Source organism: Streptomyces sp. NPDC052396, from assembly GCF_044593195.1.
Taxonomy (GTDB): Bacteria; Actinomycetota; Actinomycetes; order Streptomycetales; family Streptomycetaceae; genus Streptomyces.
The window spans coordinates 219957-276018 of the sequence record NZ_JBIUAW010000006.1; the positions used below are offsets into that span (position 1 = coordinate 219957).

Below are 56062 nucleotides of genomic sequence, written 5' to 3' on the forward strand. Positions count from 1 at the left end.
CCGGATGGTCGGCCAGGAGCTGGGCCTGCCGGACGAGATCGTCCTCCGCCAGCCCTTCCCCGGCCCCGGCCTGGGCATCCGCATCGTCGGCGAGGTCACCCGGGAGCGCCTGGACCTGCTGCGCGAGGCCGACGCCATCGCCCGCGAGGAGCTGACCGCCGCCGGTCTGGACCGCGAGATCTGGCAGTGCCCGGTGGTGCTGCTCGCCGACGTCCGCTCGGTCGGCGTCCAGGGCGACGGCCGCACCTACGGCCACCCGGTGGTGCTGCGCCCGGTCTCCTCCGAGGACGCCATGACCGCCGACTGGTCGCGCCTGCCGTACGAGGTCCTGGCCCGGATCTCCACGCGCATCACCAATGAGGTGCGTGACGTCAACCGAGTGGTGCTGGATGTGACCAGCAAGCCGCCGGCCACGATCGAGTGGGAGTAACAGCTTCCGGCGCTGCCGGCTGCTGACCGCGCCGTTTCCCGTCCATCCGGACGGGGGCGGCGCGGTCGTCGTTTCAGCGCTCTTCCAGTGCCCGCCGCCAGACCGGGCTCTCCACATAGTGGTTGTCATAGCGCTCCGAACTGTCCCTGATCTCCTGGACGGTCGCCTCGCCGCGGTACACCCGCTCCAGCAGCCGGTAGTAGTCGAACCGGTGCAGCCCCGGGGTGAAGACCACCAGCAGTTCCGCCTCCTCGCCAGGCGCCGGAGCGAAGGCGTGCGGCACGGTCGGCGGGACCGTCAGGAAGTCGCCCCGGCCCAGGATGAGCACCTCGTCCCGCACCAGGAACCGCATCTTCCCGCCGAGCACCAGGAACATCTCGGTGGCCTTGGTGTGAAAGTGCGCGGGCGCGCCGGGCGAACCCTTGGCCAGCGTGGCCCGGTTGGCGGTGAGCGCCCCACCGGTCGCGTCCGCGTCCGTGAGCAGGGTGATCAGGCTGGCCGCACCGTCCTGGACGGTCTCGGCCTCGGCGGCCCGCACCAGGACGGGGTGTGCGTGGCTGGCGGTGTTCATGGGTGCTCCTCGGGGTCGCGGGTGGTGCCGATGGGCGGGGGAGTTGGCCGGCACCCATGAATCTAGGGGTGCGAAAGACCCGTTCCCTGGTGCATTTCAGGGGCGATTTCCGTGGTCAATTGCGTAGGAGGAAAGCCTGTTGTGCGGGAGAGCCGGGCTGCCCTAAGGTAGATAGCGAGACGAGACGTCTCGTCTGAATTCCTCATTCCGGAGGTGTGCGCCATGGAGCGTGTGATCGATCTCGAGTCCGGTGTCCGGCTGTGGACCGAGACCCGCGGCAACCCGTCCCATCCGCCGTTGCTGCTGGTCATGGGCGCGGGTGCGGCCGGGCTCACCTGGCCCGAGGCGCTGGTGGACGCCCTGGCGGAGCGGCACTTTGTGATCCGCTACGACCACCGGGACACCGGCCGCTCGACCTGGGCGTATGAGCAGCGCCCGTACCGCCTGGCCGACCTCGCCGACGACGCCCTGGCGGTGCTGGACGCCCATGATGTGCGGCGGGCCCACCTGGTCGGCATGTCGATGGGCGGCGTACTGGTTCAGCTGATCCTGGCCGACCATCCGGAGCGGGTGGCGCGTGCCACCCTGTTCGGCACCTGCGCACTCAGTGAGGCACCGCTGGTGGAGCCGGACGGAACGCGGATCCCGGTGGCGGAGCTGCCGGGTCCGGACGCCCGGCTGCTGGAGTTCTGGGCGCAGCCGGTGGCGGACCATGGCATGGAGGCGGAGCTGGAGCGGCGGGTGGCGCACTGGCGGCTGCTGAACGGCGATCAACTCCCCTTTGACGACAGGGAATTCCGCTCCCTGGAGCGCCGCATCATCGAACACACCGGTCACCACCGGCCGTCCACCGCGCATGCGCTGGCCGACCAGTCGGACCTGGTGCGCACGGAGGCGCTGGCGCGCAACACGGTGCCGGTGACGGTCGTGGAGTCCCCCGCCGACCCGGTGTGGCGCCCGGCTCACGCCCGTCACCTGGGGCAGGTGATCGCGGGGGCGCGGGTGGTGGCGGTGCGGGGGATGGGGCATGCGGTTGCTGGTGAGTGCGTGGGGGAGCTGGCCGCGGTGATCGGTGGGTGACCGGGGTGTGGTCGGTCAATGACTTGGGTGTCGGTCGTTCGTTTGGGTGGGGTGTCTTGGTTTGGGGTCGGTAGGCTCGCTGTGGGCGCGAGACTCCGTGGCATGGGAGCAACCATGAGTGCTGCCCCCGAGTTCGAGCTGGATGAGCGGTACAACTACCCGGTGCCCCCGCCGGGGGGTTGGACGGCGGAGGATCTTGACCGGCTTCCGCATCTGCCCAGGCGTACCGAGCTGATCGACGGGAGCCTCGTCTTTATGAGCCCGCAGGGGCTGAAGCTTGATGTCCCGTTCCCCGTCGACATCGACCTCACTGCGATCAGCAAGCGGCGGCCGCTCTAGGGCAATTGGCAGCATGTGGCCCCTGGGTACTGGTCCAGGTTAATACCCGGCGGTAGCTTCCGGTCCGTACGCAACTCGTACGCACTCCGCGCATGCACGGTGCGCACTTCGCACGCACCCATATGCGTGGACCGCCCGGAGGAGATCCGCCGATGCCCGAACCACAACAACCCCCATCTCAGCCTCAGTCGCAGGCGCAGTCCGTACAGCCCCGGCAGTCGCCGGCGCCCAAGCCCCCCGCCCCCATCCCCGCCGAAAAACTCCGGTTCGCCATGCCGCCGGAGCACAAGTCCGTTACGGATGAGCGGAGTTACCGCAAGCAGCGGCTGGCCGCCGCCCTCCGGCTCTTCGGCCGGTTCGGCTTCGAGGAGGGCGTCGCGGGCCATATCACCGCCCGGGACCCGGAGTTCACGGATCACTTCTGGGTCAACCCCTTCGGGATGTCCTTCAAGCACATCACCGTCAGCGACCTGATCATGGTGAATCACCAGGGCCAGGTCGTGGAGGGCCGCCACCATGTCAACCAGGCGGCGTTCGCCATCCATTCGCAGATACACCGGGCCCGGCCGGATGTGGTGGCCGCCGCGCACAGCCACTCCACCTACGGCCGGGCCCTGTCCTCGCTGGGCGAGTTGCTGGAACCGATCACCCAGGACGTCTGTGCCTTCTACGAGGACCACGCCCTGTTCGACGACTACACCGGTGTGGTGGTGGACGAGGAGGAGGGCCGCCGCATCGCCGCCGCCCTCGGCTCGTACAAGGCCGTGATCCTGCGCAACCATGGGCTGCTGACCGTCGGCGACTCGGTGGACGCCGCCGCCTGGTGGTTCATCACCATGGAGCGCTCCTGTCAGGTGCAACTGGCCGCCAAGGCGGCCGGGAAGCCGGTGCGCATCAGTCCCGGTCATGCCAAGCACACCCATGGGCAACTGGGCAATGACCTCGCGGCGTGGATCAACTACCAGCCGCTCTACCAGCAGATCGTCCGCAGTGAGCCGGAGCTGCTCGACTGAGCGGCTTCCTGGGTCTGCTGCGGGACCCCCGCCCATGGGAGGGGGGCGGGATCGTCCTCCTGGGCCCTTTGATGCTGTTTTGCGCTGCTTAGCATGGTGGGAAGCCGGGGCACAGACACCCCGGCTTCGTCCTGCCCCGAACCGGAAGACGAACCCGTAGGAGCACCATGCGCCTCCCCTCCCATACCGTCGGGCTGTCCGCCGCCCTCGCGCTGGCCGCGGTGACCGTCACCGGCTGCGGCGGTGGTGCCGAGGCCGAGGAGAGGTCCGCCGCCGCCCCGGATGCCCGGGGTGGTGACTCACTCACCCCGCCCGCGACCAGCGAGAAGCCCGCACCGCCTGCCGCCATGCTGCCGGGCGCGGCCCGGGTGGTGCGGCCGGAGATCGCGCCGGCCGGCGGTGAGACCGTGGGCGTCGGGCAGCCCATCGCCATCGTCTTCAAGCAGCGGAAGGTGGCCAAGGAGCTGCGGGCCGGAATCGAGGGACGGCTGAAGGTCTCCACCTCGCCGAAGATCGCCGGAGCCTGGCACTGGAACGAGTCCAAGGGCGACACCAGGCTCCACTTCCGGCCCGAGACCTACTGGCCGGCCGGCACCAAGGTCACCCTGGACGCCCGTCTCGCGGGAGTGAAGCTGGCCGGGGGCACGGCGGGCGACCGCGACCGGAGGATCTCCTTCACCATAGGGGACTCCATGGTCAACACCGTTGATCTCAAAGCCCATACGCTGACCATGGTGCGCAATGGGAAGACGCTGCGCACCATTCCGATCAGCGGGGGCGACGAGAAGAAGTACCGGACCCGGGACGGCATCAAGACCATCCTGGCCAAGGAGGGCCGGGTGGTGATGGACTCGCGGTCCATCGGCATCCCGCGCAACCACCCCGATGGTTTCTATGGCTCCTATGACTTCAGCATGCGGGAGACGGTCAGCGGTGAGTATGTGCATGCCGCGCCCGACAACGCCGAGTCCTTCGGCAAGGCCAACGTCAGCCATGGCTGCATAGGCATGTCCACCGAGAACGCCAAATGGCTCTATGGGCTGAGCCGCAAGGGCGACGTGGTCCAGGTCACCGGCAGCTCCGGCAAGCCCATGGATCACTTCGGCAATGGCTATGGCGACTGGAATCTCGGCTGGCAACAGTGGCTGGACGGCAGCGAGTTGGGCGTGCGCACCGGGTGAGTGACGGAGTTCTCCACAAACCTGCCGTCATCCACAGCCCTGAACGCGCCGCCCCGCGTTTCCGTATGGTCAGGGAACGGCCGGATCGGCCGAAGCGGCTGGACCGGCCGGACCGGCCGGAACGGCTTGGCGTGGCCGGCGCGGCTGGAATCCCGGCCGGGGAACGAAAGGCGGTGGACTGCATGGCACTCCTGGGGCGCGGGAATTCACGCGGGTACACACGGACGGACGTCCTGTCCCGCCGGCCCGACCTCTCCCGGTACGCACTGCTCCCGCTGCGGATCTTTCTCGGGGTGACCTTTGTCTACGCGGGGCTGGACAAGCTCACCGACTCCGCCTTCCTGGCGGCCGACGGGCCCGGCTCCATTGGAGCGTTGATGCACTCGGTGCGGGACACGGCGGCCCTCCCCGGACTGGTCGACCTGGCCCTGAAGGCCCCGGCCGGCTTTGGATACGCCATAGCCGTGGGTGAACTGGCCGTGGGGCTGGGCACCTTGCTGGGCCTGTTCGCCCGTCTCGCCGCCCTCGGCGGGGCGCTGATCTCGCTCAGCCTCTGGCTGACGGTGAGTTGGCCGGCCACGCCCTACTACTACGGCAACGACCTGGTGTACCTGATGGCTTGGCTGCCACTGATACTGGCGGGCGCGCCCTTGCTCTCACTCGACGCCTCCTGGCGGGGGCGCACCTGAGGGGCCTCGTCGCCCGGGGAGTACGGGTGGGCGTGATACGCGCCCCGCAGGGCCGTGCCCGCAGTCGGCCTGCGGGCAGCTGATATCGGCGTGCAAGCCTTCGCCAAGGGGCCGGCGGGTGAGCAACATGCCGGTGACGCCACCGCCGCCGCCACCGTCACCGCCGAATCAGCCCCGCACCCGCCCCCGTTCCACCGGATCCGTCCCGCGGGCCCGGTGCCGGCGCACGGCGTAGGTCAGGGAGGACACCAGCCCGGCCAGGCAGAAGCCGACGGCCAGGGCGGGCAGGATCAGATAGGAGGGGAAGTGCCACCAGCCACGGACCGCGGCGAGATAGGCCAGGCAGCCGCCCAACAGGACGATTCCCACCACGAGTTTGCCGGGTTCGAAGTCATGCCGTCGCACGGGTCACCTCCACCTGGCCCACGCCGGTCTTGAGCCGTAGTTCCACCGTGCCCCGGGAGGCGTGCCCGGCCGGCGGCCGCAGCGTCACATGCTTGTGCTGGGTGAACTGGACGTCGACGTCCTTGGGGTCGGTGCCGGGCAACTGGATGGCGCCTATGCCGGTTTCGATGCGCAGGTCCGCCGTGACGTCCTGAGGGAGGACGACTTTCAGCTTCCCGGCTCCGGCCTCCGCGCGGGTGCTGACCGTGGGCGCGGCCGGTCCGCCGGTCTTGGGCCAGGGCAGGCCGGTGAGGTCCAGCACGCCGATGCCACTGCCGATCTGGTAGCCGGGGCGCACCTCGGCGGCACTGATGGGCCGCCAGGTGGTCCGGGCCCAGTGGGCGGTGACCGTCTTGGGCAGGGCGGCGGCACCGGCCAGCAGGGCGGCGATGAGCACCGCGGTGGTCACCGTGCCCCCGCCGGTGCGCCCGTACCGGGAGCTGACCGCGATGCCCAGGCCGAAGACGCCGAGGGCGCAGGCCAGGCCGATCTCCAGGGTGGTGCCCAGCGGATGGCCGTGCCAGGTCAGGTTGGTGCTGACGCAGAAGGCCAGCACGGCCAGCAGGAAGATCCAGCCGCCGAGCTGCCGTCCGTCGTGGACCCGGGGCGGGCGCCGGGGGGCAGCCACGGGCGCGGTATCGACCGGCTCGTCGTCCGGGCCCCAGAGGTAGCCGGTGTCGGCCGCGGTCGTCCTCGGTATGCCGTCCTTGGTGATCGGGTCGCGCCACCAGGACGGGGCGCCAGGGGGCGGCGGCGCCAGCGTCTCCGGGGGAGCGTCCGGCTGGGACTTGTGCGCCTTCTGGACCCCGGGCGCGGATGGCTCGGCCGCCCCGCCGTCGGCGCCCCGGCGCCGGAAGGACCAGTAGGCCGCGCCTATGAGAGCGAAGGAGAGCATGAGCGAGAAGGACATCGCCCCGCTGTTGTTGATCATGGACAGGAAGAGTCCGCAGCCGACCAGCGCGCAGAGCACCGCCGTCAGCGCCGGGCCCTCCACCCGGCCGGACAGCATCCGCCGGCCCTCGTTCTCCTCCTCGCCTTCCAGCGGGATGAGCAGCCAGGCGAAGCCGTACACGATCAGCCCGACGCCGCCGGTGACCGCCAGTACGCCCAGCACCACCCGGAAGATCACCGGGTCGACGTCCACGAAGCGGCCCAGCCCGCCGCACACGCCGGAGAGCACCTTGTGCTCGCGGCTGCGTCGCAGCGGCGGCCGGGCGTCCCACGGGGCGGCGGGTGGCGCCTCCGCGGACTGCGCGTTCTGCGCGTTCTCGGTGGGGGGTGCGTCGGTCATAGGCACATGGTGTCAACCGGAACGGCGGCGCGGCATCCGTGGTGACCCTGGCCGTTCCCTGAGATCACCCCTGAGACCCGCCCGGTTAGGGTGGCTGATCGAACATGTAACTGGAAACCGGAGGGGTGCGGTGACTGAGTCGGTGTCCGGGCCGTTGCTCGCCGGCCGTTACCGGATCCTGGACCGGATAGGGCGCGGCGGCATGGGCACCGTCTGGCGTGCCGAGGACACCCTGCTGGCCCGTCAGGTGGCGGTCAAGCGTCTGCACGTTCCGCCCGGCCTGTCCGACGAGGACCTGGCCACCCTCTATGAGCGGACCCGCCGGGAAGCGAGCAGCGCGGCCCGGATCAGCCACCCCAATGTGGTGGTGGTGCACGACGTGGTCGAGGACGAGGGGCTGCCGTGCATCGTGATGGAGTACGTGCCCTCGCGGACCCTCAGTGACCTCCTCAAGTCCCGCACCCTCACGCCGGAGGAGACGGCCCGGATCGGCCGCGGAATGATCGCCGCCCTGCGCGCGGCGCACGCCGCCGGGGTGCTGCACCGGGACGTCAAGCCGGGCAACGTCCTGCTCGGCGCGGACGGCCGGGTGGTGCTCACGGATTTCGGCATCGCCTACTCCGCCGGCAACTCCACGCTGACCAAGACCGGCGAGATGGTCGGCTCCATCGACTACATCGCCCCGGAGCGGGTCAAGGGCGCCAAGCCCAGCCCGGCCGCCGACCTGTGGGCGCTGGGCGCCACGCTCTACCAGGCGCTGGAGGGCCGTACCCCGTTCCAGCGGGACACCCCCGTCGAGACGGCCTATGCGATCGCCGTGGATCCGCTGCAACCCCCGGTGAACGCGGGGCCGTTGACGCGGCTGGTGGAGACGCTGCTGGCCAAGGAACCGGAGCTGCGGCCCCCGGCCGAGCTGGTGGAACAGATCCTGCGCGAGCCGGCGGCCGAGTCGGCGACGGTGCGGATGCAACAGATGAGCCGGATGAATCCGCCGGCAGCCCAGGAACCCCCGGCGGTCCAGGAACCCCCGGCGGCCCCCGCGGTGCGGCCACCGGCCGGCCCGGCCGGCCCGGAGGCCGTGGCGGCGACCGCCGCCCTCTCCGCCCCCGAGCCGGACCCGGCCAAGCCCCGGCCGGGCCGGGGACGCACGGCGCTGTGGGCCTCCTCGGCGGTGGCCGGAGTGGTGGCCCTGGCGGCGGCGGCCTATGTGCTGACCCCGGGCGAGCGGAAGGACGACAGCGCGGGGCCGGAGCCGAGCGCCCCGTCCGCGACCCGGTCCGCCCCCTTGTCCCCGGCGCCGTCCCCGCCGCCGCCGGTGCCGCACGGCTACCGGCTGGCGACGGAGAAGGGGCTGGGTGTCGCCTTTCCGGTGCCGGAGGGCTGGACCCGCAAGCAGGTCAAGTCGATGGTCAGATACGTGGATCCGACCGGTCTGGCCGCCCTCGAGGTCGATGTGCTGGACCTGGCCGGACCCGACCACGTCCAGCACTGGAAGGACGTGGAGGAACAGACCAAGGCCAACCCGGAGATGGCCCAGTACCACCGGGAGCGGCTGCAGCCGACCCGTTACCGCGGCCGGCCCGCCGCCGTCTGGGAGTTCAGCTGGCAGGGCCGGGCACGCAAGTTCCGCGCCATCGACCTGGGCTTCGGGCAGGAGGGCGGCAATGAGTACGCCATCTATCTGTCCGCTCCCGATGCCCAGTGGGACCACTACCGGCCGGCCTTCGACGCGGTCCGCGACGGACTGCGCCTCAACGGCCACTAGGGGGACGGGCCATGCCGGAACCCCGGGTCCGATCAGGGACGACCCCGATACCGCGGCGGCCTCCCCCATGTGACGATCGAGGCATGACCGGCGCAACGACGACGCAGCCCCGGGCAGGCGCCGCCTACGCGCTGCCCGCCACCGACCCCACCCCCGTGCGCAAGCTCTACCGCAGCGCCGAGGGGCGGATGCTCGGTGGCGTGGCGCGTGGCCTGGCCGGACACCTGGGCGTGCCCGTGTCCTGGGTGCGGCTGGTGTTCCTGGCCCTCCTGATGGCGCAGGGCATCGGCGCCCTGCTGTACGCGGTGTTCTGGTTTGTGGTCCCGCTGGGCGTGGGCGGAGTGGAAGCGCCGCGCGCGGACGAGGAGTTGACCGAGGACGGCCGCCGGCTGTTCGCCCGCAAGCCCGACCGGGGGCAGCTCTTCGCGCTGCTCGCCCTGATCGTGGGCGCCGCCATCCTGCTGGACCGGCTGCACCTGGGCCGGGCCAATGTCTATGTCTGGCCGCTGGTGCTGATAGGGGCAGGCGTCGCCCTGGTCTGGCGGCAGGCGGACAACGCCCGCCGGGCCCACTGGATGGAGGTCAGCCGCAGCAAGCGGGTGCTGCCACTGGCCCGCGGCGCGGCCGGGGTGCTGCTGGTCGGCGCGGGCGTCACCGGCATAGTCGTCCTGCAGAGCTCGGCCCAGCACCTGGGCACCGTGCTCCAGGCGTCCCTGGCCGTCCTGGTGGGCATAGCCCTGCTCGCCGGTCCCTCGGTGGTGCGGATGACCCAGGACCTCTCGGCGGAGCGGACCATGCGCATCCGCGCCCAGGAGCGCGCCGAGGTCGCCGCCCATGTCCATGACTCCGTGCTGCACACCCTCACCCTGATCCAGCGCAACGCCGAGGACTCCCGGGAGGTGGCCCGGCTGGCCCGGGCCCAGGAGCGGGAGCTGCGCGCCTGGCTGTACAACCCCGAGGGGCGGGGCAAGGACGAGGCCGAGGAGCCGCAGACCCTGGCCGAGGCGGTCAAGGCGACGGCCGCCGAGGTCGAGGACTACCACGGGGTGCCCATCGAGGTGGTGGTGGTCGGCGACTGCCCGCTGGACGAGAAGCTCGGCGCCCAGCTGCAGGCCGCCCGGGAAGCCATGGTCAACGCCGCCAAGTACGGCGGTGACGGGGGCGCCGTCCAGGTCTATGCCGAGGTCGAGGGCCGGACGGTCTTCATTTCCGTGCGCGACCGGGGGCCCGGTTTCGATGTGGACGCCGTTCCCGAGGACCGGATGGGCGTCCGCGAGTCGATCATCGGCAGAATGCAGCGCAACGGAGGCACGGCCCGGCTGCGGTCCGCGCCGGACGGGGGAACCGAAGTGGAGCTGGAGATGGAGAGGGTGGAGAAGGCGTCATGACGAACGGGCCTGAGGAAGCACCGGTGGAGCGCCGGGTACGGGTCGTGCTGGTGGACGATCACCGGATGTTCCGCACTGGGGTGCAGGCCGAGATCGGGGCCACCGAGCGCACCGGTGTCGAGGTCATCGGGGAGGCGGCCGATGTCGACCAGGCGGTCACGGTCATCACCGCCACCCGCCCGGAGGTTGTGCTGCTGGACGTCCATCTGCCCGGCGGCGGCGGGGTGGAGGTGCTCCGCCGCTGCGCGGCGCTCTCGGCGGCCACCGAGTCGCCGGTCCGCTTCCTCGCCCTGTCCGTCTCCGACGCGGCCGAGGACGTCATCGGTGTCATCCGCGGCGGCGCCCGTGGCTATGTCACCAAGACCATCACCGGCACCGACCTGATCGACGCGATCTTCCGGGTCAAGGATGGCGACGCGGTCTTCTCGCCCCGGCTGGCCGGCTTTGTCCTGGACGCCTTCGCTTCCACCGACGCCCCGCCGGTCGACGAGGACCTGGACCGCCTCACTCAGCGTGAGCGCGAGGTGCTGCGGCTGATTGCCCGGGGCTATGCCTACAAGGAGATAGCCAAGCAGCTGTTCATCTCGGTGAAGACGGTGGAGTCCCATGTTTCCGCGGTGCTGCGCAAGCTCCAGCTGTCCAACCGCCATGAGCTGACCCGCTGGGCCACCGCCCGCCGGCTGATCTGAGTGGGGCCTGATCCGACCGGTGGTGCTGACCGGGGGTGAGGGAGGCAAAAGGTGCCTGAGGGAACCTTCCGGTTCGCTTTGTCGTCTAGCTAGTCGAAAGTGAGGCTCTCGATCAGCAGGGCCACGGCCCGCCCGGGCCGAGATCCGGAAACGCGAGTCCGAACGAGAGCCCATGAGTCTGACCGGGACGCCCTTCTTCCTGACCACGATCGTGCTGACCGTGGTGGCGCTTGTGCTGCCCCTGGCACTGTGGTCCAGGGTCGGCGGCCCACGGCTGTTCAGGCACCTCACCCGGTTCCTGATGCTGATATTCGCGCAGGCCACGGCGATAGCCATGGTCTTTGTCGTGGTCAACAACGCCAATGGCCTCTACGACAACTGGGACGACCTGCTCGGCACCGGTGACCACGTCAAGGCCGCCGCCAACCTGGGCAAGGACGGCACCGGCGGCAAGTCCATCAAGGACCTGCCGAAGGTGAAGCAGAAGTTCAAGCCGGCCTCCGACCCGCGGATGGGCGAGGGCGTCCAGCAGACCGAGCTCAAGGGCCAGGTCTCGGGCGTCGAGGGCGAGGTCTATGTCTGGCTTCCCCCGCAGTACAACGACCCCAAGTTCCAGCACAAGAAGTTCCCCGTGGTGGAGGTCCTGCCGGGCTTCCCCGGTTCGGCCAAGGCCTGGTTCGGCAGCCTCGATGTCAACACCCAGGTCAAGCCCATGATGGAGCGGGGCGAGGTGGCGCCGTTCATCATCGTCGCGCCCCGCACCAACCTGCTGGCCAATGGCGTGGACACCGGCTGTGCCAACATCCCGGGCACGGTCAACGCCGACACCTGGCTCACCTTCGATGTCCGGAAAATGGTCATCGACAACTTCCGGGTGACCGACAAGCCCGACGCCTGGGCCGTCGCCGGCTACTCGGCCGGCGCCCACTGCGCCGCCAAGCTGGCCATCGCCCACCCCGACCGCTACCGGGCCGGCGTCAGCCTCTCCGGCTACAACGACCCCATCGCCGAGCGCGTCTCCCTCACCTCCAAGTCCCCGCAGCTGCGCGACGAGAACAACCCGCTGAAGATGCTGGCGCACGCCAAGACCCCGCCCAGGATCTCGCTGTTCATCTCCGGCCAGGAGAACGACGGCTATCTGGCCGGTATGGCGATCAAGAAGGTGTCCAAGCCCCCGACGCTGGTGAAGGTGGAGAAGATCCCCGACGGCGCCGGCGGCCACCGCACTTCGGTGTGGAAGGAACAGGTCCCCGATGTCTTCCGCTGGCTGACCCAGCAGGTCACCTACTAGGCGGGCCGGCGGCCGGGTCAGCGGCGGGTCAGACCGGCCGGGACGCCCCCGCGAATGGCATGGAGTCCACCGGTGCGATCCGCACCGGGGCACCCGGGTGCGGGGCGTGGATCATCTTCCCGTCCCCCACATAGAGCCCCACATGGCTCACCCCCGAGTAGAAGAACACCAGGTCACCCGGTTCCAGCTGGCTCCGGGCGATCCGCTGCCCGGCGTTGATCTGGGTGTAGGTGGTGCGCGGCAGCGACACCCCGGCCGCCTGCCAGGCCGCCTGGGTCAGCCCCGAGCAGTCGAAGGACGAGGGTCCGGTGGCGCCCCACACATAGGGCTTGCCCAGCGCCGAGTAGGCGAAGGCCACCGCCTGCGCCGCCCGCGCCGAGGGGGCCCGCACCGCGATGCGCGGTGCCGAGCGGCTCGCCCGGGCGTCCGGGGCGGCGGAGCCGTCGGCCGTGTCACCGTCCCGCACCGCGGCCCGGTCCGCGGCCGGCAGCTGGGCCAGCAGCTCCCTGGCCGCCGCCAGCTTGGCCTCGATCTCGCGCTTATGGGCCGCCAGCGCCTGCTGCTCCCGGTGCAGCTCGGCCAGCTTGGCCTCGGCACCGGCCCGTACCTGGTTCACCTCGCGCAGCTCCTGGTGCACCCGGGAGACGGCGGCTGCCTGCTCGCTGCCCTCGCGGTCAACCAGCGAGGCCTGGTCCAGGAACCGCTGCGGCGAGGAGGCGAACAGCAGCCGCACCGTGGAGGGGATCCCGCTGCTGCGGTACTGGGCGGCGGCATACGAGCCCAGGGCGTCCCGCGCCTGGTTGAGCCGCTCGGTCTTGCGGGCCGCCTCGTCCTGCAGCCGGTCCAGCGCCGTCCGGGCCTGGTCGGTCTTCTCCTTGAGCCCGTCGTACTGCTCGGTCGCCACCTCGGCCTGCCGGTAGTAGCGGGTGACCTCCGCCTTCAGCCGGTCCGGGCTCTGCTGGGGCGCGGCCTGGCCGGTGCCCTCCAGAGCCGTGGCGGTGGCGGCACCCGCCAGCGCGATGGTCGCCGCGGTCCGGGCGGTACCGCCGACGAGCGGGTGCTGCTTGGGCTTTCGGTGCGACGCCACGGTGGCCGTCACTTCCTTCCGGTCCGGCAAGTGCTGACCGGCGGCGGCCCGTACGAGGGGGAGAGGGCGGGCCACCGCCGTCTGGGGCAGGACGCTAAACCGCGGCATCGCCCGGTAACGCGCATGACTGTTACTGGCTGAAATCGGTGGTGACTTGACTGGTGCTGGTCGGACATTTCGGATGCATGCAGAGTGAACTGGTCCGTGCTTGACCGAGGTGGTGATCTCGCCGCCCCTCGTGCCGGGTGAGTGGTATGGGCCGGTTAGGGTCGATGTCCATGGACGTACTGATTCACGCCGTGATCGGCCTGCACATCATTGGCATCGCAGCCCTGCTCGGCGGCTTCCTGACCCAGATGAAGGCACTGGGACAGGGGGAGGGGCGAATGGTTCCGGCCATGCTGCACGGCGCGCTGACCATGCTGGTCACCGGCGTCGCGCTGGTCGGCCTCAACCAGGCGCAGGGCGCCACCGTCAACACCGTCAAGATCGGCGTGAAGCTGGCACTACTGGTCGTGATCCTGGGCCTGGTGTACATCAAGCGGGACGAGGAGAAGGTCGCCTCCGCCGCCCTGGGCACGGTGGGCGCCCTCACCGCCACCAACATCTTTATCGCCGTGCTGTGGACCTGAGGGCCCCATCGGCCGAACCCGGACCGAGTGTCGGCGGTCCCGCCTAGACTCGGACAACGATGAGCAGCCTCTTTGACGACAGCTTCCTGGCGGACCTGGCCCCCTCCGAGGAGGAGCCCCCGCCGCCCCCGGAGGACGCGCCCGCCGAGCCGGTGCCGCACGACCTCTTCGGGGGCGCCTTCGACGTGCCCGTCCCCAGGGAGGCCTACTACCGCGACGGCGCCCCGCGCCCCGTGGCGGACCCGGCCGCGCTGCTGGACGGGATGAACGAGCAGCAGCGCGCCGCCGTGGTGCACTCCGGCTCGCCGCTGCTCATCGTGGCCGGCGCCGGTTCCGGCAAGACCCGGGTGCTCACCCACCGCATCGCCCACCTGCTGGCCACCCGCGGCGTCCACCCCGGCCAGATCCTCGCGATCACCTTCACCAACAAGGCCGCCGGGGAGATGAAGGAGCGCGTCGAGCACCTCGTCGGCCCCCGGGCCAACGCGATGTGGGTGATGACCTTCCACAGCGCCTGTGTGCGGATCCTGCGCCGGGAGAGCAAGCGGCTCGGCTTCACCTCGTCCTTCTCGATCTATGACGCGGCCGACTCCAAGCGCCTGATGGCCCTGGTCTGCCGGGATCTGGACCTGGACCCCAAGAAGTTCCCGCCCAAGTCCTTCAGCGCCAAGATCTCCAACCTCAAGAACGAGCTGATAGACGAGGAGTCCTTCGCCGCCCAGGCCGCGGATGGCTTCGAGAAGACGCTCGCCGAGGCCTACGCCATGTACCAGTCGAGGCTGCGCGAGGCCAACGCGCTGGACTTCGACGACATCATCATGACCACCGTCCACCTGCTGCAGGCATTCCCGGACGTGGCCGAGCACTACCGGCGCCGCTTCCGCCACGTCCTGGTGGACGAGTACCAGGACACCAACCACGCCCAGTACACCCTGGTGCGCGAGCTGGTGGGCACCGGCGAGGAGGCCGCCGAGCTGTGCGTAGTCGGTGACGCCGACCAGTCCATCTATGCCTTCCGTGGCGCCACCATCCGCAACATCCTCCAGTTCGAGGAGGACTACCCCAGCGCCACCACCATCCTGCTGGAGCAGAACTACCGCTCCACCCAGACCATCCTCAGCGCCGCCAACGCCGTCATCGAGCGCAACGAGAACCGCCGCCCCAAGAACCTGTGGACCGAGGCCGGCGCCGGTGCGTCCATCACCGGATATGTCGCCGACACCGAGCACGACGAGGCCCAGTTCGTCGCCGATGAGATCGACCGCCTCACCGACGCCGGTGAAGCCAAGGCCGGCGATGTGGCGGTCTTCTACCGGACCAACGCCCAGTCCCGTGTCTTTGAAGAGATCTTCATCCGGGTCGGGCTGCCCTACAAGGTCGTCGGCGGAGTGCGCTTCTACGAGCGCAAGGAGGTCCGGGACGTCCTGGCCTATCTGAGGGTGCTGGCCAACCCCGAGGACACCGTGCCGCTGCGCCGCATCCTCAATGTGCCCAAGCGCGGCATCGGCGAGCGGGCCGAGGCCATGATCGACGCGCTCTCGCTGCGCGAGAAGATCAGCTTCCCCCAGGCGCTGCGGCGGGTGGACGACGCCTATGGCATGGCCGCCCGCTCGGCCAACGCGGTCAAGCGCTTCAATGCGCTGATGGACGAGCTGCGGACCATCGTGGAGTCCGGTGCAGGTCCGGCCACCGTGCTGGAGGCGGTGCTGGAGCGCACCGGCTACCTCGCCGAGCTCCAGGCATCCACCGACCCGCAGGACGAGACCCGCATCGAGAACCTCCAGGAACTCGCCGCCGTGGCCCTGGAGTTCGAGCAGGAACGCGGCGAGGAGGAGGGCGCCGGCACCCTGGCCGAGTTCCTGGAGAAGGTGGCCCTGGTCGCCGACTCCGACCAGATCCCGGACGAGGACACCGAGGGCACCGGCGTCATCACCCTGATGACGCTGCACACCGCCAAGGGTCTGGAGTTCCCGGTGGTCTTCCTGTCCGGCATGGAGGACGGCGTCTTCCCGCATATGCGCGCCCTCGGCCAGACCAAGGAGCTGGAGGAGGAGCGGCGGCTCGCCTATGTGGGCATCACCCGGGCCCGCGAGCGGCTGTATCTGACCCGGTCCAGCATGCGCAGCGCCTGGGGCCAGCCCGCCTACAACCCGCCCTCGCGGTTCCTGGAGGAGATCCCCGACCGGTTTGTGGAGTGGCGCCGCACCGGCTCCTCCAGCCCCTCGGCGTCGGTGTCCGGCCTGGCCTCCGGCTCGCTGTCGTCCTCGCGCGGCGGGGCGTCCTCGCTCGGTGGCGGCAGGTCCGGGCCGAGCGGCTTCGCCACCCGGCGGGCCAAGGACCGTCCGGTGGTCTCCCTGGCCATCGGCGACCGGGTCACCCATGACTCCTTCGGCCTGGGCACCGTGGTCGCGGTCAAGGGCAGCGGTGACAACGCCGAGGCGACCATCGACTTCGGCCAGGACAAGCCCAAGCGGCTGCTGCTGCGGTACGCACCGGTCGAGAAGCTCTGATCCGGGGGCCGCGCGGGTCCCTGGAGTGCGGGCGTCAGGTCGGATCGAGGCCGTGGCCGCGCAGCCACGGCAGCGGGTCGACCGCCGACCCATTGGGCCGTACCTCGAAGTGCAGGTGCGGCCCGGTGGAGTTGCCGGAGTTGCCCGAGTAGGCAATGACATCACCGGCCTTGACCTGCCCTGACCGCATCCGGGTGCTGCTGAGGTGGCAGTACCAGGTCTCGGTTCCGTCGGGGGCGGTCACTATGGCCATGTTTCCGTAGGCCACGTTGTACTGGGTGCGTACGGTGCCGTCGGTGGCCGCCATCACCGGGGTGCCATAGCTGACCGGGAAGTCGATGCCGGTGTGGACGGACATCCAGTTGACGCCGGCCTGGCCGAAGAGGGCGCTGAGGCCGTGCTGGGTGACCGGCAGGGCGAACTTGGGCCGCTCCGCCTCCTTGCGGGCCGCCTCCTCCGCCTTGCGTTTACGTTCCTGCTCCTGCCGCGCCTTGAGATCCAGGCGTTCCTGGGTGCGGCTGGCCCGGGTGGCGAAGTCATCGGCGCCCCGGCTGAGCCCGGCGAGCTGGGTGTCCAGTTTGCTGTTGGCCGCGGAGAACTTCACCGAGGTGTCGGCGGCGGATGCCTGGGTCTGCTTGGCGTCCGGGCCGCCGGTGGAGGCGACGGACGCGGCCGCGATGCCGGCCACTCCCATCACGGCGACCGAGGGCACCGCGACGGTCAGCAGCGCCTTGCGGCGCGGCCGGTAATCGGCCTTGACCTGGGCGCCCTTGCGGCGGCTGCGGACGTGCGGCGGCTGCCCGGAGGGCGCGGCGGCTTCCGGGGCGGCCTCCCGGGCCGTTTCCTCCCCGGTCATCTCCGGCGGGATGACAACCGCCGCCATGGTGCGGGTGTCGCAGTCGGCCACGGACGGGATCACGGAGGGGGCTGCCGACGGGGCCGGGGACCACTCCGCCGGGTCGGGCCGTGGGTCCGCCGGCACCGAGACCAGCGTCGGGTCGTGCTGGGGCGCGGCGGCCGGCTCGTCGACGGTGGCATAGGCGCTGGTGTCCCAGGTCTGGGTCTGCCCGGTGGTGCCGTTGGCCCAGGCGTCGTCCGGGCGGTGTCCCCAGCCGGTGCTCTCCCACTGCCCGCTGTCCTGCGGGTGCCCGGAGTATCCGGTGGCCTGCCAGTCCTGGAACATCTGCTGGCCATGGCCGCCGGTGTCCCAATGGCCGGAACTGGTCCATTGGCCGGAGGAGTCGGGGGAGGCGGGAGAGTTCCACTGCCACTGGCCGGAGTCCCCGGCGGCGGGCCACTGGCCCGTGTGCCGGCCGGAGTCCAGGGCGCTGAAGTCCCAGACCTGGGTCTGGCCGCTGCCCCAGCCGCTGGTGGTGTCCCACTGCCCGGAGCCGTCGTATCCGGCGGGGGCGTAGGCGGTGGTCTGCTGCTCGTACGAGGCGTACTGCCCATGGGACTGCCCGTAGGGGGTCTGCCCGTAAGCGGTATCGGGAGCGGGAACGGTCGGGCCGGGGCCCGCCGACGGGTGACGGTCGTTCACCACCACTTCCATTTCGCCTTGGGAGCAGGAGAAGTAGCGGCGACTGTACCCGGCGGTATGCGAGGGCCACAATCTTCCGGACGTTTTGCAGCGCCGTCGCCTGGGCAATTGGCCGCCTTTCGGTGGACCCCACCCAGAGGACTCGCTTTGACGTTCGAAAAAGGTTCGAAATTTATCGGGCGTGGTGGATGCGATCGACGGTTCGGAACCGGTCTTTCGGAATCAGGCCACCGATACCGCTTCCGAGGTGCCTCCCGACTCCTCCTCCGTGGTCAGGGCCTCCCGGACGCTCGCCACCACCGCCCAGTGCACCGGCAGCGCCAGATGTCCCACGCCGCTCACCCGTACGTTCCGCGACAGCAGATCCGGGTGATCGAGGCGGGCGGTTTCCACCGGGACCATCACCTGGTCGAGTTCACTCCAGAAGCTGATGAACCTGGTGCCACAGCCGGGGGCCGGTTCGGCGAGTTCCGCTATCACCTCCGATTCCGGGCGCAGTTGCCGCACCAGCGGGTGCGCGGACATCAGCGGAGCCACCCGGGTGCCGCGGTGCGGAGTGGCCAGAGTGACCAGAGTGCGGATACGGGCGTCCCCGCCCAGCCGCTGTATGTAGTAGCGCGCCACCAGGCCGCCCAGGCTGTGCCCTATGACATCGATGCGCGGACTCCCCGTCCGGGCGCACAACTCCTCGACCTGGCGGCCGAAGAGCACCGCGGCGGCGCGCAGATCGCTGGTGAGCGGCGAGTAGTTGTGGGACTCCACCAGCGGCCAGCCGTGCCGGCGCAGTGAACGCCGCAGCAGTACGAAGACCGAGCGGTTGTCGATGAATCCGTGCAGCAGCAGAACCGGCGGCCGGTCGCCGGGCTCGGCGGCGCCCGGCGGCACCGGCGGCGGGCGGCGCTCCTGGCGGACCCCGGTGGGATACAGCAGCAGATGGACCGTGAGGATCAGCAACTCCAGCACGGTGGAGCGAACCAGCGCCGGCGAGGGGCGCAGGGTGGTGGAAACAGCGGGCAAGGCGCCCATGACCGACCTCCCGAACGGCACACAGAGCAGAGCTCTGTCCCCCCGTGTGCCCTCATGGGCAGCTGTGCGCGGCCGTCGTACCGCCGCGCCGTGCGGCTGTCGGCACGGTGGTACGAAGGCCTCGTCGCGGCTCCCCTGGCACCCGCCCCGTGGTCCGGCGGTTTCGGGGCCGGCCCGGCTGCCCGGCGGCGCCGATGGGCCGACGGCCTGGGCGAGGCGCGGGGAAACGGGATCGGTGCGTAGCGAACGTGGTGTCCCACGTGTGATTTCCCCCTCGCTATCCTCCGCGAAACGGCGGGTTGCGGGATGCTGGAGGCAACGTTCGTTAACGTCCCCGGCCCGCCGGCCGCGAGGAGGCTCGCGGCCGGACGACGGCAGGCGCACATGGAGGCAGTGATGGGAGTGACCGGTCCGATCCGCGTGGTGGTGGCCAAGCCGGGGCTCGATGGACACGACCGCGGGGCCAAGGTCATCGCGCGTGCGCTGCGGGATGCCGGGATGGAGGTCATCTACACCGGCCTCCACCAGACGCCCGAGCAGATCGTGGACACCGCCATCCAGGAGGACGCCGACGCCATCGGCCTGTCCATCCTCTCCGGGGCGCACAACACCCTTTTCGCCAGGGTGATAGAGCTGCTCAAGGAGCGGGACGCGGAGGACATCAAGGTCTTCGGCGGCGGCATCATCCCCGAGGACGACATCGCCCCGCTCAAGCGGCTGGGCGTGGCCGAGATCTTCACTCCGGGGGCGACCACCACCTCGATCGTGGCGTGGGTCAACGCCAACATCCGCCAGGCCGCCGGAGCTTGACCGGCCCATGGGCGCGGGCGGTCGGCCGGGGCCGGTCATGGCTCCAGCTCCGCCCGCATCACGGCCCGCAACCGCAGGGTGTCGACCAGGCGTTGGAACGCTTCGGTCCAGTAGTCGAAGGCGCCCGGTGAACTCCTCGGGTGCTCGGGCTGGTCCGGGGCCCCGACCAGGGCCTGCAGCCGGTCGGCCTGGCCCGGGTCCAGGCAGCGCTCGGCCAGGCCCATCACCCCGCTGAAGCTCCATGGGTAGCCGCCGGACTCCCGGGCGATGTCCAGCGCGTCGACCACGGCCCGGCCCAGTGGCTCCGCCCAGGGGACCTCACACACGCCGATCATGCGGAAGGCGTCCGGCAGCCCATGGGTGGCGATGAACTCGGCCACCCAGTCCGCCCGTTCCGCGGACGGCAGCGCGGACAGCAGCTTGGCCGGATCCCGCCAGGAGGACTCCTCGGGGTCGGGCGGCGCGGCCGCCGGGCCGAGCAGGGCCCGTGACCACTCGGTGTCCCGCTGCTGGACGGCGGCCCGGCACCAGGCCGCGTGCAGGTCCTGTCGCCAGCCGTCGGCCACCGGCAGGGCCACCGCCTCGGCCGCGCCGCCCACCCCCAGGTGCGCCGGCCAGACGGCCAGCGGGGCCGCCTCCACGATCTGGCCCAGCCACCAGGACCGCTCCCCCCGCCCGGGCGGCGGGTTGGCCACCACGCCGTCCCGCTGCAGGGCGGCGTCGCACTCATGGGGGGCCTCCACCGCGATCAGCGGGCCCGCTCCCCGCACCCGGTCCCGGCCGACACAGCCGCGGGCCCGGCGCGCCATCCGGGCGGCCAGCGCCGACTCCGGCAGCAGGGCCAGCAGCCGGGCGGCCAGGGCCCGTACATTGCGGCTGCGGTCGGCCAGGGCGGCCTCCAGGAAGGGCTCGTCGGCGAGGGAGAGCCCGTCGTGGAACGCGTCCAGGAACATCAGCCGGTCCTCGGCCCGTTCGCTCGCCCAGGTGCCGGCCAGCAACTCCCGGGCCGCGCCCGGGTCATGACGCCGGAGGGCCGCGAGGACCGCCGACCGCTCCGCGAACAGCCCCTCCCGCCAGACCCGTTGCCGGTCGGCCGGTTCGGTGGCGGCCGGCCCGGCCGGGCGGGCGCGCAGCGCGTACTTCCACTGCGGATTGAGCCGGGCCAGCCAGCGGGCCCGGGCGCCGCCCAGCAGAAGCACTTCCTGGCGCAGATCGCTGCGGGCCCGGGCCGCCTCCAGCAGGTCGGGCAGCAGGGCGTCCGGCGCCCGGTAGCCGCGCAGGTTGGCGGCGGCCAGCCACTGGGGCAGCAACTCGACCAGATCCGGGGCGCTGCCGCGCCGCCCGCCGGGCCCGGCCCGGTCGGCCAGCAGCAGGGCCAGCCGCCGCCGGGCGGCCTCCGGCAGGCCGGGACGCGGATCCTCGGGGGCGGGCTCCGGCCGGGCCCGCGCGGTGGCCGGCAAGGCCCCGGCCCGCCGCCGCACGGTGTGCACGGCGGCCGCGTCCAGCAGGGCCAGGGCCGGATCCTGACCGGGACGGGCGGTGGGCGCGGCACGCCGCTCGGTGCCCAGCAGGGCGGTGCTGACCAGTTCGTCCCAGGTGGTGGTGTGCATGGGGATGCCTCCGTGCCGAGAGTGGGTGATGGTGGGGGAGCCGTGCCGTCACAGGGCCACCGGCTCCGGCCCCCAGGCGGCCAGCGGGGTGAAGCCCCGATGGCCGTGTTCGCCGAAGACCGTCACCGGCCGCCCGCCGGATATCGCCGCCAGCCGCCACAGCTGGGCCCGCTCGCCGCACCGCGGGTCCACGGGCAGCGCCAACTCGCCCCGGGCGTCGGCCAGTTGCCAGCCGTGCTCCGGGTCCGGTATCGGGGTGACCGCGGCCAGGACCACCGGCCAGGCATCCAGCCAGGGGTCCCCGCACAGCGCCTGGGCGTAGGCCCGCAGGGCGGCCGCGGTGTCGCCGCCCGGCGGTGGCTGCGGACAGGGCGCAGGCAGCCCATGGCGGACGCCCAGCGCGGCGCGCAGCGGACTGACCGACGGATGGAAGGCCAGCTCGGCGTCCAGGGCGGTGCCCACCGGCAGCGACAGCTCCGGCGTCCGCCCGGCTGCGCCATAGGACAGCAGCAGCGCCATCCGGCCGGTGTCCCGGCCGCGCAGCCAGATCCGGCGGGTGACCAACCGGCCGTCGTCGGCGTCCCGTTGGGCCAGCACCAGCCAGTGGTCGCGGACCGTGGTGGCCGAGGCCAGCAGGGCGGCGCTGTCCACCGGGATGCCGACCCGGGCGCGCACGGTGGCGGCCAGCGGCTCCGGAAGCCACTCCAGACGCAGAAAGCCCTGGTTGAGCGTGTGCAGCAAGGCGCACTCGGCCAGCAGCCGGGAGGCCCGGTCGGTGCCCGCCCCGGCGATTGAGCCCAACTCCCGTGCCCGGGCCGCCAGTCCGGGGGCCTGGGCGTCGACCATCCGGGCCGCCGTCTCCTCCCACCGCGCGGCCGATCCGGCCCCCTCCGCCGCCAGCCCGCCGCGCAGCAGGTCGGCCAGCCGCTGCTCCAACTCCCCGGCTCCGTCGGCGATTCGGCGCAGCCGCAGGCCGGCCCGGTGGCGGGCGGCCTCGGCGGAGCCGGGAGCCGGACCGCCCGAGTGCTCGTCCGTCTCACGGCCGGCCCGGTCGCGGCGCCGGACCAGCCAGTCGCCCGCCCAGTCCGGCGGTCCGGCGTCCGAGACCGGTACCGACTCCTGGCCCGCCGACCACAGCAGCAACAGCCCCAGCGCATGCTTGCACGGGAACTTGCGGCTCGGGCAACTGCACCGGAATGCCGGCCCGTTGAGATCCACGACCGTTCGGTACGGCGTGCCGCCGCTGCCCGCGCAGTGGCCCCACACCGCATCCCCCCGCGTGCCGGTGCCCGACCACGACCCCGGCACGGCGAGCCGGCCGCCCGCCGTGCGTGATACGTCATCAGGCGCCAGCGCGAGCACCTGCTCCGAAGTCCAGCGTTCCCCCTGCCCAGTCATGTCACCGAAGTTAGGACACCCCACTGACAATCGCCCTGACCTGCTGCTTCGCCTGCTCTGAGGCCCATTGTCAGTGGGGTGGTGCAGGGTTGGTGACACATCCCGGAGCGCACGCACACCGAGGGGGAACCGTGACCGTGCCTGGAATCTCCGCCGGACCGTCCGAGGCCGAATCGTTCGAGGCCCTGCGGCCGCACGCCGAAGACGCCTTCGCCGAGGAGCTCAAGGCGCTCGCCGCCGCCGACGACCGCCCGCGGCCCGCGCGTTGGAGACTGTCGCCATGGGCGGTCGCCACCTATCTGCTCGGCGGCGTGCTCCCCGACGGCAGCGTCATCACCCCCAAGTACGTGGGGCCGCGCCGCATCATCGAGGTGGCCGTCACCACGCTCGCCACCGACCGGGCACTGCTGCTGCTCGGCGTCCCCGGCACCGCCAAGACCTGGGTGTCCGAGCACCTGGCCGCGGCCGTCAGCGGCGACTCCACCCTGCTGGTGCAGGGCACCGCGGGCACCGCGGAGGAGGCCGTCCGCTACGGCTGGAACTACGCCCGGCTGCTGGCCCACGGCCCCAGCCGGGAGGCACTGGTGCCCAGCCCGGTGATGCGGGCCATGGCCCAGGGCATGACCGCCCGGGTGGAGGAGCTGACTCGCATCCCCGCCGACGTCCAGGACAGCCTGATCACCGTCCTGTCCGAGAAGACCCTGCCGATCCCCGAACTCGGCGAGGAGGTCCAGGCGGTGCGCGGCTTCAACCTGATCGCCACCGCCAACGACCGCGACCGGGGCGTCAACGAGCTGTCCAGCGCCCTGCGCCGCAGGTTCAACACCGTCGTCCTGCCGCTGCCCGGCACACCAGAGGAGGAGGTCGGCATCGTCGCCCGCCGGGTCGACCAGATCGGCCGCGCCCTGGAACTGCCCGCCGCGCCCGACACGGTGGACGAGATCCGGCGGGTGGTCACCGTCTTCCGCGAGCTGCGCGAGGGCGTCACCGCCGACGGGCGCACCAAACTCAAATCGCCCTCGGGCACGCTCTCCACGGCCGAGGCGATCTCCGTGGTCACCGGCGGGCTGGCGCTGGCCGCCCACTTCGGCGACGGCGTGCTGCGCGCCGCCGATGTGGCGGGCGGCATCCTGGGCGCGGTGGTGCGCGACCCGGCGGCCGACGGCACGGCCTGGCAGGAGTATCTGGAGACCGTGGTCCGGGAGCGGGACGGCTGGCAGGACTTCTACCGCGCCTGCCGCGAGGTGTCCCGATGACCGTCGCCCTGCTGGGAGTCCGCCACCACGGACCCGGCTCGGCCCGGGCGGTGCGCGCCGCCCTCGATCAGTGCGCGCCCCGGGCCGTGCTGATCGAGGGACCGCCGGAGGCCGATGCCCTGGCACACCTCGCCGCCGAGGAGCAGATGCGGCCGCCGGTGGCGCTGTTCGCCCATGCCGTGGACGATCCCGGCCACGCCGTCTGGTGGCCCTTCGCCGACTTCTCACCGGAGTGGGTGGCCCTGCGCTGGGCGCTTTCCCATGGCGTCCCGGTCCGCTTTATCGACCTGCCCGCCGCGGTCACCCTCGGCCGGAACGAAAGCCTTCAACAGGGCGGCGCCGCGGACCCGTTGGCCCACCTCGCCGAAGCCGCCGGCTACGACGACCCGGAGCGCTGGTGGGAGGACGTCCTGGAGCACCCCCGCGCGGCCGGCCCCCATGCCGACGCCCTCGCCCCGTTCCACGCCGTGGCCGAGGCGATGACGGCGCTGCGGGCCGAGCGGGCCGGCGCCGCCGGTGGCCCGGCGGGAGTGGGTGACAGCGCCTGCCGCGGGGGCCGGGACCGCCCGGTGCGCCGGGGTGATGGTGCGGCGGGCCGGCCGGAGGACCGGATGCGGGCGGGCCCCGATGCCCGCCGCTGTCCGGACCGCCCGGCATCCGGGGGAGAGCGCGCCGGCCAGGTCCCGGACCGCCCGGCGCACTCGGGCGCCGGCCCCGCCCTGCCCGCACCCGCCGAGGCCGCCGGCGGCCTCGGGGCCGGTCATGACGAGGTGCGCGAGGCCCAGATGCGCCTCAAAATCCGGGAAGCCCGGCGGGAGTTCGGGGATGACCTGGCCGTGGTCTGCGGCGCCTGGCACGTCCCCGCGCTCTCCGCCGTACGGACCGTCGCCGCCGACCGGATGCTGCTCAAAGGGCTGGCCAAGGCGAAGACCGCCGTCAGCTGGGTGCCCTGGACACACCGCCGGCTGTCCCGGCACAGCGGGTATGGCGCCGGAATCACCTCGCCCGGCTGGTACGGCCATCTCTTCCGGGCCCCGGACCGGCCGCTGGAGCGGTGGCTGACCACCGTCGCCCGGCTGCTGCGGGACGAGGGGTACTCGGTCTCGTCCGCGCACATCATCGAGGCGGTACGACTGGCCGGCACGCTCGCCGCGCTGCGCGGCCGTCCGCAGCCGGGCCTGCCCGAGACCGTTGACGCGGTGCGCGCGGTGATGTGCGAGGGCTCGGAGGTACCGCTGGCGCTGGTACGGGACCGCCTGGTGATCGGCGACGTCCTGGGCGAGGTCCCCGACTCCGCCCCGGCCACCCCCCTGCGCCGCGACCTGACCCGGCTGCAGCGAAGCCTGCGCCTCAAACCCGAAGCCGACCGGCGGGAAGCCGAGTTCGACCTCCGCAAGGACAACGACGCCGCCCGCAGCAGACTGCTGCACCGGCTCCGGCTGCTCGGTATCGACTGGGGCACTCCGCTGCCCTCCCGCACCGGGCTGGGCACCTTCCGGGAGACCTGGCGGCTGTGCTGGCATCCGGAGCTGTCCGTGCGGGTGGCCGAGGCCGGGGTCTGGGGCACCACCGTGGCGGCGGCGGCCACCGCCAGGGCCGCCGCCGCCACGGACCGGGCCGCCTCCCTCGCCGAGATCACCACCCTGGCCGAGCAGTGTCTGCTCGCCGAACTCCCGGACGCCCTGCCCGAGGTGATGCGCACCCTGGCCGACCGGGCCGCGCTGGACGGCGAGGTGTCCCATCTGGCCCAGGCCCTGCCCGCACTGGTCCGCTCGGTGCGCTACGGAGACGTCCGGCGCACCGACACCGGCGCCCTGGCCGAGGTGGCCGCGGGCATCGCCGAGCGGGTCTTCATCGGCCTGCCCGCCGCCTGCGCGGGCCTGGACCGGGACGCCGCCCAGGAGATGAAGGGCCACCTGGACGCCGTGCACCGCGCCACGGCGCTGCTCGCCCGGCCCGGCCTGCGTGAACGCTGGACGGGCGTCCTGTCCACCCTCGCCGAACGGGAGGGCCTGCCCGGGGAGATCCGCGGCCGCGCGGCCCGACTCCTCTTCGATGACGGCGAGTTGGCCGATGAGGCGGCGGCCCGGCTGATGGGGCTGGCGCTCTCGCCCGGCCGGGCACCGGCCGAAGCGGCCGCCTGGATCGAGGGGTTCACCGGCAGCGGCGGCTCCGGCGGCCTGCTGCTGGTGCATGACGAACGCCTGCTGACACTGATCGACACCTGGCTGACCGGGGTGAGCCCCGAGGCGTTCACCGATGTGCTGCCCCTGCTGCGCCGCACCTTCTCGGCCCAGGAGCCGGGAGTGCGGCGCACCCTGGGCCGGCTCGTCCGCAGCGGCCGGACGGCCCATGGGGCCCCCAACAGCCCGGGCGCGACAGTGGAGTTGGATCCGGACCGGGCATCCGCCGTCCAGCCCGTGCTGAACCTGCTGCTCGGGCTGGACGACCCGCGGCCCGGCCCCCACCCGGACGCCCCGCCGGCAGCCATCTCGCCGAAAGCCACCCCACCGGCACAAGGAGCGAAGGCATCATGACGACCGGCGTGACCGGCAGCACCCCCCTGGCGGACCCGGCGGCCGAACGACTGCGCCGCTGGCGGCTGGTCCTCGGCGCGGATCAGGACGCCGATGGCACCGGCTGCACGCTGCGGAGCCGCGACGCCGCCATGGACCGCACCCTGGAGGCCCTCTATGGCTCCCGGCCGGATCGGGGCGGCGACCGCTCGGCGGGCCTCGGCGGCTCCGCGCCCCGGGCGGCCCGCTGGCTGGGGGACATCCGCGCGTACTTCCCGGCCTCGGTCGTCCAGGTGATGCAGCGCGATGCCATGGACCGGCTGGGACTGGCCGCCCTGCTGCTGGAGCCGGAGCTGCTGGAGGCCGTGGAGGCCGATGTGCACCTGGTGGGCACCCTGCTGTCCCTGGGCAAGGCCATGCCCGAGGAGGCCCGCGAGACCGCCCGGGCAGTGATCCGCAAGGTGGTCCAGGAGCTGGAACGCCGCCTGGCAGGCCGCACCCGCGCCACCCTCACCGGCGCCCTCGACCGGGCCGCCCGCGTCAGCCGCCCCCGGCACCGCGACATCGACTGGAACCGCACCATCCGCGCCAACCTCCATCACTACCTGCCGGAACACCGCACCGTGGTGCCGGAGCGTCTGGTCGGCTACGGCAGGGCCGCGCGGTCGGTGCGCAACGAGGTGTTCCTCTGCGTCGACCAGTCCGGCTCGATGGCCGCCTCGGTCGTCCATGCCTCGGTCTTCGGCGCCGTCCTGGCCTCGATGCGCTCCCTGAGCACCCGACTGGTGGTCTTCGACACCGCCGTGGTGGACCTCACCGAGCAACTGGCCGACCCGGTGGATGTGCTGTTCGGCACCCAGCTGGGCGGTGGCACCGATATCAACCGGGCACTGGCCTACTGCCAGGCCCGGATCACCCGGCCCGCCGAGACGGTGCTGGTGCTGATCAGCGATCTCTATGAGGGCGGCATACGGGAGGAGATGGTCAAACGGGTGGCGGCCATGCGGGCGGCGGGGGTGCGCTGTGTGACGCTGCTCGCCCTGTCCGACGAGGGGGCGCCCGCCTATGACCGGGAGAACGCGGCGGCCCTGGCGGCGGTCGGCGCGCCTGCCTTCGCCTGTACTCCGGACCTGTTTCCGGAGGTGATGGCGGCGGCCCTGGAGGGCCGGCCGCTGCCGGCGGGCCCGGGTGCGTCCCCGGACGGCGCGGGCCCGCCGGGCTCCGGACGGCCCAAGTGAGCAAGGCGCCTGTGAGCGTAATCACGGCTCGAGAGTGACCTGCGATTTAGGGTCGCCCGGTTCGCGGGGATAACCTGCGAGACGGACATGCCGCGTCAACGGTGAACGTGTGCCGCCCTCGTTACAGATCGCGTCGTCACGCTGCCCCGCGGCACGCCCGCGCAGATAACGAACCGCGATATCCATGGAAAAGGGACGGACGCGCGTGGACCTGTTCGAGTACCAGGCGAGGGACCTCTTCGCCAAGCACGGTGTACCGGTGCTGGCCGGTGAAGTCATCGACACGCCTGAGGCGGCGCGCGAGGCCACTGAGCGTCTGGGCGGCCGTTCGGTCGTCAAGGCTCAGGTGAAGGTCGGCGGCCGCGGCAAGGCCGGCGGCGTGAAGCTGGCCGCCACCCCTGACGAGGCTGTCGCCCGCGCGACGGACATCCTCGGCATGGACATCAAGGGCCACACGGTCCACAAGGTCATGATCGCCGAGACCGCTCCGGAGATCGCCGAGGAGTACTACGTCTCGTACCTCCTCGACCGGACCAACCGCACCTTCCTGGCCATGGCGTCGGTCGCCGGCGGCATGGACATCGAGCAGGTCGCGGAAGAGACCCCCGAGAAGCTCGCGAAGGTCCCGGTCAACGCCAACGACGGCGTCACCATCGACAAGGCCCGTGAGATCGTCGCCCAGGCGAAGTTCCCGGCCGAGGTCGCCGAGCAGGTCGCCGAGGTCATGGTGACCCTGTGGAAGACCTTCGTCGCCGAGGACGCGCTCCTCGTCGAGGTCAACCCGCTCGCGAAGGTCGCCGACGGCCGCGTCATCGCCCTCGACGGCAAGGTCTCGCTCGACGAGAACGCCGAGTTCCGCCAGCCCGAGCACGGGGCGCTGGAGGACAAGGCCGCGGCCAACCCGCTGGAGGCCGCTGCCAAGGCCAAGGGCCTGAACTACGTCAAGCTCGACGGCCAGGTCGGCATCATCGGCAACGGCGCGGGCCTCGTGATGAGCACCCTCGACGTGGTCGCCTACGCCGGTGAGAAGCACGCGGGCGTCAAGCCGGCCAACTTCCTCGACATCGGTGGCGGCGCCTCCGCCGAGGTCATGGCCAACGGCCTTGAGATCATCCTCGGCGACCCGGACGTCAAGTCCGTCTTCGTCAACGTCTTCGGTGGCATCACCGCTTGTGACGAGGTCGCCAAGGGCATCGTCCAGGCTCTGGAGCTGCTGAAGAACAAGGGCGAAGAGGTCACCAAGCCGCTGGTCGTGCGCCTCGACGGCAACAACGCGGAGCTGGGTCGCAAGATCCTGTCCGACGCCAACCACCCGCTCGTGCAGCGCGTGGACACCATGGACGGCGCGGCCGACAAGGCCGCCGAGCTGGCTGCGGCCGCGGCTAAGTAAGGGACGAGGACTCCACAACCATGGCTATCTTCCTCACCAAGGACAGCAAGGTCATCGTCCAGGGGATGACCGGTGCCACGGGCATGAAGCACACCCGGCTGATGCTGGGTGATGGCACCAACATCGTCGGTGGCGTCAACCCGCGCAAGGCGGGCACCGAGGTCGACTTCGACGGCACCGCCGTGCCCGTCTTCGGCTCGGTCGCCGAGGCGATGGAGAAGACCGGTGCCGACGTCACCGTGGTCTTCGTGCCGCCGGCCTTCGCCAAGGCCGCCGTGGTCGAGGCGATCGACGCGGGCATCGGCCTGGCCGTCGTGATCACCGAGGGCATCGCTGTCCACGACTCGGCCGCCTTCTGGGCGTACGCCCAGTCCAAGGGCAACAAGACCCGCATCATCGGCCCCAACTGCCCCGGTCTGATCACCCCGGGCCAGTCCAACGCCGGCATCATCCCGGGCGACATCACCAAGCCCGGCCGCATCGGTCTGGTGTCCAAGTCCGGCACCCTGACCTACCAGATGATGTACGAGCTCCGTGACATCGGCTTCTCCTCGGCCGTGGGCATCGGCGGTGACCCGGTCATCGGCACCACCCACATCGACGCCCTGGCCGCGTTCGAGGCCGACCCGGAGACCGAGCTGATCGTGATGATCGGCGAGATCGGCGGCGACGCCGAGGAGCGGGCCGCGGACTTCATCAAGGCCAACGTCACCAAGCCGGTCGTCGGCTACGTGGCCGGTTTCACCGCGCCCGAGGGCAAGACCATGGGCCACGCCGGTGCGATCGTGTCCGGTTCGTCCGGCACCGCGCAGGCCAAGAAGGAGGCCCTGGAGGCCGCCGGCGTCAAGGTCGGCAAGACGCCGTCCGAGACGGCTCTCCTGGCCCGTGAGCTGCTGGGCGCCTGAGCCCCGGTAGTCACACGCGTTCCACGACGTGGGCCCGCACACCGACCGGAGTGCGGGCCCACGCCCGTATCGGCTGCCCGTATCGGCCATATGCCGCTTGAGCTGCTGAACACGACACGGCGGTCATTTGCCGCTACCCGCCCGAAAGGCGCGTTGTTGGCAGCATGGCCCCCGTGACCCAATATGCCCAGGGCGACCATGCGTTGCCCATGCACCCACGGTCGGCTGCCCGCGGCCCGTCCGCGGCGGGCACGGCGTTCTTCGGCGGGGCACTCGCCGCCGGCCTGGGGCTCGGCGCCTTCGCCACGATGGTGCTGGCCCTGTGGATCGTCTCTCCGTACCCGGACAGCGGGCCGGCCGGGGCGCTGCATATCGCCACCGACCTCTGGCTGCTGGCGCACGGCGCCGACCTGGTACGCACCGAGACCACCTCGGGGGCGCCCGCGCCGATGGGCCTGACACCCCTGCTGTTCACGGTGTTGCCGTGCCTGCTGCTCTACCGGGCGGCCCGTCAGACGCCGCTGGTCACTCCGATGCCGGACGAGGCGACGGCGACGGACGAGGGGGAAGAGGCGGGCGAGGACGGCGAGTCCGGGAGCACGGCCGGGAGCGCGGCCGACGAGGAGGCCGAGCTGGTGGCGCTCGGCCTGAGCGTGCTGGGCATCACCGAGGACCCGCCCGTCCCGCCGCTGCCGCCGCGTACCGCCTTCACCGCCCTGCTGGGCGGCTATCTGCTGGTGAGCGTGGCCGCCATGCTCTACGCCTCGTCCGGGCCGCTGTCCGTGGAACCGTTGAGCGCACTGCTCAACCTGCCGCTGGTGGCCGCCGCGGCGTGCGGCGCCGGGGTGTGGGTGGCCGCCGGCTGCCCGGGCCGGCCGGTGCCGTCCGCCCTGCGCTGGATCCCCGTCCGGCTGCGCGCCTGGTTCACCCGCCCCCGGCTGGTGGCGGTGGCCCGGGCCGGAACCTTTGGCACCGTGGTGCTGCTGGCCGGCGGCGCCCTGCTGCTGACCATCTCGCTGGGGCTGCACGCGGGTGCCGCGCAGGAGACCGTTACCCAGCTGGCGGCGGGCTGGTCGGGGCGGGTGGCCGTGGTGCTGCTGAGCGTGGCCCTGCTGCCCAACGCGGTGATCTGGGCGGCCGCCTACGGTCTGGGGCCGGGTTTCACCGTTGGCGCGGGCAGCGCGGTGGCACCGCTGGCCCTGCACCGGCTGGGCACGGTCACCCGGCCGGGGCTGCCCCGCTTCCCGCTGCTGGCGGCGCTGCCGGCGGAGGGCCCGGCGGGCCCGCTGGTGCTGGCGGGCGGGGCCGCGCTGGCGCTCGCGGTGGGAGTGGCCATCGCCTGGGCCGCGGTGCCACGGCGCCCGGTCGAGGCGGGCCGGCGCGAGGTCACCGCGATCGCCTTCCTGGCCGCCCTGTTCTGTGCCGCGCTGGCCGCTCTGCTCGCCTATGCCTCGGCCGGGCCGCTGGGCCGCGGCACCCTGTCCGGCTTCGGCCCGCACTTTCTGTACATGGGTGCCGCCGTCTTCGCCTGGTCGTTCATCGGGGTGCCGGGCGCGCTGATCGTACGGTGGCGCCGCCGGGCCGTCCCGCGTCCGCAGGAGCAGCCGGAGCAGCCGGAGCTTTCGGTGGCCCGGGAGCCGGAGCCGGAGCCGCAGCGCGAGCCGGTGCCCGCCGAGCGGGCGCGGCGCAGCTGGTGGCGCCGAACCGGTATCGCCCTGGGCCTGGACCTGGCCCTCGAGGTCCCCAGGCGGGCCGCGCGCGGCTCCTGGTGGCGCCTGCTGGCCGGTTGGCTGGGTTTCGCAACCGGTGCGGCCACGGAGACCGGCGGTGCCACGGTTGTTGAGGGCGCCTCGGGTGACACGGCTGCCTCGGGTGCCGGTGCCGCGACCGCGGGGGCCGCAGGGCCCGCAGCGCCTGCGACGGCTACAGGTTCTGCACCGGTCACACCGGAGAGCGAGGAACCACGGCAGCTCGCCGAGGACTTCCCCGCGACTGAGCCGGACCTGGAGTGCGCGGGGGCGGAACGGCCGGAACCGGAGTGCCTGGATTCGGAGCCACTGGACTGGGAGCGCCGGGGCTCGGAGCAACTGGATCAGGAAAGCCGGGGTTCGGAGCGACCGAGCCCGGAGTGCCCGGGGTCGGAACGTCCGGACCTGGAGCGTTCGGAGTCACTGGACTCGGAGTACCAGGGTTCGGAGCCGCTGGACTCGGAAGACTGGGGGCCGGAACGTCTGGAGTGGGAGGGCCGTGACCCGGAGCGGCTGGACCCGGGGCGCCGCGGGTCGGAGCAACTGGACTCGGAGGACCGGGGATCGGAGCGCTCGGGTTGGGAGCGCCAGGGCTTTGAACGGCTGGGCCCGGAGCATCGGGGTTCTGAACGGCTGGGCCCGGAGTCCCTGGGTGCAGAGGGTCTGAGTTGGGCCCGTCCGGGTTCGGAGCCGCTGGACTCGGAAGACTGGGGGCCGGAACGTCCGGACGGGGAGCGTGGTGGGCCGGAGCGTCCGGATTCGGAGTGCCGGGGTTCGGAGCGGCCGGGTTCGGAGCACTGGGGTTCGGAGCGGCCGGACTGGGATGGTCGGGGCTCGGGGCGCTCGGGCCGGGAGCGTCGGGGGTCCGAACGGCCGGACCCTGAGCCTCTGGGTTCGGAGCGGCTGGATTCGGAGTGCCGGGGTTCGGAGTGGTCGGACTCGGAGAGCCGGAGGTCGGGACGGCCGGACCCGGAACCCCTGGGTTCGCAGCGGCCGGATCCGAAGCGTCGGGGCTCGGGGCACCCGGACCCGCAGGCCCCGGAATCGGAGCAACCGGACCCGAAGGGCTCGGAGTCACAGCGCCCGGAGTCGAAGGGAGCAGAGGCACAACGCCCGGAACCGGAGGACTCGGAGCCGGAGTTGGCCGAGTCGAAGGGCCCCGGGCCGGAGTCGGTCGAACCGGAGCGCCCGGAGCCTGAGTTGGGCGTACCGGAGACGTTGCCGGTGCAGCCGGTAGGTGGTGTGGTGCTGGGGGCCGATGGGCAGGCCGCTCCGCCCCGTCGTCGTAGGCGTCGTTGGTGGCAGCGGTCCCGGGCGGCCGGGAAGGCGCGGCATGCGGCCCGTAAGGCGGACGGCAGGGCGGCGCGCCGGGCCCGGCACGCGGCCGCTCCTCCGGCGCCCGCCGAGGAGCCCGAGCGCAGCGAGTGGCATGACTCCGGCGCCCGTCAGGTCCGCTGGGCCGCGCTCAAGGACTCCGGGGGTGGCCTGATGCCCGACTTCGAACCAGGTGAGTTCGAGTCGAGCGAGCCCCGTGCGTCTGCCGAGGAGCGCTGAGCGCGGCGGGGTGTCAGTCCTCCGCGCTCAGCAGCGGGCGCAGCTGCTTGGGCAGGTGTGTCTGGCAGGACTGCCGGGAGGTCTGCGTCAGGGCGTCGTCCACGCAGGTGTAGTAGTCGCGGTAGACCAGCTGGAAGCCGAAGGTGGACAGCACGATGGCCAGGGCCAGTCCGCCCATCACCAGTCCGCTGACCGCCGCGGTGACCTGCGGCCGGGCCCCGCCCGGCTGTGGTGCCGGGGCGCCCTTCTCGCGGGGTGCGGTCTTGGTGCGCAGCGAGCTGATGCCCCAGTAGACGGAGAGTGCGCCCAGCAGCAGCGCCACCTCCTCCAGGCTGAACAGGGCGAAGAAGAAGCCCCACAGTCCGGCGAGCAGCGCGTAGCGGGCCCGGCGCTGGGCCGGGTCGGCGGGGTCCCAGCGCGGGCCGCCGCCGGGGCCGCCGGAGGGGTTCTGGTCGCCGCCGGGCGGGCCGCCGAACCCGCCGCTGTGCCGGCCGGGCTGACGGCTGCTCCACTGGCTGCCCCAGGCCGGCGGCTGGTCCGGCCGGCCGCCTCCCTCCGGGCCGCCCGATTCGCCCTCCGGCTCGCGCGGCTGCCACGGCCGGTCGGCCTGGCCCTGCGGCGGCGGGGCGAAGGGGTTGTCCTCGCTGCGGTCGTCGCGGTCGTCGCGGCTTTGGCGGTCTTCCTCGCGCAGGGCGCCGCCCTGGTACGGCGGGCGGGCGTCGGTCACGCGTCGGTCCGGCATGTGGAGTGCGTCTTCCCCTGGTCGTCTGTGGGTGGGGGTCCCCCAGCCCGTTCTGAGCCGTGGGGGAGTGGTCCTGCACTTCGAGCGTACGGTGACGCGCCCGGTTCGCCGGAGCCGTGCGCACGGCTGTGATGCATTGCCCCAGACGCTACCTGCCGTGGACGCCCCCGTCCCGCAGAGGTCCTGGCGGGTGCCGGTATCGTTGCTGGCGGTCGGCGGCTTCGTAGAGTCCCCCGTATCCGGGGAGCCTTCGGTCTTGTACGACCGTACAAACCGCACGGCCGTGCACGCCGCACGACCACGCAAACCGCACCACCACGCAAACCCGCATCGCCCGCGAGAAAGGGCCCCGCCGTGGCCTCGCCGCCCCCTGCCCCTGCCCGCCTAGTCGTGCTGGTCTCCGGTTCGGGTACGAACCTGCAGGCTCTGCTGGACGCGATGGCCGCCGACCCGGAGGGCTTCGGCGCCCGGGTGGTCGCGGTGGGCGCCGACCGTGAGGGCATCGCCGGTCTGGACCGGGCCCGCCGCGCCGGGCTGCCGACCTTTGTCTGTCGGGTCCAGGACCACCCGACCCGGGAGGCATGGGACGCGGCACTGGCCGAGGCCACCGCGGAGTACCAGCCCGACCTGGTGATCTCGGCGGGCTTTATGAAGATCGTGGGCAAGGAGTTCCTGGCCCGCTTCGGCGGACGCGTCATCAATACGCACCCCGCCCTGCTGCCCAGCTTCCCCGGCGCCCACGCGGTGCGTGACGCGCTCGCCTACGGCGTGAAGGTGACCGGGTGCACCGTCCACTTCGTCGACGACGGCGTCGACACCGGGCCGATCGCCGCCCAGGGCACGGTCGAGATCCGGGACGAGGACGACGAAGCCGCTCTGCATGAGCGGATCAAGGAAGTCGAGCGACGGCTGCTCGTCGAGGTCGTGGGGCGTCTGGCCCGTCACGGCTACCGCATAGAGGGACGAAAGGTAACGATCCTGTGACCGCCGAAGCCATGAAGCGGCCCATCCGCCGGGCGTTGATCAGCGTCTACGACAAGACGGGCCTGGAGGAGCTGGCCCGTGGCCTGCACCAGGCGGGCGTGGAGCTCGTCTCGACCGGTTCGACGGCCGGGCGGATCGCGGCCGCCGGCGTCCCGGTCACCAAGGTCGAGGAGCTGACCGGCTTCCCCGAGTGCCTGGACGGCCGGGTGAAGACCCTGCACCCGCGGGTGCACGCCGGGATCCTCGCCGACCAGCGGCTGGACGCGCACCGTGCGCAGCTGGACGAACTGGGCGTGCGGCCCTTTGAGTTGGTGGTCGTGAACCTCTACCCGTTCCGGGAGACGGTGGCCTCGGGCGCTTCCGCCGACGAGTGTGTGGAGCAGATCGACATCGGCGGTCCGTCCATGGTCCGTGCCGCCGCCAAGAACCACCCCTCGGTGGCCGTGGTGGTCAACCCCGGCCGCTACCAGGACGTTCTCAAGGCCGTCGGCGACGGCGGCTTCGACCTGGCGCAGCGCAAGCGGCTGGCGGCGGAGGCGTTCCGGCACACGGCGGAGTACGACATCGCGGTGGCCAACTGGTTCGCGGCCGGCTACGGAGCCGATGAGACCAGCGGCCCCTGGCCGGAGTTCATCGGCGTCGGCTACACCCGTAAGCAGGTGCTGCGGTACGGCGAGAACCCGCACCAGCCCGCCGCCCTCTACACCGACGGCACCGGCCAAGGGCTGGCCCACGCGGAGCAGTTGCACGGCAAGGAGATGTCGTACAACAACTTCGTGGACACCGAGGCGGCCCGTCGTGCGGCCCATGACCACGAGCAGCCCTGTGTCGCCATCATCAAGCACGCCAACCCCTGTGGTATCGCGGTCGGTTCGGATGTGGCCGAGGCGCACCGCAAGGCGCACGCCTGTGACTCGCTGTCCGCGTTCGGCGGGGTGATCGCCGTCAACCGGCCGGTGTCGGTGGCGATGGCGGAGCAGGTCGCCGAGATCTTCACCGAGGTCATCGTGGCGCCCGGCTATGAGGACGGCGCGGTGGAGGTGCTGGCCCGCAAGAAGAACATCCGGGTGCTGCGCTGCCCGGAGGCGCCCGCCGCACACGGTGAGTCCCGCGCCATCGAGGGCGGGGCGCTCATCCAGGCCAAGGACCGTCTCCAGGCCGAGGGCGACGACCCCGCCAACTGGACGCTGGCCACCGGCGAGGCGCTGGCCCCGGCCGAACTCGCCGAGCTGGCCTTCGCCTGGCGGGCCTGCCGCGCGGTGAAGTCCAACGCGATCCTGCTGGCCAAGGACGGCGCCACGGTGGGCGTGGGCATGGGCCAGGTCAACCGGGTGGACTCGGCGAAGCTGGCCGTCCAGCGTGCGGGCGAGGAGCGGGCGCGTGGCTCCTACGCCGCCTCCGACGCCTTCTTCCCGTTCCCGGACGGGCTGGAGGTGCTGACCGCGGCGGGCGTCAAGGCCGTGGTGCAGCCGGGTGGTTCGGTGCGCGACGCGGAGGTGGCGGAGGCCGCCAAGGCGGCGGGCGTGACCATGTACCTCACCGGGACCCGGCACTTCTTCCACTGAGCCGACGGACCGCGCCCCGGTCATCGGGGCGCGGCCCATCGGCCATCGCTCATGGGACGCGTATCACCAGGGTGCCGCACATCTTGTCGGCGAAGGTCTGCTTCTTGGCGTCCCACAGCGGCCAGAGGTAGCCGAGGTAGAAGAACCCGTCGACCGCGTGGGCGAGGGAGCGGACGAACGAGCCGCCGAAGCCGGTGGGCTGTCCGTCCCGCTCCCGGACCACGGCTATACCCACCACCTTCTTGCCCAGCGTCTGGCCGGTCTTGCCCTGGCGGTAGAGCATCCACAGGCCGATGCCGATCGAGACCAGGAAGGCCAGACAGATGAGAGCGAAGCCCAGAACGATCTTTCCGTGGTCCGGAGTGCAGTAGCCGTGCTCGTACCCCCAGGAGTCGACCTCGCAGTCCCGCTGGGCCTGGGCGAGCATCACCACCCCGGTGATGATCAGAATCAGCGGTACCGCACCGCCGATCAGCGAGTCCAGCAGCACCGCGCCCACCCGGGACCACCAGCCGGCCAGCACCGGCTGCTGGTAGCCGTACGGACTCGCGGGGTACCCGGGGTATCCCGGGTACCCGGGATACGCCCCCGGCGCCGCGTAGCCGTACGGCCCGGGCGGCTGCTGTGGGTAGCCGGGGTAGGGCTGCTGGGGCGGATAGGGCGGGTACGAACCGGGCGGGTTCGGGTGAGTCACCTGGGTTCCTTCGACGAGGGTCAAGAGGGGCAACGGGTACGCGCCGGATCGCGCGGACTTCGCCCGCCGCCGGGAGCCCGGGGCCGGCCGCCGGGCCCGGGACCGCCGCCACGGCGGCGTCGGCGCAGATCATCGTGGCATATGACCTTTTCCCTGACGACCTGGATTGGTGGCTGCGGCACCCGATCCTGGAGGATGACCTCATGACCGCCCAGATTCTCGATGGCAAGGCCACCGCGGCCGCGATCAAGTCCGAACTCACCCAGCGCGTCCAGGCGCTGAAGGCCAAGGGCGTCACGCCCGGACTCGGCACCCTGCTCGTCGGTGACGACCCCGGCAGCACCTGGTACGTCAACGGCAAGCACCGCGACTGCGCCCAGGTCGGCATCAACTCGATCCGCCGTGAACTGCCCGCGACCGCCACCCAGGAGGAGATCGAGGCGGTCGTCCGGGAGCTCAACGACAACCCCGAGTGCACCGGCTACATCGTCCAACTCCCGCTGCCCAAGGGCATCGACACCAACCGGGTGCTGGAGCTGATGGACCCGGCCAAGGACGCCGACGGCCTGCACCCGATGAGCCTGGGCCGGCTGGTGCTCAATGAGACCGGCCCGCTGCCCTGCACCCCGGCCGGGATCATCGAGCTGCTGCGCCGCCATGGTGTCGAGCTCAATGGCGCCCATGTGGTGGTGGTCGGCCGTGGCATCACCGTGGGCCGCTCCATCGGGCTGCTGCTCACCCGCCGTTCCGAGAACGCCACGGTCACCCTCTGCCACACCGGCACCCGGGATCTGTCCGAGCACCTGCGCCAGGCCGACATCATCGTGGCGGCGGCCGGCGTCGGCCATCTGATCAAGCCGGAGGACGTCAAGCCGGGCGCGGCCGTGCTGGATGTCGGCGTCAGCCGGGACGGCGAGGGCAAGATCATGGGCGATGTGGACCCGGGGGTCGCCGAGGTGGCCGGCTGGCTGTCGCCCAACCCCGGCGGCGTCGGCCCGATGACCCGCGCCCTGTTGCTGGCCAATGTGGTCGAGGCCGCCGAGCGTGCCACCGGAACGAGCGATGCCGGCTGAGCCGGGGAAGCGGACGCCCCACGGGACGCCCCAGGAGGCGCCCGGTGAGACGCCCCGTAAGTCGCGTCGCTTCCCCCAGTTCACCCGGGACACCGCCCGCCCCGAGGGCGGCGGCCGCGCCGCGCCCGGCGGTGCCCCGGCGCCCGCCCGGCAGTGGCCGCTGCTGGCGGTGATGGGCCTGACCGGTCTGGGGCTGCTGATCGTCGCGGTGGACGGCTTCCGGGTCGGCACCCTGCTGATCGGGGTGGCGATGCTCGGCGGGGCGGTGCTGCGCTGGATGCTGCCGTCCGTCGGCATGCTGGCCGTGCGGTCCCGGTTCACCGACATGGTCATCTATGGCGGGCTGGGCCTGGCGATCGTGCTGTTGGCCCTGATGGCCCAGCCGCATGCCTGGCTGAAGATCCCGTTTTTGGATGACGTACTCCATTTCACGGTCTAGCTCACGGTCTGGCGAACCGGCTGTCCCTATCTTGATGACGAGCTCCCCCTTCCCCGTTCCATAAGAGCGGGGGCGGGGCGCTCGCACTGCCTCCTGGCGAGAGGGACGTTCCAGCCCATGACCAAGATCAAGGTGGCCGGCCCCGTCGTCGAGCTCGACGGCGACGAAATGGCCCGCATCATCTGGAAGTTCATCAAGGACAAGCTGATCCTGCCGCACCTCGATGTGGAGCTGAAGTACTTCGATCTGGGCATCGAGCACCGTGATGCCACCGGCGACCAGGTCACCGTGGACGCCGCCCATGCCATCAAGCGCCATGGCGCAGGAGTGAAGTGCGCGACCATCACCCCCGACGAGGCGCGGGTGGAGGAGTTCAACCTCAAGGCGATGTACCGCTCGCCCAATGGCACCATCCGCAACATCATCGGCGGCGTGATCTTCCGCGAGCCGATCATCATGGGCAATGTGCCGCGCCTGGTCCCGGGCTGGAGCAAGCCGATCGTGGTCGGCCGCCATGCCTTCGGCGACCAGTACCGAGCCACCGACCTCAAGGTCCCCGGCCCCGGCACCCTCACCCTGGCCTTCACCCCCGAGGACGGCTCCGACCCGGTCGAGCTGGAGGTGTACCGGTTCCCCGGGCCGGGGGTGGCGCTGTCCATGTACAACCTGGACGAGTCGATCCGCGACTTCGCCCGGGCCTCCTTCCGCTATGGGCTGGACCGCGACTACCCGGTCTATCTCTCCACCAAGAACACGATCCTCAAGAAGTACGACGGCCGCTTCAAGGAGCTCTTCCAGGAGGTCTTCGACGCCGAGTTCAAGGCGGAGTTCGACGCCCGGGGCCTGACCTATGAACACCGGCTGATCGACGACATGGTGGCCGCCGCGCTCAAGTGGGAGGGCGGCTATGTCTGGGCCTGCAAGAACTACGACGGTGACGTCCAGTCCGACATCGTGGCCCAGGGCTTCGGCTCGCTGGGCCTGATGACCTCGGTGCTGATGTCCGCCGACGGCCGCACCGTGGAGGCCGAGGCCGCCCATGGCACGGTCACCCGGCACTACCGCCGCCACCAGCAGGGCAAGGCCACCTCCACCAACCCCATCGCCTCGGTCTTCGCCTGGACCCGCGGCCTGGCCCACCGCGGCCGGCTGGACGGCACCCCCGAGGTCACCGCCTTCGCCCATACGCTGGAGCGGGTCTGTGTGGAGACCGTGGAGAGCGGCCAGATGACCCGGGACCTGGCCCTGCTGATCGGGCCGGACGCACCCTGGCTGACCACCGAGCAGTTTCTGGCGGCCATCGACACGGGTTTGCGCGGCCGGCTGTCGGCGGTTGCGGGTTCCTGACGGGCGTTCCCCGCGCCCCTGACGGGCGTTCCCCGCGCCCCCGACTGGGTTCCGCGCGCCCCTGACGGTGTTCCCTGCGCCCCTGACTGGGTTCCGCGCGCCCCTGACAGGGGACCACGGCCCGTCCCCTCCCCCGTGAGAGGACGGACCGCGGAGGACGGCGCGGGGTGGACCGCGCCGCCCGGCTGGTGTCCACCCACTGTGCTGCGCCACGTCCATGGCCGCCAGAGCCCGCCCGGGAGTTGGGCCATGCTGGGATGTCCCACGCGCTGAGCTGCGGAGACGCCGCATCCCCCGCGGTCGTTCTGGGACGGGCCGGCGCCCCCGCCACTGGCCTGAACTCGACCCTGCCACACACCGGTTGGCGATTCGGCGTCCGCATCTCGCCATCATGTGCGGCAGAAGAGGCCGCCGGCCTCAGGGATGTTTTCCTGCGTGTGGGGTGGAACATGCGCCGTTGGAAAGAACTGCCCGCTTCGCTGGACGAGCGGGTGCGTCAACTGGTGGTCCAGCTCCGCAGATTCAAGGATCGCGGCGGCTTCAGCCTGTCCGCCCTGGCGGCCAAGACCTCCTACAGCCGCTCCTCCTGGGAACGCTATCTGAACGGCAGGCAACTGCCGCCCCGCCAGGCCGTGGAGCAGCTGGCCCGGGTCTGCGCCGTGGACCCGGACCGGCTGCTGGTGCTGTGGGAACTGGCGGCCGCCGCCTGGCCCGAGCAGCCCGAGGGCGAGGGCGAAGACGGAGGCGAAAGCGAAGACGAGGGTGACCGAGACCGCCGGGCCCTGCGCCGTCAGGCCACCTGGATCAAGGCGCTGGCCGGGTCGGTGGCGGTACTGGTCATCGCCCTGGCTGTGCTGTTGCTGGTGGTACGGCCGTGGCAGAGCGAGACCACCGGGGCGGCCGGCCGGGCGCCGGGGGACGCCGGCTCCCCGTTTGTCTTCGTCCCCGGCCGCGCCTACCCCTGCCGGGTCACCCACCAGGACGGCGAACTGCGCGCCGGCTACAGCGGTACCCGCACCGTCCTGATGGAGCTCAAGAGCACCGGCTGGGAGGTACTGGAGGCACAGTGCCTGCTGCGCCACCACGGCTATGACCCCGGGGTGGCCGACGGGGACTACGGCCCACGCTCCCAGGACGCCGCCCGGCGCTTCCAGCACGACCGCGGCCTGGTCGTCGACGGCATCGTCGGACCGGACACCTGGAAGGAGCTGCGCCGGTGAGCGCCGAACGCCCGGTGCCGGGGGAGTGCACCCTACTCGCCGGTGAACTGCGGGAGTTGAGGGAGCGCACCGGTCTGAGCCTGGCCGCGCTGGCCGGGCGCACCCCGTACAGCAAGTCCTCCTGGGAGCGCTATCTCAATGGCAAGAAGCTGCCGCCCCGGCATGCGGTGGACGCGCTGTGCTCGGTGGCCGGCGAGCCCGCCGGGCGGCTGCTGGCCCTGTGGGAACTGGCCGAGCAGGCATGGAGCGGCCGGGCCGCCGTACCGCCGCCGCCCGCCCCCGAGGACACCGGCCGCCGCCGGTTCCACCGGGCCTATCTGTTCACCGGCGCCCTGGTCGTGGCCGCCGCCCTGGTCACCGGGCTGCTGCTCACCGCGGGCCGGCACGCCTCCAGTCCAGTGGAGAGCGGCAGTCTGGCCACCGGCTCGGGCTACCCCCAGTCCTACGCACCCGGCTGCCGGGGCCAGGAGTGCGAGGGCGCGGACCCGGCGGAGATGGGCTGCGGCGCCCAGGGCCTGGTGGACACCCTGCTCACCCACCAGGCGGCCGGCGGCCGGCGGATCGAGATCCGTTATGCCGCCCGGTGCGGGGCGGTCTGGGTACGGGCCATGCGGCTGCGGCTGGGCGACCGGGTGGAGCTGAGCCTGCCCGGCGCCCTGACCAAGGAGATCAAGGCGGTCGGCGAGCGGGACACCGAGGTCTACCGCTCCACCGCCATGACGGCCACCGACCGGCCGCGCGAGGCCCGGGTCTGCCTTCGCCCGGCCGAGGGCGCGCCGGACTGTGTCAGCCCGTCCGCCAAGGGGTGATCCGCTTGGCGTTCGGTGGCCGGTTCTCCACCCCCGTGGGAGAACCGGCCGCCGAACACGGTGTTCAGGATCATGAGCCGTCAATTCCGGATCAAGGTTCAGCCGGTCTCTGTGGCGGACGGGTGACGATCCCGCGACGACTCCTCCGCTTCGTCTCCGTACCGTCTCCGTCTCGTACCAATCGGACCGGGACGGCTGGAAATGCCGGGCGGATGCCTGACCGACAGCCGCAGGGGCGTGCGCCCGGCACATTGATCGACCCCAAACGCCACCGTGCGCCGCCTGGTTGGGAACTGCCATGCTGAGTTGTGGCATCCCCTGGGTAGCAGGCTTCGAGGCCATGAAGGGGCGTTACGGGTGGCACCGGGCAACAGTCCGGGTACGCACCGGGACAAGGGGAGGGCAATGCCTCGTTGGAGGGCGCTACCGGACGATCTCGACCCTCAAGTGCGCGCGTTCACCGAGCAGTTGCGCAGACTGGTCGAGCGCAGCGGGATGGGCATCGGAGCGGTCGCGGACCGCACCGGGTACAGCAAGACCTCATGGGAGCGCTATCTCAACGGCCGGCTGCTGCCGCCGCGCGGCGCGGTGGAGGCGCTGGCCGAGGTGACCGACACCAACGCCGCCCACCTGGGCACCCTCTGGGAGCTGGCCGAGCGGGCCTGGAGCCGCGCCGAGCTGCGGCATGATGTGACCATGGAGGCCGGGCGGGTCGCCGAGGCCAGGGCCGCGCTGTCCGCCGACGCGCCGTACGCCGACGTTCCGTCCGGCGACGTTCCGTCCGGCGAGGCTCCCTCCGCCGAGGTGCCCAAGGTGCCCGAGGCCCCCGCCACTCCCCAACCCCGCCCGAAGTCAAGCCCCTTGACCGCCTCCGGTGTGGACGTCCGGGACAAGGCCATCCCGCTCACCTCCGAGCGCCGCCCGTCCGGCCCGCGCCGCCGCACCGGACTGCTCGCCGTGATCGGGGTGGTCGGCGCCGCACTCGTGGTGGTCGCCGCGATGCTGCTGCTCGGCGGCTCCGACGACGCCAAGAAGGCCGGGCCGCCGCCGTCCGCCGCCCCCGGCACCACCCAGCCCGCCTCCGGCCTGTCCGACCGGGCCCGGTGCGACGGCGCCGCCTGCAACGGCAAGGACCCCGAGTCCATGGGCTGCGGCGGCCAGTACGCCTCGACCGCCGGCTCGGCCACCGTCGGCACCTCCTATCTGGAGGTCCGCTACAGCAAGTCCTGCGGCACCGCCTGGGCCCGGATCACCCAGGGCACCCCCGGCGACACCCTCAAGGTCACCGCCGCCACCCTCACCGGCCGGGGCCGGATACAGCGCGGCACCGACGGGCACACCACCATGGTCGCGGTCTCCGGGCCGGAGCAGGCCAGGGCCTGCGCCGTACTGAGGTCGGGACGCACCGGCTGCACCGTGGCGCACACCGGGTCCACCGCCCCGCTGGCCTCGCCCGTCACCGGTGGGTGAGGCGTCGTGAGGCGTCCCACACCGGGTCGGCGATACGAGCTGTGCCCCGTCGGATAGCCTGACGCCGGATCTCACGCACACCGGGATCCGCACCGATGGGCAGGGACACCCACCCCAGTTCGCAGCAGGAGACCGCCATGACCCGCACTCCCGTCAATGTCACCGTCACCGGCGCGGCCGGTCAGATCGGCTACGCGCTGCTCTTCCGCATCGCCTCCGGTCACCTCCTCGGCGCGGATGTGCCGGTCAAGCTGCGACTGCTGGAGATCCCGCAGGGCCTGAAGGCCGCCGAGGGCACCGCCATGGAGCTGGACGACTGCGCCTTCCCGCTGCTGCGCGGCATCGAGATCACCGACGACCCCAATGTGGCCTTCGACGGTGCCAACGTCGCCCTGCTGGTCGGCGCCCGCCCCCGTACCAAGGGCATGGAGCGCGGTGACCTGCTGGAGGCCAACGGCGGCATCTTCAAGCCGCAGGGCAAGGCCATCAACGACCACGCCGCGGACGACATCAAGGTCCTGGTCGTCGGCAACCCGGCCAACACCAACGCCCTGATCGCCCAGGCCGCCGCCCCGGACGTGCCGCGCGAGCGCTTCACCGCGATGACCCGCCTGGACCACAACCGCGCCGTCACCCAGCTGGCCAAGAAGACCGGCGTCGCCGTCTCCGAGATCCGCAAGCTGACGATCTGGGGCAACCACTCCGCCACCCAGTACCCGGACATCTTCCACGCGGAGGTCGCCGGCAAGAACGCGGCCGAGGTCGTCAACGACGAGCAGTGGCTCGCCGACACCTTCATCCCGACCGTCGCCAAGCGCGGCGCCGCCATCATCGAGGCCCGTGGCGCCTCCTCGGCCGCCTCCGCCGCGAACGCCGCCATCGACCACGTCCACACCTGGGTCAACGGCACCGCCGAGGGCGACTGGGCCTCCATGGGCATCCCCTCGGACGGCTCCTACGGCGTCCCGGAGGGCCTGATCTCCTCCTTCCCGGTCGTCTGCAAGGACGGCAAGTACGAGATCGTCCAGGGCCTGGAGATCAACGACTTCTCCCGCGCCCGCATCGACGCCTCGGTCCAGGAGCTGACCGAGGAGCGCGACGCGGTCCGTGAGCTCGGCCTGATCTGAGCGGTCTGACTCACCCAGGGCGGCCCCCGGCTACGGAGGCCGCCCTTTGTCATGCCCCGCCGCGCATGGCCGCCCGCACCGCTGCCGCGCCCCGTCGGGCCGCGGACCCGTCCCAGCTCTCCGCCCCGCGCTGCCCGGGCACCATGGCGCGCCACCCCAGCTCCACCGGCGGCGCCTGCGGCAGCTTCCGCCGCAGCCGGTCACCCACCAGCGCCGCCGGATGGTGCACCGGCTCCGGCAGCCCCGTGGTCAGCTGCTCCCGCAACTGCCGCGCCCCCGCCCCGCGCAACAGCCAGTCCGCGGCCAGCGGGGCCAGCTGCTCCACCTCCCGCCCGGTCAGCGGCAGCCTTGGCTCCCGGCTGGACACGGACGCCAGGATCAGCGCGCCGCGCTCCACCAGCTCCTCCGGCAGAAAGTCGCGCGGAGTCGGCGGCGGAGCGGACTGCGGAGCCGGCTGCGGATCCGGCTGCGGCCGGGTGGGCGGGTGGGTATCAGTCTTCCCCTCAGTGTTAGGGGGTTGACCACCGACCGCCCGCCCCCTCGGCCGACCGACGACCGGCTTCCTGCCACTCGGCGGTGGCGGTCGGTCGCCGTCCCGGATCGCGGCCGCCTCATCCCCCGTCAACGGGGTGTTGGCGATCAACTGGGTGGTCACCCATCTTCCGCCCGGCCCCTGCCGCCGCCACTCGTGCGCATAACCCTCCTGGCACAGCTGCGACTTGGCCCGCTGAAACGCGGTGGGCTTGATCCCGGCCCGGCGGGCCGCCTCCGAGAGACAGAGCTCACCGGTGTCCGGCTGCGACAGCAGCCAGAGGAGGAGGCGGACGGCTTCCGAGGATAGGCGCGGGTGCCGGATGATCTCGTTCGGAACCTGGGTGAAGTGGGTTGTTGTAGCGATAACATGGCGCAGCATTGCCGGGTTCCTCCTGTGAACTTTGGTGGTGTAGGCCCTCGCGTGTCCTCTGATGACATGGCGAGGGCCGCTGTCGTTCTCGGGCTGTGACGGGTCGAGCGTATCGCCAACTTGACTAGAGACGGCGGGAGTTCGGGGAGCGGCTTTGCTTGCGCTGGGGGCGCGTATGGGTTGGCGTGAGCTGTAGCGCTTCTTTTGCGCCGCTGGCGCGAATGGTGTCGCTGATGAGGGAGGCGTGCGATGTCGCAGACGGTGCCGAGCTTTGACGAGCTGCTCGACTCGGCCCGACGTTCCGCAGTCCACCTGGAGATGCGAGACGTCTACGCGGTGGCGGAGGAGCGCGAGCACCTTGCTGGTTGGAGTCGGGGCGAACCGGCGGACGATCCCAACTCCGCGTAGTGGCGCGCTTGGGTGGACCTCGTCATAAACGGTGCCTGCCCGGACGCGTGCACGCTACGTTTGGCGATGGTCTGCCGCGTCGGCACAACCGTCATAACGAGGGGGGCTTGTGGTCGCGGACCGGGGAGTCGACTTATCGCGCTTACGGCGCCTGGCGCGGGCCGCGTTGATATTGGCCCTGCTCACGGTTCCGTCGGTGGACGCGGTGGCTGCGACGCGCGACGGGACGCCGAGCAGCCCCCGACTGGTGCTTGACGACAGCTCGTTTGAGGTGGGCGCCAACCCCGGGTTCGCCATCGAGGGAATGAGCGGGACCTGGGACGAGGTGGAGGTCACTTCGGCTGCCCTGGTCAAGACCCTGCGACTGCACCCTGAGCGGCCTGGCGCCGCGCGTTCCGATGACCCCTTCCTCCCGGACGCGCGGGTCGGGATCCGCAGCGGAATCGCACCGGGAAGCTACCCGGTTACCGCGACCCTCCACGGGCGCACCGTGGCGACGGCGCGGCTGAAGGTCGTACCGCAGGGACCGGCTCAGGTCAGGCGGCTCGACCTGGAGCCCCGGGGGAAGAAGGCCCATGCCGGGGAGAAGGTGTTGGTGGTCCTCTCCGACGATCATCCGGCCCCGGACGAGCAGGCGTTGACGGTTGAGTCCGATGCCTTCGGCAGGCCTCGTCGCATCAGGGAAGACAGCCCGGACGACCCGTGGTGCAAGTGTGATGACGGCGCCACGGTCTATGCCGGACGCATCGCCGTGCCGAAGGGCACGCCTTCGGGGACCTATAACGTCGTGGTCATCAGTCACCACGGCCGGAAAAAGACGATCAGGACGCTCGCGGTGGACGGCGACAACAATGGGTTCGACGCCTGGACTCCGTGGATCTTCGCGGGCGGGGCGGGGACGGCCGTCCTGGGGGCGGGGGTTTGGCTCGCCGTTTGGAAGCGGCGTCGCCCGCCGGCCGTCGGCGCGGAATGACAAGAGTGGCGATGCGGTGCGCGCCGGTGCGGCGTTACCGGGGCTCGCCCGGGACATGTGCCCGAACGCCGCCCCAGCGCGGCGTCCCGCTTATGGAACGGGCGCCGCGTATCCCTTGCTACGGGCGATTGGTGACTTTCCGGCCTGTGTGGTGTGGCCGCCACCGTGGAGTGCGCTGGAGCCCAGGACGATCCTGAATGCGGCAATGGTCATGGCGATGAAGGCGCTGAGGCGCTTGCTGAGGTTCATCGGTTCTCCGCTGTCTTTCTGCTGGCCTATCGTTTCAAGAGTTCGCTCACCGAGCCGCCGTTGACCTTTCGTACCTGATCAGCGAGTTGTCGGTCGTCAGGCACGAACTTCTCTGCGGGCCCACAGCAGGTCGCCGCAACCGCCGTCGCTATTGCCCATGGCGCTGACCGTCCCCTTTCCGGAAATGGAAAGGGGAGGGGGATGCGCCACGGAACCTACAACGGCGTTCTGATTGCATCCAGTTCCTCCTTGCACAGTGAGGCCGTAGTTCGGGTGCCGGAACGCACAGTGTCCGAGCGGCCGGACGGCAGGCCAACGCTCGCGCGGTGGATCTGCGGCGTCAGATGCGGGCAGTGCGTGCGCGGTCTGCTCACGGTGCGCGCCGCCGCTCCTCTGCTGACGTTTATGGCAACTGCAATGAAGTCGCCCAAACCGTCTGTGGAAACCTCTGTTCAATATGTGGCGGCGGGGTTGTCGCTGCGGAATCGGGCTTGGCGGCAGGCGCGGAGGGTGGTGCATGTCGTGAGCAGTCCCTTCAGCTGCCAGGGGCGGGCGAGGCGCGCACCCGTCGATACGGCGGGAAGTCCTTCGGCAAGTGCGGCTACTTGATGCCGATGTCAGTTACGTAGCGGACGAGCATCGAGCATCACGCGGTGGCAGTAGCCCTTCGGCCGCCCATCCTGGCCCTGACCGCCGTGCAGTGGAAAGCTATGCGGACATGCGGTGCCATCACGGGGGCACCGCACGCCAGAACAGGGACCGCACGCGTCGGATGTGCGCATTCCGCCGACCTGAGCTGTGCCCTCGTGTCCAGAAGCACCGGGTGGACGGTGCCACCCTGCTCGATGTCGCGCCGGCCGACTGCGCCCACCTGCTGGGTCTGGCTTCGGAGCACCTGCAGGACGACCAATACCGGCCGCCGGCCACCTCGGTTGCCGTCCGGGGCTCTGTGGAACCGACTTCTGGCTGCTCGGCGACGCCACGTTGCTGATCAACCACTTCACGGGTCAGACAACTCGGCGACGGCGGTAGTAGGCGTAGGTAAGAGCAAGCACGATCGGGCCCCACAGCATCACCGGGCTGATGCACACCCGTGCCAGGGCCACCCACCAGATATTGCTGAAGGCGACCTCGTGAAAGCCCAGCAGATCGAACCAGGCGAGGGGCATGGTGTCCCACAGTGCGACCAGGCCCAGTCCGCCCAAGGCCGCCGGAATGATCGCGGCGAGCGGGGCAACCCGCCGGCCACCGATCAGCGGCAGCCAGTCCGGGACTCTCTCGCCCCACCCGCTGACCAGGCCGGTGCAGAGCAGTGCCAGTGCCTCGGTGAGCACGCTCAGCCCGAATACATAGGCGCCGCCCCACCACGGTATGGGCCGCGCCGACGGATCCACCGTTCCCATCGTGAAGCCAAAGGCGAAGGGCAACCGCCACAGGCAGTGCGGCAGGAGGATGAAGGGAAGCGCTTTGGCGAGTCGGAGCGCCCAACGCGGTACCGGGCGCTCGGTGTTGCCCAGAGGGAGGTGAATCGGCATGACTCCACCGTCGCCGAACCCCGACGACAGGGGATCGGCCGCGTGGACGATCGTGATCCCCCACGCGGGGGAGTCACCGTCCGACTTCGCGGACCGCTCTCGCATGACCAAAACCGCGCCTCTCACTACGTCATGTGACGCATTGCCCCCAACTATGCGGTGGCGGTTGCATGGTTGTGGACCTCCGGTGGGGAGCTGGAGGGCAGATCATGTCCAACGTGGGGGGAAAATGAGGGGAAAAACGAACCGGAGCACCACCAGACGGGTGCGGGCCGCCCTGAGCGCGGCGGTTGTGGTCTGCGCGGTCACGGCGGCGCTGCCCGGAGCCGCCTCGGCCGCGCCCGCGGGCGTCGCGGGTGACCGCGCGGCCGGTGTCGAGAGGGTCAGTGTCGCGGCCGACGGAAGCCAGGGCGACGACAACTCCGCCGATGCCTCGATCACGCCCGACGGCCACCGCATCGTCTTCTCGTCCTCGGCGAAGAACCTCACGCCCGATCAAACGACGGGCGGGGACAAAGTGTTCGTCCGCGACCAGCAGACGCGAAAGACCACACGGATCGGGTATCTGACCACGCTCCAGCCTCCGGTGATCAGCGGTAACGGGGAATACGTCGCCTATACGGTGAAGTGGATGAACAGCGTGCGGATTCGCCAGTACCAGGTGGGCACGGGAAAGACGATTTCCGCCGACTGCTGGGTCAGCTGCGACCAGCCGTCGATGAGCTCGGACGGCCGCTACACCGCCCTTGCCAACCTCGTCAGCAGAACGTCGCCCAGCCAGCGCATCGAGGTTCATGACTGGACCGCCCGCACCACCGCGACCGTCGCCACCCTCGACCACAACCAGCCCTCCCGGCCGTCCATCAGCGGCGACGGCCGCTATGTCGCCTACCAGGACGGCGAGGCGGGGAACGTCTTTGTGTGGGACCGGACGAGCGGCACCACCTCCGACCCGATCGAGGGCCCCGACGGGGCGACACTCGTCCAGCTCAGCGACAACGGCACCAAGGTTGTCTACACCTCGGGCTCCGACACCTACGTCCACGATGTGCCCTCGGACACCGACCAACTGGTGCCCGGTGTACGGGGCGTGGCCATCGACCCCACCGGCCGCTATCTGCTGTACGCCCCGAGCGACACCACCGGATCGTCACTCACTCTGCGCGACCTGCAGACGGACACCGACAAGGTCGTCTCGGACCGGCCCGCCTCGGCCGGGGCCCACGCGGTCAGCGCCGATGGGCGGGATGTGGTCTTCCAGTCCACGGCCGGCGACATCGTGCCCGGCGGCACCAACGGCAAGTCGCATGTATTCGTCCGCCACTTCAGCTGATCGCTCCGGCTGCGGCATCCGGCGGCAACTCCCGCGCGGGACAAGGCCGCCACGGCCTGCCTGACCATGGGCAGGCCGTGGCGGCCACGCGGCCGAGGATGCGCGGCCGAGGGTGCGCCCCGCTCCCGGTGGCGCGGTGGTCAGACGATGCCGTCGGCCACATTGGGCAGTGTTACCAGCTGCGTCCCCAACGCCCCGGCCGTGATCACTCCATCTGCCAGAGCCGTGACCGTGCCGCCCAGCACATTGGCGTCGACATCCGCCTCGGCCGGCGCCGCCAGTGCGGCACCGCCCAGGCAGAGCAGGGCAGTTGCGGCGACCGTGGTCAGAAAACGGCGAACGGGGGTCATACACACTCCTCGGAGGCGGCGCACGGCATGGCAGGACCACCGGGGCATACCTCCGGCAGAACCGCACCATGCGCCGCACGCGCCCGGGCGCCGGCCGGCGTCACCGTGCGCCCCGGGACCGTCAACCGCCCCGGTCCACGGCCCCGCAGGGCGTAGTCAGTGCCTGGGCCTACTGTGTGCCGCATGAAGATCGAATCCCTTCTCGGGGACCTGGAGAGCGACGACGCCGCGCGTGTGGCGGCCGCGGCCGCACGGCTGGCGGAGCAGGCCGACAGCGTGGTGCCGGCGCTGCTGAGGGGGCTCGCCGAGGTGCGGCGAAGCGCTGATCTGGAGCCGGTGGTACGGGTGTTGCGGCAGATCGGGCCGCCGGCCTTTGACGCCCTGCTGGCGGCGTGGGGCCGCAAGGAGGTGGCGGACTGGCAGGCGGGCCGGCTCCTCGCGGTGTTCGACGAGCGCTGCGCCGACCAGTACGCGGCGCTGGCGGCCGATCCGGACTACGGGAGGTCGGGCAATGGCTTCCAGGGGCTCCACCGGCTGCGGGTGGACTCCGAGGCCGGACTGCGGGCCCTGGTGGAGAGCTATGCCCGGGGCCGCCTCATCCCTTACAAGGCGGCTGACTACGCCCTCCTGATGCGCGACTCCTTCCGGCCACGGCTGCGCTCGCTGCGCCGCGACCCGGCCGCGTCGCCGAGCACCCGGCGGGGCGCGCTGGCGGCGCTGGTGGCGGGCGGCGGCGCCGACGCGCTCGACGGCCGTGACCGCGCGGCGATCGAGCGGCTGATCCGGGTGAAGATCCCGTATGAGACCCCGTCGCTCCCGGCGCCGATCCTCAGCGGTTGGTGGTTGGCCGTGCCCGGGGCGTCCTACGAGGGCGTCTTCGAGGCGCTGGATCTGCACGACCGGCGTCCCATCACGGTCTCCGCCGGCGTCCATGCGACGGATGGGGAGGACATCCGGATAGCCGGGCCGGACGGCGCCGGCCGCACCGTGGGGCGGGCCTTCATCACCCCGGAGCTGGACGGCTGGCGCCTGGTCTTCGGCCCCTTCGACCTGCTCGTCGGCGAGCTCTGGGACGACATGGTCGAGACGGTCGAGCGGGTCAGCGCCCACTGCGGCCAGGCACAGTTCTTCTTCCTGGACGACGCCGGCGGCTCCGATGTGTGGATGGCCGCCGAGAACGGCCGGGTGATCCGTCAGTATGTGGCCGAAGGCGACCCCGAATGGGAGGGCGACCCGCTGCCGTGGGAGACCCTCGCGGTCGACGACCCGGACTTCGACCCCGAGTACGACGAGGCCCCGCCCAACGCGGGCACCGCGGGCGCCCGGTCCGCCTGCGAGTACCTCTCGGTCGACCCCGGCGAGGTGGGCCCGGACACCCGGGTACGCGGCCATGGCTGGCTGGCCCTCACCGCACCGGGCGTCGGCCATGGCGCGTTCCCCGGGACGCTCCGCATCTGAGGTGCGCTGCCGGCGGCGTCGGCCACCGGCACGGCCCGGCCGGCACGCGGTGTACCAGGCAATCACCGGATGAGGGAGCCGAGTTGGCTTTCATGGGCGCTGACGCGTAGAACCGCAGCAACGGACCGCCGGCAGCTCACCTGGTCAGGGAAGCCCCATTCGACCGCCGGACGGTCAAGAGGTGGGAACAACGCCCGTGCAACGGGGGTCCCAGTGCTCGGCGTAGCCGACAATATAGTTTCCGGTCTGCGGGCCGACGACACCGTCAGGGGCGATGCCGAAGTCCTTCTGAAATTCCATCACCGCATTTTCCGTGGCGTTCCCGAACTGGCCATCCACCTTGACGGACACGCCACGGCTGGTCCCGCCCCAGTAATCCACCGCCGCCTGCACGCAACGCACGCCGTACCCGTAGTCCCCGATCTCGATGGGGTTGATCCCCGGCGCAGCGCTCGCCGACGTGGTGCTTGCCATGGCCGCCAGAAGCATGGCGCCCATGGCAACCGATCCTCTACGAAGTGTCTTCTTCATGGGGTACTCCCGTATGTTCGCAACGGCCGGTGGCGCGGTTCCGCAGCAGAGGCTCTGGCCCGCTGGGTCCTGGCGTACGTCCCGCGTCGCCGTGCAGGTGAAAGCCAAGGCGATGTGAGACGGAGACAGCGGGGCTCCAAGCGTCAGGAAGGAGCCTCGCCCTGTTGGGTCCGCGCCGCCGCCGGGCGGTGGTGGCCGCAAAGGCCCGCGGGGGCGGAGCCGGGACCGGCGGTGGCGCGGTGTATACGCAGGGGGCCTCTGGTCAGCAAGGCCCGCCCTCGCGGACGCCCGGCCTGACCCACCCATGGATGAGTTGGATGGGTTTATGACAGGTCCTTGCGAATACCCCTGAAGGCTAAGGCGGAATGACATCCGATCAGAGGGACCTCGCATGACAAAAGGGGGACCACACACGTCACATATGCGCATTCCGCTGACCTAAGCTGTGCCCTCGTGTCCAGAAGCACCAAGGACGGCACCACGTCCTCCGCCATCACCCGTCTGACGGTGGACGGTGCCACCCTGCTCGAGGTCGCGCCGGCCGACTACGCCCACCTGCTGGGTCTGGCTCCGGAGCATCTGCACGACGACCGTTACCGGCCGCCGGTCACCTCGGTCCTCCAGGTCTGGGAGTTGCTCACCGCCAAGGCCCCCTGGCCCGAGGTGGCCCGGCTCCTGGTGCGGCGGTCGCACCTCGGTGCCCTGGGGGTCTGGGACTATGTGCTCACCTCCGCCCCCACCCTCCTCGACGGCATCAAGGACGCCTCAACTCACCTGGGCGTCATGGCCGATGTGGCCAACGAGGCCATCGAGGTCGTGGAGAACGGCCGGCAGGTCACCATCACCCATGTGAGCCGGGCCGACAGCAGCTATGAGGTCGCCTGCGCCCGCCGTGCCTACTGCCTCGGGCTCTACCAGCGGAGGCTCAGTGAGGCCGCTCGCCGGCGCCTTGTCCCGGTCCGGGTCTCGCTGGCCGCCGAGACCCCGCGCGATCACACACCGCTGGTCGAGCTGTACGGGACCCGGTCCATTGACTTCAAGGCGCCCCTCAGCTCGATCACCTTCCTCGCCGCGGACCTGTGCGCCCCGGTGCCCTATGCGGCGCCGGGCCTGTCGGTACTGCTGCGCAGACAGGCCGAGTTGGCCCTGGACGCGGCCATCCCCCTGCACAACTGGCTGGACGTCTTCCGGGCCGCCGTGCGGGCGGCGCATACCGAGGACGGCATGACGCTCTGCTCGGTGGCACGGCGCCTGGGGCTCAGCCCCCGCACACTGCAACGCCGCCTTGAAGAGCATGGCACCAACTGGCGGGACCAGGTTGAGGATGTGCGCCGCGAGCAGATCACCCACCTGCTGCGGAACACCGACCTCAGCATGGAGTCCATCGCCGCCCGCGCCGGGTACGCCGATACCCGTGCGCTGCGCCGGGCGGTCCAGCGCTGGTACGGCCATACTCCGGCCGTGCTCCGTCAGTCGCTGACCGCCGCCACCCGGAAGGCGTGAGCCGGGATCCGCACCGCTTGCCCGCTCACCCGCACCCGGGCGTCCTCCGGGCCGACTCCCAGGGTGAGTTCGCTGGGCCGGCCCATGTCCTCGCCCTGGCGGATGGTGAGCGTGGTGGCCGTCTCCACCAGGCCCAGGGTGCGCAGGTAGCCGCCGAAGGCGGCGGCCGCGGCGCCGGTGGCCGGGTCTTCCACCACACCGCCGACGGGGAAGGGGTCCCGGGCGTGGAAGCGGTCCTCGGACTCGCGCCAGACCAGGTGGACGGTGGTCCAGCCGGCCGCCCGCATCACGGTGCCGAGCGCGTCGAAGTCATAGTCCAGATCGGCCAGTCGGGCGCGTGAGCCGGCGGCCAGCACCAGATGCTCATTGCCGCCGAAGGCGACATGGGGCGGCAGCGCCGGGTCGAGGTCGGAGGGGTCCCAGTGCAGGGCGGCCAGCGTCGCCGACACCTCGGCGGCGGTGGCCGGGCGGGAGTGGGCCGGGACGCTGGTGAGGGTGGCCCGTATCGCGCCCCGGTCATCGGCGGTGGCCTCCACCCGAATCTCACCGGCGGGGGTGTCGAAGAGCAGCTCACCGGGGCCGATGCGCTCGGCGAGGGCCACGGCGGTGGCGATGGTGGCGTGCCCGCAGAAGTCCACCTCGGCCAGCGGGCTGAAGTAGCGGACGGTGAAGCGGCGTTGGGCGGTGTCGAGGGCGGTGAGGAAGGCGGTTTCCGAGTAGCCGGTCTCGGCGGCGATCGCCAGCATGCGCGGTTCGTCGAAATCACGGGCGTCGAGCACGACACCGGCCGGGTTTCCGCCGAGAGGGGTGGCGGTGAAGGCGGTGTAGTGCAGGACTTCGGCGGTGAGGTTCATGGGGACCAGCTTGCCGGGCTGAGGCCATCGTGGCCAACGATGGTTCTTCATCACATCGATCGAGGATGCCGATAGGGTGCGGCGGCATGGACACCCGAGTGCTGCACACCTTCACCGCCCTGGCCAGAACGGGCAGTTTCACCTCCACCGCCGCCGAGCTGCATCTGGCCCAGTCCACGGTGACGGTCCAAATACGTGCCCTGGAGCGGGAATTGGGAGCGCGGCTCTTCGACCGGCTGCCCAGGGGCGCGCTGCTCACCGAGGCGGGGCGGCGGCTGCTGCCACGGGTCGAGGACGTACTGGCGGCGGAGTCACGGCTGTTGGCGGCGGCGCAGGAGGACGGGCCGGTCGCGGGGCGGGTGGTGATCGGGGCGGGGGAGACCCTCTGTTCCGCCCATCTGCCGGGAGTGGTGGCGGCGCTGCGGGACCGGCACCCGGAGGTGGAGGTGCAACTGGAGCCCTGTGGCACGGCCGAGGCCGTGGCGGGGCTGCGGTCCGGACGCCTGGATCTGGCGCTGATGCTGGAGGAGCGGCCGGACTTCGCCGAGCTCACGGCCCGGCGCATCGGCGCCGAGCCGCTGGTGCTGCTGTGTGCCCCGGGGCACGGGCTCGCTGGGCCGGTCGGTGCGGTGGGGTGGGCGGAGCTGGCGCGGGAGAGCTTCTTCCTGCATGAGCAGGGCTGTTCCTACAGCGACCGGCTCGCCCGCGAACTGCTGGCCGTCCCCGGCGCCCGCCCCCGGCTGACCCGGTTCGGCAGCATCGAGGCCGCCCGCGCCTGTGTGGCGGCGGGCCTGGGCCTGACCGTACTGCCCCGGACCAATGTGGCGGACGCGCTGCGGGACGGCAGGCTCACCGTGGTCAACGGGCCCGTGCTGGGGGAGGTCTCCGTTCACCTGGCGCGCCACCGGCGCCGCACGCCCTCCCGGGCGGCCGGGGCGGTGGCGGACGAGGTGGCGCGGCACTTCGTGGGGAAGCCGGCTTAGCCGAAGCCGGGGCCTCAGCCCTTGGGCTGGGTGAAGCGGATCCGGTTGCCGAAGGGGTCGCGCAGGCCGCAGTCCGTCCCGTACGGGCGCTCGGTGGGCTCCTCGGTGAACTCCACGCCC

The 56062-nt window shown here is 71.6% G+C and carries 50 protein-coding genes and 1 pseudogene (2 of these 51 only partly in view); 35 read left to right on the forward strand and 16 right to left on the reverse strand.

Annotated elements, in window-relative coordinates:
- Positions 1–430 carry the end of a glutamine-hydrolyzing GMP synthase gene (guaA, locus tag ACIHFE_RS17590; protein WP_400107420.1) on the forward strand. It extends 1169 nt beyond the left edge of the window, so the window shows 430 of its 1599 coding nt (coding positions 1170–1599); its start codon lies beyond the left edge, outside the window; its stop codon occupies positions 428–430.
- A gap of 73 nt (positions 431–503) precedes the next feature.
- Here guaA and ACIHFE_RS17595 read toward each other — a convergent pair whose 3' ends face one another.
- Entirely contained in the window at positions 504–1001 is a 498-nt protein-coding gene (locus tag ACIHFE_RS17595) for a cupin domain-containing protein (RefSeq protein WP_400107422.1), read from the reverse strand.
- Between the two features lie 222 nt (positions 1002–1223).
- Between ACIHFE_RS17595 and ACIHFE_RS17600 the strand changes: the two genes are divergently transcribed.
- From ACIHFE_RS17600 to ACIHFE_RS17620, 5 genes and pseudogenes are all read left to right on the forward strand, one after another.
- On the forward strand, positions 1224–2081 hold the full coding sequence (locus ACIHFE_RS17600; RefSeq protein WP_400107424.1) for an alpha/beta fold hydrolase: 858 nt from the start codon (positions 1224–1226) through the stop codon (positions 2079–2081).
- Between the two features lie 114 nt (positions 2082–2195).
- A pseudogene (locus ACIHFE_RS17605) lies at positions 2196–2348 on the forward strand (Uma2 family endonuclease); the annotation flags it as partial.
- Positions 2349–2572: 224 nt separating this feature from the next.
- Positions 2573–3433, forward strand: a complete 861-nt coding sequence (locus ACIHFE_RS17610) for a class II aldolase/adducin family protein (RefSeq protein ID WP_400107425.1) — start codon at positions 2573–2575, stop codon at positions 3431–3433.
- Between the two features lie 167 nt (positions 3434–3600).
- Positions 3601–4614: an Ig-like domain-containing protein gene (locus ACIHFE_RS17615; RefSeq protein WP_400107427.1), complete on the forward strand. Its 1014-nt coding sequence runs from the start codon at positions 3601–3603 to the stop codon at positions 4612–4614.
- Between the two features lie 182 nt (positions 4615–4796).
- Positions 4797–5303 carry a DoxX family protein gene (locus ACIHFE_RS17620; protein ID WP_400107429.1) on the forward strand — a complete coding sequence of 169 codons (507 nt, stop codon included), beginning with the start codon at positions 4797–4799 and terminating at the stop codon, positions 5301–5303.
- Positions 5304–5471: 168 nt separating this feature from the next.
- Here the strand turns inward: ACIHFE_RS17620 and ACIHFE_RS17625 are convergent, their stop codons facing one another.
- Positions 5472–5708 (reverse strand): hypothetical protein, encoded by a 237-nt coding sequence (locus ACIHFE_RS17625; protein WP_400107431.1) that lies wholly within the window; start codon positions 5706–5708, stop codon positions 5472–5474.
- Positions 5695–7038, reverse strand: coding sequence for a PspC domain-containing protein (locus ACIHFE_RS17630; protein ID WP_400107433.1), 1344 nt, complete (start codon positions 7036–7038; stop codon positions 5695–5697). Before ACIHFE_RS17630 ends, ACIHFE_RS17625 begins: the two co-directional genes overlap by 14 nt.
- 130 nt (positions 7039–7168) lie before the next feature.
- Here ACIHFE_RS17630 and ACIHFE_RS17635 point away from each other — a divergent pair, with 130 nt between their 5' ends.
- The 4 genes from ACIHFE_RS17635 (at position 7169) to ACIHFE_RS17650 (ending at position 12171) form a co-directional block, all read left to right on the forward strand.
- Positions 7169–8803 carry a protein kinase gene (locus ACIHFE_RS17635; RefSeq protein WP_400107435.1) on the forward strand — a complete coding sequence of 545 codons (1635 nt, stop codon included), beginning with the start codon at positions 7169–7171 and terminating at the stop codon, positions 8801–8803.
- Positions 8804–8886: 83 nt separating this feature from the next.
- On the forward strand, positions 8887–10191 hold the full coding sequence (locus ACIHFE_RS17640) for a PspC domain-containing protein (RefSeq protein ID WP_400107437.1): 1305 nt from the start codon (positions 8887–8889) through the stop codon (positions 10189–10191).
- Complete coding sequence (locus tag ACIHFE_RS17645) at positions 10188–10880, forward strand: LuxR C-terminal-related transcriptional regulator (protein ID WP_400107438.1); 693 nt, start codon at positions 10188–10190, stop codon at positions 10878–10880. The genes ACIHFE_RS17640 and ACIHFE_RS17645 overlap by 4 nt, the downstream gene beginning before the upstream one ends.
- Before the next feature lie 172 nt (positions 10881–11052).
- Positions 11053–12171: an alpha/beta hydrolase gene (locus tag ACIHFE_RS17650; protein WP_400107440.1), complete on the forward strand. Its 1119-nt coding sequence runs from the start codon at positions 11053–11055 to the stop codon at positions 12169–12171.
- A gap of 28 nt (positions 12172–12199) precedes the next feature.
- Here the strand turns inward: ACIHFE_RS17650 and ACIHFE_RS17655 are convergent, their stop codons facing one another.
- Positions 12200–13258 carry an NlpC/P60 family protein gene (locus ACIHFE_RS17655; protein ID WP_400107442.1) on the reverse strand — a complete coding sequence of 353 codons (1059 nt, stop codon included), beginning with the start codon at positions 13256–13258 and terminating at the stop codon, positions 12200–12202.
- Positions 13259–13536: 278 nt separating this feature from the next.
- Here ACIHFE_RS17655 and ACIHFE_RS17660 point away from each other — a divergent pair, with 278 nt between their 5' ends.
- Both ACIHFE_RS17660 and pcrA read left to right on the forward strand, forming a co-directional pair.
- Complete coding sequence (locus ACIHFE_RS17660; RefSeq protein WP_400107444.1) at positions 13537–13890, forward strand: hypothetical protein; 354 nt, start codon at positions 13537–13539, stop codon at positions 13888–13890.
- 59 nt (positions 13891–13949) lie between these two features.
- Complete coding sequence (pcrA, locus tag ACIHFE_RS17665) at positions 13950–16400, forward strand: DNA helicase PcrA (RefSeq protein WP_400107446.1); 2451 nt, start codon at positions 13950–13952, stop codon at positions 16398–16400.
- Between the two features lie 34 nt (positions 16401–16434).
- On the opposite strand, the gene ACIHFE_RS17670 is transcribed toward pcrA, so the two are convergent.
- Together ACIHFE_RS17670 and ACIHFE_RS17675 are read right to left on the reverse strand one after the other, a co-directional pair.
- On the reverse strand, positions 16435–17940 hold the full coding sequence (locus ACIHFE_RS17670; protein ID WP_400107448.1) for a peptidoglycan DD-metalloendopeptidase family protein: 1506 nt from the start codon (positions 17938–17940) through the stop codon (positions 16435–16437).
- A 222-nt stretch (positions 17941–18162) separates the two neighbouring features.
- Entirely contained in the window at positions 18163–18966 is an 804-nt protein-coding gene (locus tag ACIHFE_RS17675; RefSeq protein WP_400107450.1) for an esterase/lipase family protein, read from the reverse strand.
- A gap of 396 nt (positions 18967–19362) precedes the next feature.
- Between ACIHFE_RS17675 and ACIHFE_RS17680 the strand changes: the two genes are divergently transcribed.
- A complete protein-coding gene (locus ACIHFE_RS17680) occupies positions 19363–19776 on the forward strand; it encodes a cobalamin B12-binding domain-containing protein (protein WP_400107452.1) in 414 nt (137 codons plus the stop codon).
- A gap of 35 nt (positions 19777–19811) precedes the next feature.
- Here the strand turns inward: ACIHFE_RS17680 and ACIHFE_RS17685 are convergent, their stop codons facing one another.
- Entirely contained in the window at positions 19812–21386 is a 1575-nt protein-coding gene (locus tag ACIHFE_RS17685; RefSeq protein ID WP_400107454.1) for a DUF5691 domain-containing protein, read from the reverse strand.
- A 48-nt stretch (positions 21387–21434) separates the two neighbouring features.
- Positions 21435–22784: an SWIM zinc finger family protein gene (locus ACIHFE_RS17690; RefSeq protein WP_400107456.1), complete on the reverse strand. Its 1350-nt coding sequence runs from the start codon at positions 22782–22784 to the stop codon at positions 21435–21437.
- Positions 22785–22915: 131 nt separating this feature from the next.
- On the opposite strand from ACIHFE_RS17690, the gene ACIHFE_RS17695 reads away from it, so the two are divergent.
- From ACIHFE_RS17695 to ACIHFE_RS17720, 6 genes are all read left to right on the forward strand, one after another.
- Positions 22916–24040, forward strand: coding sequence for an AAA family ATPase (locus tag ACIHFE_RS17695; protein WP_400107458.1), 1125 nt, complete (start codon positions 22916–22918; stop codon positions 24038–24040).
- Positions 24037–26577, forward strand: a complete 2541-nt coding sequence (locus ACIHFE_RS17700) for a DUF5682 family protein (RefSeq protein ID WP_400107460.1) — start codon at positions 24037–24039, stop codon at positions 26575–26577. Before ACIHFE_RS17695 ends, ACIHFE_RS17700 begins: the two co-directional genes overlap by 4 nt.
- Positions 26574–27794, forward strand: coding sequence for a VWA domain-containing protein (locus tag ACIHFE_RS17705; RefSeq protein ID WP_400107462.1), 1221 nt, complete (start codon positions 26574–26576; stop codon positions 27792–27794). Before ACIHFE_RS17700 ends, ACIHFE_RS17705 begins: the two co-directional genes overlap by 4 nt.
- 205 nt (positions 27795–27999) lie before the next feature.
- Complete coding sequence (sucC, locus tag ACIHFE_RS17710; RefSeq protein WP_400107464.1) at positions 28000–29184, forward strand: ADP-forming succinate--CoA ligase subunit beta; 1185 nt, start codon at positions 28000–28002, stop codon at positions 29182–29184.
- A 20-nt stretch (positions 29185–29204) separates the two neighbouring features.
- On the forward strand, positions 29205–30089 hold the full coding sequence (sucD, locus tag ACIHFE_RS17715; RefSeq protein ID WP_400107465.1) for a succinate--CoA ligase subunit alpha: 885 nt from the start codon (positions 29205–29207) through the stop codon (positions 30087–30089).
- Between the two features lie 173 nt (positions 30090–30262).
- Complete coding sequence (locus ACIHFE_RS17720) at positions 30263–33391, forward strand: DUF6350 family protein (RefSeq protein ID WP_400107467.1); 3129 nt, start codon at positions 30263–30265, stop codon at positions 33389–33391.
- A gap of 13 nt (positions 33392–33404) precedes the next feature.
- Here ACIHFE_RS17720 and ACIHFE_RS17725 read toward each other — a convergent pair whose 3' ends face one another.
- Positions 33405–34133 (reverse strand): hypothetical protein, encoded by a 729-nt coding sequence (locus ACIHFE_RS17725; protein ID WP_400107469.1) that lies wholly within the window; start codon positions 34131–34133, stop codon positions 33405–33407.
- A gap of 354 nt (positions 34134–34487) precedes the next feature.
- On the opposite strand from ACIHFE_RS17725, the gene purN reads away from it, so the two are divergent.
- Positions 34488–35117: a phosphoribosylglycinamide formyltransferase gene (gene purN, locus ACIHFE_RS17730; protein WP_400107471.1), complete on the forward strand. Its 630-nt coding sequence runs from the start codon at positions 34488–34490 to the stop codon at positions 35115–35117.
- Positions 35114–36682, forward strand: coding sequence for a bifunctional phosphoribosylaminoimidazolecarboxamide formyltransferase/IMP cyclohydrolase (purH, locus tag ACIHFE_RS17735; protein WP_400107473.1), 1569 nt, complete (start codon positions 35114–35116; stop codon positions 36680–36682). The genes purN and purH overlap by 4 nt, the downstream gene beginning before the upstream one ends.
- 49 nt (positions 36683–36731) lie before the next feature.
- Here the strand turns inward: purH and ACIHFE_RS17740 are convergent, their stop codons facing one another.
- Positions 36732–37376 carry an RDD family protein gene (locus ACIHFE_RS17740; RefSeq protein WP_400107475.1) on the reverse strand — a complete coding sequence of 215 codons (645 nt, stop codon included), beginning with the start codon at positions 37374–37376 and terminating at the stop codon, positions 36732–36734.
- A 203-nt stretch (positions 37377–37579) separates the two neighbouring features.
- On the opposite strand from ACIHFE_RS17740, the gene ACIHFE_RS17745 reads away from it, so the two are divergent.
- The 7 genes from ACIHFE_RS17745 to ACIHFE_RS17775 all read left to right on the forward strand — a co-directional run bounded on the left by ACIHFE_RS17745 (position 37580) and on the right by ACIHFE_RS17775 (position 44861).
- Positions 37580–38449, forward strand: coding sequence for a bifunctional methylenetetrahydrofolate dehydrogenase/methenyltetrahydrofolate cyclohydrolase (locus ACIHFE_RS17745; RefSeq protein ID WP_400107477.1), 870 nt, complete (start codon positions 37580–37582; stop codon positions 38447–38449).
- On the forward strand, positions 38439–38888 hold the full coding sequence (locus ACIHFE_RS17750) for a DUF3017 domain-containing protein (protein ID WP_400107479.1): 450 nt from the start codon (positions 38439–38441) through the stop codon (positions 38886–38888). Before ACIHFE_RS17745 ends, ACIHFE_RS17750 begins: the two co-directional genes overlap by 11 nt.
- A 117-nt stretch (positions 38889–39005) precedes the next feature.
- Entirely contained in the window at positions 39006–40235 is a 1230-nt protein-coding gene (locus tag ACIHFE_RS17755; protein WP_400107481.1) for an NADP-dependent isocitrate dehydrogenase, read from the forward strand.
- 449 nt (positions 40236–40684) lie between these two features.
- Positions 40685–41455: a helix-turn-helix domain-containing protein gene (locus ACIHFE_RS17760; protein ID WP_400107483.1), complete on the forward strand. Its 771-nt coding sequence runs from the start codon at positions 40685–40687 to the stop codon at positions 41453–41455.
- Positions 41452–42264 carry a helix-turn-helix domain-containing protein gene (locus ACIHFE_RS17765; protein WP_400107485.1) on the forward strand — a complete coding sequence of 271 codons (813 nt, stop codon included), beginning with the start codon at positions 41452–41454 and terminating at the stop codon, positions 42262–42264. Before ACIHFE_RS17760 ends, ACIHFE_RS17765 begins: the two co-directional genes overlap by 4 nt.
- A gap of 405 nt (positions 42265–42669) precedes the next feature.
- Positions 42670–43734, forward strand: coding sequence for a helix-turn-helix domain-containing protein (locus ACIHFE_RS17770; RefSeq protein WP_400107487.1), 1065 nt, complete (start codon positions 42670–42672; stop codon positions 43732–43734).
- 137 nt (positions 43735–43871) lie between these two features.
- Complete coding sequence (locus tag ACIHFE_RS17775; RefSeq protein WP_400107489.1) at positions 43872–44861, forward strand: malate dehydrogenase; 990 nt, start codon at positions 43872–43874, stop codon at positions 44859–44861.
- Positions 44862–44910: 49 nt separating this feature from the next.
- On the opposite strand, the gene ACIHFE_RS17780 is transcribed toward ACIHFE_RS17775, so the two are convergent.
- Positions 44911–45774, reverse strand: coding sequence for a hypothetical protein (locus ACIHFE_RS17780; RefSeq protein WP_400107491.1), 864 nt, complete (start codon positions 45772–45774; stop codon positions 44911–44913).
- A gap of 240 nt (positions 45775–46014) precedes the next feature.
- Here ACIHFE_RS17780 and ACIHFE_RS17785 point away from each other — a divergent pair, with 240 nt between their 5' ends.
- From ACIHFE_RS17785 to ACIHFE_RS17795, 3 genes are all read left to right on the forward strand, one after another.
- Complete coding sequence (locus ACIHFE_RS17785; protein WP_400107493.1) at positions 46015–46173, forward strand: DUF6879 family protein; 159 nt, start codon at positions 46015–46017, stop codon at positions 46171–46173.
- Positions 46174–46369: 196 nt separating this feature from the next.
- Positions 46370–47146, forward strand: a complete 777-nt coding sequence (locus tag ACIHFE_RS17790; RefSeq protein ID WP_400107495.1) for a hypothetical protein — start codon at positions 46370–46372, stop codon at positions 47144–47146.
- Between the two features lie 153 nt (positions 47147–47299).
- Positions 47300–47473, forward strand: coding sequence for a hypothetical protein (locus tag ACIHFE_RS17795; RefSeq protein WP_400107497.1), 174 nt, complete (start codon positions 47300–47302; stop codon positions 47471–47473).
- Between the two features lie 929 nt (positions 47474–48402).
- Here the strand turns inward: ACIHFE_RS17795 and ACIHFE_RS17800 are convergent.
- On the reverse strand, positions 48403–48930 hold the full coding sequence (locus ACIHFE_RS17800; RefSeq protein WP_400107499.1) for a hypothetical protein: 528 nt from the start codon (positions 48928–48930) through the stop codon (positions 48403–48405).
- A 229-nt stretch (positions 48931–49159) separates the two neighbouring features.
- Here ACIHFE_RS17800 and ACIHFE_RS17805 point away from each other — a divergent pair, with 229 nt between their 5' ends.
- The gene (locus ACIHFE_RS17805; RefSeq protein ID WP_400107501.1) at positions 49160–50263 is read left to right on the forward strand and encodes a hypothetical protein; all 1104 of its coding nucleotides are present in this window, start codon (positions 49160–49162) and stop codon (positions 50261–50263) included.
- 140 nt (positions 50264–50403) lie between these two features.
- Here ACIHFE_RS17805 and ACIHFE_RS17810 read toward each other — a convergent pair whose 3' ends face one another.
- The gene (locus tag ACIHFE_RS17810) at positions 50404–50613 is read right to left on the reverse strand and encodes a hypothetical protein (protein ID WP_400107503.1); all 210 of its coding nucleotides are present in this window, start codon (positions 50611–50613) and stop codon (positions 50404–50406) included.
- A gap of 183 nt (positions 50614–50796) precedes the next feature.
- Here ACIHFE_RS17810 and ACIHFE_RS17815 point away from each other — a divergent pair, with 183 nt between their 5' ends.
- Entirely contained in the window at positions 50797–52071 is a 1275-nt protein-coding gene (locus ACIHFE_RS17815) for a hypothetical protein (protein WP_400107504.1), read from the forward strand.
- A gap of 174 nt (positions 52072–52245) precedes the next feature.
- Here ACIHFE_RS17815 and ACIHFE_RS17820 read toward each other — a convergent pair whose 3' ends face one another.
- Positions 52246–52602, reverse strand: a complete 357-nt coding sequence (locus ACIHFE_RS17820; RefSeq protein WP_400107506.1) for a peptidoglycan-binding protein — start codon at positions 52600–52602, stop codon at positions 52246–52248.
- Positions 52603–53055: 453 nt separating this feature from the next.
- On the opposite strand from ACIHFE_RS17820, the gene ACIHFE_RS17825 reads away from it, so the two are divergent.
- Positions 53056–54105: a helix-turn-helix domain-containing protein gene (locus ACIHFE_RS17825; protein WP_400107508.1), complete on the forward strand. Its 1050-nt coding sequence runs from the start codon at positions 53056–53058 to the stop codon at positions 54103–54105.
- Here ACIHFE_RS17825 and ACIHFE_RS17830 read toward each other — a convergent pair.
- A complete protein-coding gene (locus ACIHFE_RS17830) occupies positions 54072–54959 on the reverse strand; it encodes a PhzF family phenazine biosynthesis isomerase (RefSeq protein WP_400107510.1) in 888 nt (295 codons plus the stop codon). The genes ACIHFE_RS17825 and ACIHFE_RS17830 overlap by 34 nt on opposite strands.
- 86 nt (positions 54960–55045) lie before the next feature.
- Here ACIHFE_RS17830 and ACIHFE_RS17835 point away from each other — a divergent pair, with 86 nt between their 5' ends.
- Positions 55046–55942: a LysR family transcriptional regulator gene (locus ACIHFE_RS17835; protein WP_400107512.1), complete on the forward strand. Its 897-nt coding sequence runs from the start codon at positions 55046–55048 to the stop codon at positions 55940–55942.
- A gap of 14 nt (positions 55943–55956) precedes the next feature.
- Here ACIHFE_RS17835 and ACIHFE_RS17840 read toward each other — a convergent pair whose 3' ends face one another.
- Positions 55957–56062: the final stretch of a VOC family protein gene (locus ACIHFE_RS17840; protein WP_400107514.1), read on the reverse strand. It continues 305 nt past the right edge of the window; the window shows 106 of its 411 coding nt (coding positions 306–411); the start codon falls outside the window, past its right edge — the gene reads right to left on this strand; it ends in the stop codon at positions 55957–55959.

Excerpts from the sequence above, each read along its gene's own strand:
- ACIHFE_RS17675 (WP_400107450.1), bottom strand. The coding sequence starts at position 18,966 with ATGGGCGCCTTGCCCGCTGTTTCCACCACCCTGCGCCCCTCGCCGGCG.
- ACIHFE_RS17610 (WP_400107425.1), top strand. The coding sequence starts at position 2,573 with ATGCCCGAACCACAACAACCCCCATCTCAGCCTCAGTCGCAGGCGCAG.
- ACIHFE_RS17830 (WP_400107510.1), bottom strand. The coding sequence starts at position 54,959 with ATGAACCTCACCGCCGAAGTCCTGCACTACACCGCCTTCACCGCCACC.
- ACIHFE_RS17800 (WP_400107499.1), bottom strand. The coding sequence starts at position 48,930 with ATGCCGATTCACCTCCCTCTGGGCAACACCGAGCGCCCGGTACCGCGT.
- ACIHFE_RS17725 (WP_400107469.1), bottom strand. The coding sequence starts at position 34,133 with ATGCCGGACCGACGCGTGACCGACGCCCGCCCGCCGTACCAGGGCGGC.
- ACIHFE_RS17650 (WP_400107440.1), top strand. The coding sequence starts at position 11,053 with ATGAGTCTGACCGGGACGCCCTTCTTCCTGACCACGATCGTGCTGACC.
- ACIHFE_RS17760 (WP_400107483.1), top strand. The coding sequence starts at position 40,685 with ATGCGCCGTTGGAAAGAACTGCCCGCTTCGCTGGACGAGCGGGTGCGT.
- ACIHFE_RS17700 (WP_400107460.1), top strand. The coding sequence starts at position 24,037 with ATGACCGTCGCCCTGCTGGGAGTCCGCCACCACGGACCCGGCTCGGCC.
- pcrA (WP_400107446.1), top strand. The coding sequence starts at position 13,950 with ATGAGCAGCCTCTTTGACGACAGCTTCCTGGCGGACCTGGCCCCCTCC.
- ACIHFE_RS17660 (WP_400107444.1), top strand. The coding sequence starts at position 13,537 with ATGGACGTACTGATTCACGCCGTGATCGGCCTGCACATCATTGGCATC.
- ACIHFE_RS17690 (WP_400107456.1), bottom strand. The coding sequence starts at position 22,784 with ATGACTGGGCAGGGGGAACGCTGGACTTCGGAGCAGGTGCTCGCGCTG.
- ACIHFE_RS17640 (WP_400107437.1), top strand. The coding sequence starts at position 8,887 with ATGACCGGCGCAACGACGACGCAGCCCCGGGCAGGCGCCGCCTACGCG.
- ACIHFE_RS17595 (WP_400107422.1), bottom strand. The coding sequence starts at position 1,001 with ATGAACACCGCCAGCCACGCACACCCCGTCCTGGTGCGGGCCGCCGAG.
- ACIHFE_RS17620 (WP_400107429.1), top strand. The coding sequence starts at position 4,797 with ATGGCACTCCTGGGGCGCGGGAATTCACGCGGGTACACACGGACGGAC.
- ACIHFE_RS17815 (WP_400107504.1), top strand. The coding sequence starts at position 50,797 with ATGAAGATCGAATCCCTTCTCGGGGACCTGGAGAGCGACGACGCCGCG.
- ACIHFE_RS17775 (WP_400107489.1), top strand. The coding sequence starts at position 43,872 with ATGACCCGCACTCCCGTCAATGTCACCGTCACCGGCGCGGCCGGTCAG.
- ACIHFE_RS17705 (WP_400107462.1), top strand. The coding sequence starts at position 26,574 with ATGACGACCGGCGTGACCGGCAGCACCCCCCTGGCGGACCCGGCGGCC.
- ACIHFE_RS17805 (WP_400107501.1), top strand. The coding sequence starts at position 49,160 with ATGAGGGGAAAAACGAACCGGAGCACCACCAGACGGGTGCGGGCCGCC.
- ACIHFE_RS17745 (WP_400107477.1), top strand. The coding sequence starts at position 37,580 with ATGACCGCCCAGATTCTCGATGGCAAGGCCACCGCGGCCGCGATCAAG.
- ACIHFE_RS17680 (WP_400107452.1), top strand. The coding sequence starts at position 19,363 with ATGGGAGTGACCGGTCCGATCCGCGTGGTGGTGGCCAAGCCGGGGCTC.
- ACIHFE_RS17780 (WP_400107491.1), bottom strand. The coding sequence starts at position 45,774 with ATGCTGCGCCATGTTATCGCTACAACAACCCACTTCACCCAGGTTCCG.
- ACIHFE_RS17645 (WP_400107438.1), top strand. The coding sequence starts at position 10,188 with ATGACGAACGGGCCTGAGGAAGCACCGGTGGAGCGCCGGGTACGGGTC.
- ACIHFE_RS17770 (WP_400107487.1), top strand. The coding sequence starts at position 42,670 with ATGCCTCGTTGGAGGGCGCTACCGGACGATCTCGACCCTCAAGTGCGC.
- ACIHFE_RS17600 (WP_400107424.1), top strand. The coding sequence starts at position 1,224 with ATGGAGCGTGTGATCGATCTCGAGTCCGGTGTCCGGCTGTGGACCGAG.
- ACIHFE_RS17615 (WP_400107427.1), top strand. The coding sequence starts at position 3,601 with ATGCGCCTCCCCTCCCATACCGTCGGGCTGTCCGCCGCCCTCGCGCTG.
- ACIHFE_RS17785 (WP_400107493.1), top strand. The coding sequence starts at position 46,015 with ATGTCGCAGACGGTGCCGAGCTTTGACGAGCTGCTCGACTCGGCCCGA.
- sucD (WP_400107465.1), top strand. The coding sequence starts at position 29,205 with ATGGCTATCTTCCTCACCAAGGACAGCAAGGTCATCGTCCAGGGGATG.
- ACIHFE_RS17755 (WP_400107481.1), top strand. The coding sequence starts at position 39,006 with ATGACCAAGATCAAGGTGGCCGGCCCCGTCGTCGAGCTCGACGGCGAC.
- ACIHFE_RS17810 (WP_400107503.1), bottom strand. The coding sequence starts at position 50,613 with ATGACCCCCGTTCGCCGTTTTCTGACCACGGTCGCCGCAACTGCCCTG.
- ACIHFE_RS17685 (WP_400107454.1), bottom strand. The coding sequence starts at position 21,386 with ATGCACACCACCACCTGGGACGAACTGGTCAGCACCGCCCTGCTGGGC.
- ACIHFE_RS17630 (WP_400107433.1), bottom strand. The coding sequence starts at position 7,038 with ATGACCGACGCACCCCCCACCGAGAACGCGCAGAACGCGCAGTCCGCG.
- ACIHFE_RS17820 (WP_400107506.1), bottom strand. The coding sequence starts at position 52,602 with ATGAAGAAGACACTTCGTAGAGGATCGGTTGCCATGGGCGCCATGCTT.
- ACIHFE_RS17835 (WP_400107512.1), top strand. The coding sequence starts at position 55,046 with ATGGACACCCGAGTGCTGCACACCTTCACCGCCCTGGCCAGAACGGGC.
- ACIHFE_RS17750 (WP_400107479.1), top strand. The coding sequence starts at position 38,439 with ATGCCGGCTGAGCCGGGGAAGCGGACGCCCCACGGGACGCCCCAGGAG.